Source organism: Azotobacter vinelandii CA (genome assembly GCF_000380335.1).
Taxonomy (GTDB): Bacteria; Pseudomonadota; Gammaproteobacteria; order Pseudomonadales; family Pseudomonadaceae; genus Azotobacter; species Azotobacter vinelandii.
Genome location: NC_021149.1, coordinates 4,687,240 through 4,740,811, shown reverse-complemented (window position 1 = coordinate 4,740,811; position 53,572 = coordinate 4,687,240). Strand labels below are relative to the sequence as shown.

Sequence of the window (53,572 nt, the reverse complement as noted above, 5' to 3'; positions counted from 1 at the left end):
GCTGCGATTGAAGACTTCCACTCGGGCGCCGGCCTGCCGGCAGCCATAGGCGACCGCCTTCGCCGCTCCGCCGGCGCCGATGACCGCGATGCGCTTGCCGGCCGGCCGGATCGCTTCCTGCAAGGCGCGCACCGCGCCCAGGTAGTCCGTGTTGTAGCCGGTCAGCACGCCGTCCCGGTTGTCGATGGTGTTGACCGCGCCGATCGCCCGGGTCGATTCGTCGATCGCGTCGAGGTACGGCATCACGGCCGATTTGTACGGCATGGACACGTTCATCCCGCGCACGCCCAGCGTCCGTATCGCCTGGACGGCGGCGCGCGGGTCCTCGACGCCGAAGCATACGAAGGTGTAGTCGAGTCCGAGCGCCGCATAGGCCGCGTTGTGGATCTTCTCGCCCAGCGAGAAGGGCTCGCCCATGATCGAGCCGCACAGGGTGGGAATGGATTTGGGCATGTCGGTTTCCTTGGGTTGTGGGACGTTGTCGGGGGGACGAGAAGCCCGCGGTCGGTTCCGTTCGCCGACCGTTTCGCCGGGGCCGTCCGGTTCGGTTCGCCGCGCGCCGTTCCCGGCCACGGGGCGCCGGGTGCCGCTAGACGCCGCCGCTCGGGCCGCCGTCCAGGCGAAGCATCTGGCTGTTGATGAAGTCCGAGGCCGGCGAGGCGAGGAGCACGGCGGGCTCCGCCACCGCTCTCCCGCGGCCGGCCGGTGTGCGCCTGCATGGCCTGGCGGGGAACTCCCGGTCGTCGACCGGGGCACGGTTGGGTTTCGTCTGGAAATAGCCGAGGGCCAGGCGGTCGGCCTGGATGCCGTACCTGGCCCGGTTCGCGCGCAGGCCCCGGGTCGGCATGTGTGGCGCGCCCTCGCTGATGGCGTAGGAGGCGGGCGACGGGCGCGCCGGTTCGCCCCGCCGTTCGTCGAGCAGCATCGCCGCGGCCGCCCGCTCCAGGCCGTGCGCCAGTTCGAAAGCGATTCCCCGGCAAGCGCCGACCATCGGCGTCCGGCGGTCGTCGAGACGAAAACGATCAACAGGATTTATCATTGGCGATTCCCGGCTCACTGGCGGATTTTTATGCTTTGTGCGCTACTTCAACGCAGCTTTCAGGAAGCGTCCAATTATCATTGCTGATGCTGTTATCAAGAATTGTGATCAGGATTGGCGGGTGCTTCGTCGATAAGGGGAATACCCATGGAACTCAAGCATTTGCGCGCCTTCGTCGTGCTCGCGGAGGAGCTTCACTTCGGCCGTGCGGCGCAGCGCCTGTCGATCGTGCAGCCGGCGCTCAGCATGCAGATCAAGGCGCTGGAGGAGGAGCTGGGTGCGAAGCTGTTCGAACGGGACCGGCACTCCGTCGCGCTCAGCGAGGTGGGCCGCATCTTTCTCCCGGAAGCCCGCGCGGCGCTGCACCAGTCGGCCCGGGCGATGGATATCGCCAGGGCCTCGGGCCGGGGGGAGATCGGCCGGATACGGATCGCCTTCGTTTCCTCGGTGCTGCCCAACCTGCTGCCGACGCTGATCCGCGCCCTGCATGCCCGCTTTCCCCGGATCGAGCCGGAACTCAAGGACCTGCCCACGCCCGACCAACTGGCCGCGCTGCGCGACGGCCAGCTCGACTTCGGCCTGGTCCGCCTGCCCGTTCCCGGCGGCGCGGGCATCAGGACACGGGTCGTTCTGCACGAGTCCTTCGTCGTCGCTCTGCCGGCGGATCATCCGCTGGCAGGGCGCGTCTCGCTGTGCCCGGCCGACCTGGCGCGGGCCCCGCTGTTTCTTCTGGCGCGGCGCTACGCGCCCGGCTTCTACAGCGAACTCGTCGCGGCGCTGGAGCGGCACGGCGTGGCCCTGCAGGTCGCCTCCGAACTCGGCGAGTTCTCGACCATGCTGGCGCTGGTCTCGGCCGGCCTCGGGCTGGGACTGCTGCCTTCCGAGGCGGCGCAGGCGCTGCCGCCGAACGTCGTGGCCAGGCCGCTCGAACTCGGCGGCCACCGGGCGGCGCTCGGCCTGGCCTGGACGGAGCTGGACACGCCGCTCAAGAACACCCTGTTCGGGCTGCTGCAGGAGCTTTTTCCCGATCCCCCCGAGTGAGGCGCGCGAGCGTCGCCGCCGCTCGCGAGCGGGCGGCCGGGGCGCTGCTGCGTTAGAGTGATGGAGGAAGGCCGATCGGGACGCCCGCGCCTTGTCGCCGGCGCCCCGATCCTCCTTGAGCGAAGCGCCGCCGCGCGGCCAGAGAGGACTCCATGAGCAGGACCAACGAATCCCTGATGCAACGCCGGATCGCCGCGGTGCCGCGCGGCGTCGGGCAGATCCACCCGATCTTCGCCGAGCATGCGCGCAACTGCAGCGTGGTCGACGTGGAGGGGCGCGAGTACATCGACTTCGCCGGCGGCATCGCCGTGCTCAACACCGGCCACCTGCACCCGAAGGTCGTCGAGGCGGTGCAGCGGCAATTGCACAAGCTGTCGCACACCTGCTTCCAGGTGCTGGCCTACGAGCCCTACGTCGAGCTCTGCGAAAAGCTCAACGCGCGCGTGCCGGGCGACTTCGCCAAGAAGACCCTGCTGGTCAGCACCGGCTCGGAGGCGGTGGAGAACGCCGTGAAAATCGCCCGCGCCGCCACCGGGCGGACCGGGGTGATCGCCTTCACCAGCGCCTATCACGGGCGCACCCTGATGACCCTGGCGCTGACCGGCAAGAAGGTGCCCTACGCCGCCGGCATGGGCCTTCTGCCCGGCGGCGTGTTCCGCGCCCGCTACCCCAGCGCATTGCACGGCATCGACGTGGCCGAGGCGCTGGCCAGCGTCGAGCGGGTGTTCAAGAACGACGCCGAGCCGCGCGATATCGCCGCGATCCTGGTCGAGCCGGTGCAGGGTGAGGGTGGCTTCAATGTCGCCCCGCCGGAGTTCATGCGCGGCCTGCGGGCGATCTGCGACCGCCACGGCATCCTCCTGATCGCCGACGAGGTACAGACCGGCGCCGGACGCACCGGCACCTTCTTCGCCATGGAGCAGATGGGCGTGGCCGCCGACCTCACCGCCTTCGCCAAGTCCATCGCCGGCGGTTTTCCGCTGGCCGGCGTGTGCGGCCGGGCCGAGCCCATGGACGCCATCGCTCCCGGCGGGCTCGGCGGCACCTATGCCGGCAGCCCGCTGGCCTGTGCCGCGGCCCTGGCGGTGCTGGAGGTGTTCGAGGAAGAGCGCCTGCTGGAGCGCGCCCGGGACATCGGCGCGCGGCTGAGCGAAGGGCTGCGGGCGATCCAGGGGCGTCATCCGTCGATCGTCGAGGTACGCGGTCTCGGCGCCATGGTCGCCATGGAGCTGTGCGAGGGCGGCGATCCGCACAAGCCGGCCACCGCGCTGACCGGACAACTCGTCGTCCGGGCGCGGGACAAGGGGCTGATCCTGCTGTCCTGCGGCGCCTACGGCAACGTGCTGCGTTTCCTGATGCCCCTGACCGTCCCGGACGAACTGCTCGAACGCGGCCTGGCGATTCTCGCCGAGTGCTTCGACGAACTGGCCTGAGCCGCCTTGGCATGCCGGGGCGGGGCGCCGCGCTTGCCGCCCCGGCGATGAAGCGGGAAACTGCACGCCTTTGCCGCGAGCCGCTTCGAGGTCACCCATGCAGCCTTTCGCCATCGCCCCGTCGATCCTGTCCGCCGACTTCGCCCGCCTGGGCGAGGAAGTGGACAGGGTCCTCGCCGCCGGCGCCGATATCGTCCACTTCGACGTGATGGACAACCACTACGTGCCCAACCTGACCATCGGCCCGATGGTCTGCACGGCGCTGCGCAAGTACGGCATCCAGGCGCCCATCGACGTGCACCTGATGGTCAAGCCGGTCGACCGCATCATCGGTGACTTCCTGGAGGCCGGCGCCAGCTACATCACCTTCCACCCGGAAGCCTCCGAGCACATCGACCGCTCGCTGCAACTGATCAGGGACGGCGGCGCCAGGGCCGGCCTGGTGTTCAACCCGGCGACCCCGCTGGACTGCCTGAAGTACGTGATGGACAAGCTCGACATGCTGCTGCTGATGAGCGTCAACCCCGGCTTCGGCGGTCAGAAGTTCATCCCCGGCACCCTCGACAAGCTGCGCGAGGCGCGCGCGCTGATCGACGCCAGCGGCCGGGACATCCGCCTGGAGATCGACGGCGGGGTCAACGTGAAGAACATCGGCGAGATCGCCGCCGCCGGCGCCGACACCTTCGTCGCCGGCTCGGCGATCTTCGGCCAGCCCGACTACAAGGCGGTGATCGACGCCATGCGCGCCGAACTGGCGAGGGTGCGCCCGTGACGCCCCTGCACGCGCTGTTCGACGGGCGCCTGCCGAAACTGGCGATGTTCGACCTCGACGGCACCCTGGTGGACTCGGTGCCGGACCTGGCGGCGGCGGTCGACCGCATGCTCGTCCGGCTCGGCCGGGCGCCGGCCGGTGTGGAACGGGTGCGCCTGTGGGTCGGCAACGGCGCGCGGGTGCTGGTGCGCCGCGCCCTGGCCGGCGACCTCGACCACCAGGGCGTGGACGCCGCCGAGGCCGAGGCGGCGCTGGCGCTGTTCATGGACGCCTACGCCGACAGCCACGGGCTGACCCGCGTCTATCCCGGCGTGCCGGAAACCCTCGACTGGCTGCGCGAGCGCGAGGTGGCCCTCGCCCTGATCACCAACAAGCCGTCGCGCTTTTTGCCCGAGCTGCTGGCCGACAAGGGGCTGGACGGCTACTTCCGCTGGATCGTCGGCGGCGACACCCTGCCGCAGCAGAAGCCCGATCCGGCGGCGCTGTTCTGGGTGATGGCGCAGGCCGGCGTGCTGGCGGAAGAAGCACTGTTCGTCGGCGACTCGCGCAACGACGTGCTCGCCGCCCGGGCGGCGGGCGTCGCCTGCGTGGCGCTGTCCTACGGCTATAACCACGGCCGGCCGATCGCCGAGGAGGGGCCGGCGCTGGTGCTCGACGCGCTGTCCGCGCTGGTTGATCCGACACCGGGGCTGCGCTAGTGTGACCAGGCTAATCGTTCGTTCCGCCTCCGAGAGAAACGCGATCGTGGTGGTCTCCTGCAAACTCTGGATGAAGGTCATCAAGGCCCTGGCCCGCTGGCGCTGGCGCGCCTGACGACAGCTCCTGCCGGTTCGCCGGCGCGTTTGCCCCTTTCCCGTAATTCCCGCCCGCCACGAGGCCGATTCATGATCCGCGAAGAATTCCTGCGCCTGGCCGCCAAAGGCTACAACCGCATTCCGCTCGCCTGCGAAACCCTCGCCGACTTCGACACCCCGCTGTCGATCTACCTGAAACTCTCCGACGCGCCCAATTCCTACCTGCTCGAATCGGTGCAGGGCGGCGAGAAATGGGGCCGCTACTCGATCATCGGCCTGCCGGCGCGCACCGTGCTGCGCATCCATGGCCAGCGGGTGACGGTGAGCGTGGACGGCGAGGAGGTGGAGCGCCACGACTGCGAAGACCCGCTGGCCTTCGTCGAGCAGTTCAAGGCGCGCTACCGGGTGCCGGACCTGCCGGGACTGCCGCGCTTCAACGGCGGCCTGGTCGGCTACTTCGGTTACGACAGCGTGCGCTACGTGGAGAAGAAGCTCGCCCGTTGCCCGAACCCGGACCCCCTGGGCACCCCGGACATCCTGCTGATGGTTTCCGACGCCGTGGTGGTGTTCGACAACCTGGCCGGCAAGATGCACCTGATCGTCCTCGCCGACCCGGCCGAGGCGGACGCCTTCGAGCGGGGCCGGGCGCACCTGCGCGCGCTATCGGAGGAACTGCGCCAGCCGCTGGCGCCGCGCCAGGGCATCGATCTCGGCGCGCCGGCTGGCGCGGAGCCTGCGTTCCGCTCCAGCTTCGGCCGCGAGGACTTCGAGCGGACGGTGGCGCGCATCAAGGACTACATCCTCGCCGGCGACTGCATGCAGGTGGTGATCTCCCAGCGCATGTCGATCCCCTTCGCCGCCGCGCCCATCGACCTGTACCGGGCGCTGCGCTGCTTCAACCCGACCCCCTACATGTACTTCTTCGACTTTGGCGACTTCCACGTGGTCGGCAGCTCGCCGGAGGTGCTGGTGCGCGTCGAGGACGGTCTGGTCACGGTGCGCCCGATCGCCGGCACCCGCCCGCGCGGCGCCAGCGAGGAGGCCGACCTGGCGCTGGAGCGCGACCTGCTCTCCGACGCCAAGGAGCTGGCCGAGCACCTGATGCTGATCGACCTCGGCCGCAACGACGTCGGCCGGGTCGCCGATACCGGCTCGGTGAAGCTCACCGAGAAGATGGTCATCGAGCGCTATTCCAACGTCATGCACATCGTCTCCAACGTCACCGGCCATCTGCGCCAGGGGCTGACGGCGATGGACGCGCTGCGCGCCATCCTGCCGGCCGGCACCCTCTCCGGCGCGCCCAAGGTCCGCGCCATGGAGATCATCGACGAACTGGAGCCGGTCAAGCGCGGCGTCTACGGCGGCGCCGTCGGCTACCTGGCGTGGAACGGCAACATGGATACCGCGATCGCCATCCGCACCGCGGTGATCAAGGACGGCGAACTGCACGTCCAGGCCGGCGCCGGCATCGTCGCCGATTCGGTGCCGGCGCTGGAGTGGGAGGAAACCCTGAACAAGCGCCGCGCCATGTTCCGCGCCGTGGCCCTGGCCGAGCAGGGCGGGACCTGAGGCGGAGCCGCTGGGGTTGTAGGGTGGACAACGCCGTAGGCTTGTCCACCATGGTGGATGGCTTCGGCCATCCACCCTACCCGGCTGTGGGTTGTGGAAGTACCGATCATAGGGCGGGCGTAGCCCGCCGCCATGCCTTCAGGCTCGCCGCGGAAAGATTTCACGGCCCCTGGAAACCGAAAAGGCTTTCAACGACAGCATGCCCCGGCGCACATCCGGGCGCCCGGCGGCGATATGCAGGAGCCAGGTTATCCGACCAGTCCGACCAGTCCGACCAGTTTGGGAATGTTTTCGATTGCATTCCACACCTCATGGCGTGCGATTTGCGCGCGAGCCGGAGGCCGGGAGGTGATTGGTCGGGCCCTGGAGGGGAACCACGATTTCCAGGCGCGCTAGTGCCTCATCGGGCGATAGGCGACATCGAAACGCCGAGCCAGGCTTGCCAGGCGCTTGTCCAGCGTCCATAGCAGTGTCCCCGGCGTGATGAGCGTCGATGCCAGCAGAGCTATATCCACCAGCCCGCACCCCAGGCCATAGAGTTTTTCCCGCTCGATGAACGTCATGACTTCCTGCAGGGTCGCCTGTCTGCAGGATTGCAACAGCCCCAGGTTATCCAGTGTCTGGGCGCGTGGAGCCGGCGGTGTACCACAGGCGATTTCGGCGATGACCATGGGGTGGGTCAGGGCGTCGTCCGAGCCGAGCAGTTCGACCAGCGCGGCGTTGCCATTGCGAAAGTGGTCGATCCACACCGATGTGTCGACCAGCACTTTCATTGCGGCTCGGCTCTCTCCCGACGGCGAGGCACGTTCCGGACGTTCGGCGTGGTTCCTCCCAGCGCCGCGAGGCGTCTGGCGGCTTGAACCCGCACGAAGGTCTTCATGGCCTCGCGGAAGATGTCCGCCTTGTCCATGCCCGGATCGGCCATTTCGAGAGCCTTTTCATAGAGCGCGTCATCGATAGTGACGGTGGTGCGCATCGGGAAACTCCGGCATCGATTTTGATGCAATGCTACGTCGCTCTTGCGCATCTCGAAAGGTGTGTTTTGGTCTGCCTGGCATGTCGATCGGAAGTATGGCGGGTGGAGCCCGTCGCCATGCCCTGAACAAGCGCCGCGCCATGTTCCGCGCCGTGGCCCTGGCCGGGCAGGGCAGGGCCTGATCCGGCGGCGCCGGGGCGGCCTATGGGCCTATGGACTGTGGGGTGGACGCTGTCATTGCGGATCGAGCGCCAGGCGCAGGGGGATCATCGGCGAGCGGGCGAAGCCCTGGCGGGCGTAGAAGCGCTGGGCGTCGAGGTTGTCGGCGTCGGTCAGCAGGGTGATGCGCCGGCAGCCGCGCCGCCGCGCGGTGGCGGCGGCCGCTTCCAGCAGTTGGGTGCCGAGGCCACGGCCGCGGGCCGTGGCATCCACCACCATGTCTTCGAGCAGCGCCACCGGCGTGCCCAGCGCGGTGGAAATCGTGTAGAGCAGGTTGACCATGCCGAGGGGCCGTCCGTCCTCCTCGGCGAGCAGGATCTCGCCGACCCGCGGGTCTTCGATGATCGCCGCCAGGCCGCGCTGCTGCGCCTCGCGGTCGGGCGTGAATTCGGCTTCCTGGGCGAACAACTGGTCGAGCAGGTGGCACAGCGCCGGAATGTCGGCGGCGCTGGCGGGACGGATTTCCATGGTCGTTTCTCCGCAGATCTCGGGGTGACGGGCTTCTCCCGGGACGGCGCCCGGCTTAACGTACGGGCTCATTACCGGCAGGCCGGCATGATAGCGCCTATCCCGGCTCCGGCCTTCCTTCCCTTCGCCTGCCAAGGAGCGAACCATGCAGATGCCCGTCAACACCTTCAAGCAACGCCTGGCCCGGGAGGCGCAGATCGGCGTCTGGGTCGGCCTGGCCGACCCTTATTGCGCGGAGCTGGCGGCCAATGCCGGCTTCGACTGGCTGCTGCTCGACGGTGAGCACGCGCCCAACGATCTGCGCTCGCTGCTCGGCCAGTTGCAGGCGGTGGCGCCCTACGCCTGCCAGGCGGTGGTCCGCCCGCCGGTCGGCGATCCGGTGCTGATCAAGCAGTTGCTCGATATCGGCGCGCAGACCCTGCTGGTGCCCATGGTGGAGACCGCCGAGCAGGCGCGGGGGCTGGTCGCCGCCATGCACTACCCGCCGCATGGCATTCGCGGGGTCGGCGCGGCCCTGGCCCGCGCCTCGCGCTGGAACAGCATCCCCGACTACCTGGACGAGGCCGACGCGCAGATGTGCCTGCTGGTGCAGGTGGAGAGCGTCAGGGGCCTGGAGAATCTCGATGCCATCGCCGCGGTCGAGGGGGTGGACGGGGTCTTCATCGGTCCGGCGGATCTGTCCGCCTCCATGGGCCGGCGCGGCGAGCCCGCTCATCCGGAGGTGGTGGCGGCCATCGAGGACGGCATCGCCCGCATCCGTCGCGCCGGCAAGGCCGCCGGCATCCTCTCCACCGACGAGGGCGCCGCGCGCCGCTACCTGGAGCTGGGTTGCGCCTTCGTCGCCGTGGGGGTCGACTCCAGCCTGCTGATGCGTTCCATGAAGGCCCTGGTCGGACGCTTCAAGGGCGCCGTCGTGGAGAGCGCCGGAGGCGGTGGCTACTGATCCGGACTGGCGGCGCCGCTCCACGCGGCCGCGCTTTGCACAGGTTGGGCGCGCGCAGAGAAGTCTGGTCGTTCCGAACGAACGAACGACGCGCCGCGCCAGGACAGGTCCGTCCCTGTGGGGGCGCGGCAGATAGCGCCTGCATCGTTGCAGGACTTGGCGAGGGAATGCCGTTTCCTGTGTCCCGTGCCTGGCCGGGCGCGGCCCGGCGCCATCCGGCGCGGTAACGCGGCCGGCGGAGGGAGGCCCTTGGCTCAGAAGACCTTGGACACCGAGGCGACGATATTGGCGTCGCAGTAGGTGTCGTTGCCGGCGTAGTTCTCGCACTCCTCGTCCTTCAGGTCGGTCTGGGTATAGGTCAGGCCGAACTGCAGGCCGACGAACTCCTTGCTCACCCCGACGTACCAGTCGTAGTAGGCGTCCTCGCCCCTGGTCGCGCCGTCCTTGAAGAAGGTGTCGTCCTTGAAGTCGTACTTGCCGAAGCGCAGGGACAGGCCGATCCCGTAGGGCAGGTCGCGCTTGTAGCCGATGTAGGAGTAGACCACGTTGTTGTCGCTGTTGACGTCGTCGGAATAGTTGATGCCGACCTTGAAGCCATAGGCCGAGAGGCTGCCGTAGAACTCGCTGTAGTTCAGGTCGGCATTGTCGAGGTGGTCCTTCACATAGTCGTACTTGAGCCAGCCCACGTCGAAGGCCAGTTCCTCGGTGATGTTGCCGCCGTAACCGAAGTAGTAGTCGCGCTCCATGGTCGCATCGGAGGTTTCGTAGTCGGTGTTGGAAACCCAGGCGCCGACGTACAGACCGCTCTCGTGGACGATGTCCAGCCCGCCCTGGATGGCCGGGTCGCCCTTGGTCTGCGAGATGCCGCGGAAGATGTACTCGGAGGCCAGGGTGACGTTGGCGCTGACGTTGAACTCGCCCAGCGGCGTGTCCAGCGTCGTCCCCGCCACGGCGATGCAACTGCCGGTCATGGCGCCGGCGGCGGTGAGGGCGAGGGTGGTTTTCTTGAGCATGACTCTTCAGTCCTTGTTGCGTTGCGCTGTCGCGCGCATGGTTGGGTAAAGCTTTTCCCTGAGATAAGCACAGGGCTTGCCAACCATCAAAAAAATGCCGGAAAAAGGATTTCCTTGCGCTTTTCAGGGAATTTGCGCACCAAATCGAGCGTGTGGCGCCCTTGGCGCGCATCGTCCCGGTGCGCCTGAGCTCGAGGGGCAGGCATGGTCGCACCGTCGGCAGGCACTGCGGGTCTCGCGACGGGGCACGCGCGCATGGCGCACTCGAGGAGGCTTCTGCAAGGCGGCTTCGCGCCCCGGCGCAGCGGTGGGCCGGGCTGGTGCGGATCGCGCCCCGGATGCTTCAGGAACGGGCGGGTTGCGTATCCGCCGTCCCACCGGGCAGCGGCAGGCAGATCCGTGCCCGCAGGCCTAGGCCGGGGCGCTCGGACAGTTCCAGGCGGCCGCCGTGCTCGCGGGCGACGCGCTCGGCGATGGCCAGGCCGAGGCCGGCGCCCGGCGTCCCGCCACGGGCGTTCTCGCCACGGCGGAAAGCCTGCTTCAATGCCTCGCCGTCCCGCCCGGCGAGGCCGGCGCCGCTGTCGATCACCTCGATCCAGGCGCACTCGCGGTCCGCGCCGCTGCGCAGGAGTATCGGCGGGCGGCCGTGGCGCCAGGCGTTCTCCAGCAGGTTGGTCAGCGCCCGGCGCAGCGCCGCCGGGTGCATCCGCACCGGTGGCGGCGCGCCCGGTTCCAGGCGCAGCGGCTGGCCGTGGTCGGCGTAGGCGGCGGCCAGTTCCCCGGCCAGGGCATCGAGTTCGCCGAGCACCGCCGGTTCCTCGCGGCTGTCGCGGGCGAAGTCGAGGAACTGGCCGACCAGGGCATCCATTTCGGCGATGCTGCGCCGCAGGCTGGCAGCCACCTCGGGCTCGTCGCGGCCGGCGAGGATCTCCACGCCCAGGCTCAGCTTGGCCAGCGGCGTGCGCAGGTCGTGGGACAGGCCGGCGAGCATCAGGGCGCGCTCGCGTTCGTTGCGCGCCAAGCTGTCGCGCAGGCGGTTGAAACTGCGGCTGAGGCTGGCGGTTTCTTCCGGGCCGCTTTCCTCCAGCGCCGGCGGTTCGTCGCCGCGGCCGAGGCACTCGGCGGCCCGTACCACCCGGGCCAGGGGCCGGTTCAGGCGGCGCTGGATCGCCAGGGCGCCGGCCAGCGCCAGCAGCCCGGCGCCCAGCGAGGCGAACAGCCAGGCGCCGCTGAACAGGCGTTCCGGCAGAATGCCCGGCACCGCCAGCCAGAGATCTTCGCCCTCCAGTCGCAGGCGCAGCACCGGGCCGCCGCCGGCCTCGCGCAGCCACTGCACTTGCAGGCCGTCGCCGGCCAGGCGCTCGGCCAGACGCCGGGCGAAGCCGCGCTCCAGCGGCGGCAGCGGGGCGGGCGGCCCGTCAGCGGCGGCGATGCCGCGGCCGGCCAGGGCCTGGGCGTTGAAGCGGGCGACGAAGGCTTCGCGTTGCGCCGCCGGCAGCGCCAGCAGGCCGGCGCGCAGGGCCGTCGCGTTGTGCGCCACGCCGGCGGCGATCTGTTCCAGGCGCGGTTCGAGGATCAGCCGGCGGGCCAGCAGCGCTCCGCCCAACTGGCCGAGCAGGATCAGCAGGACGATCAGCAGCAGGCTGCGGCCGAACAGGCTGCGCGGCAGCAGCCTCATGGCCGGCGCTCCGCGCCGCCATCGGGCACGAGCACGTAGCCCAGCCCCCAGACGGTCTGGATGTAGCGCGGCTGCGCCGGGTCGTCCTCGATCGCCCGGCGCAGGCGCATGACCTGCACGTCGATGCTGCGGTCGCTGGCCTCGTGGTCGCGGCCGCGGCTCAGCTCGATCAGCCGGTCGCGGCCGAGCGGCCGCCCGGGGTGGCGGGCCAGGGCCTGGAGCAGGGCGAACTCGCCGCTGGTCAGCGGGATGTCGCCGCCGTCGCGGCGCAGGCGGCGTTCGCCGAGGTGCAGGCTGAAGGGGCCGAAGTCGATCCGCCCGTCGCCCGGCAACGGGCCGGTGTGGGCGCCGAGCATGCGCTGGCGGCGGATCAGCGCTTCGATGCGCGCCTGCAGCTCGCGCGGATTGAAAGGCTTGGGCAGGTAGTCGTCGGCGCCCATCTCCAGGCCGATGATGCGGTCCAGCGGATCGCCGCGGGCGGTGAGCATGACGATGGGAATGGTCTCGCCCCGCGCGCGCAGGCGCCGGCACAGGGACAGGCCGTCCTCGCCGGGCATCATCACGTCGAGCACCAGCACGTCGAAGCGCTCGCGGCCGAGCAGGCGCTCCAGGTGCTGGCCGCCGTCCAGGGCGCGGACCGCATAGCCCTGGTCGCTGAGATAGCGTTGCAGCAGGGCGCGCAGGTCCTGCTCGTCGTCGACCACCAGAATTCTCGCCAGGGCTTCGCCCATCTTCGTTTCTCCCGTCGGTTGCCGTGCGAGGGTGACGCAGGCGCCGTTCTCGCCGCCCGGTCGATCCATGACAAAGGGTTACAGATGCGCCCATCGCTCACCGATTGTCACGGATTGCCCGCCGCCGGCAATGCCTCGCTCACGGCTGGCGCCGATAGTGGCTCCCGCCGCCAGCCGGCGGCGTCCAGTCGAGAGGAGCCGATCCCATGAAGTCCCTGTCATCCATCTTCGCCGTGGTGTTCGTCCTGTCCACGGCCCTGGCGTCCGCCGACGCCCGGGCCGGAGAGCGCCGCGTCGTCCGTGCCAATGGCCAGGGCGGCGGCAGCGCCACGCTGATCGAGAGCCATGAGGGCCGGCACGGCAGCTTGCAGCGCGGCCGCGCGCTGGTCGCCGACGGCCAGGGTAACGCCAGTGCCGTTCGCGGCGTCAGCCTGCGGGGCAGCGACGGCGGCAGTCTCGAACGCCATGCCAGCCGTTCGCGCTCGGACGACGGCGGCCGCCGGGGCGAACGCAGCCTGTCCGCCACCGGCAGCCAGGGCAGCAGCCTGCAGAGCGACGGCGGCCTGAGCTATTCCGCGGAATCGGGGCTGAGCCGGAATCGCTCCACCACCGTCACCGACGCGACGACCGGCAACAGCCGGCAGAGCGGCACCAGCTACAGCCGGGACGGCGGCCTGAGCCGCAGCGTCGCCTGCCAGGACGCCAGCGGCGCCGGCATCGCCTGTCCTTCGCGCTGAAACCGTCGTATTTCCCCAGGAGAAACCCCCCATGCGCAATTCCTTCGTTTCCCTCGTTTTCGCCGGAACCCTCGGTGTCGCGCTCTGCGCCATGGTCGGCATCGCGCTCGCCGGGCCGGTCCGTGGCGAGCGCCTGCAGGCCGAGTTGCAGGAGCGCTTCGCCCGCGCCGACCGCGACGGCGACGGTCGCCTGAGCGAGACGGAGGCCGAGGCCGGCATGCCCTTCGTCGCCCGCCACTTCGCGGCGATCGACAGCGAAGGGCAGGGCTCGGTCGGCCTGGAGCAGGTCAAGGCCTTCGCCCGAGAGCAGGTGGCCCGGCGCAAGGCCGGCCAGTAGAGGGCGCCGCCATGTCCAGCGAAACGATCCGCGACACCCTGGGGCCGCAGGCGCTGCCCTGGTTCGCCATGGCCTTCCTCGTGCTGGTCGGCGTCGCCTGCGTCGAGGGGCTGGCGCGCAGCCTGCTGCGCCCCGGCTCCTACGACTGGCGGGCCAGCGCCGCCTCGTTCGCCGACGCGCTGATCCGCCGCGGCGTGGACGCCCTGGGCCTGTCCCTAGTGGCGCCCCTGTTCGTGCTGGCCTACGAGCACCGCCTGCAGAGCCTGGGGATGTCCACGCCGGTGGCTTTCGTCGCCCTGTTCCTCGGCCAGGACTTCCTCTATTACTGGTACCACCGGATGGCGCACCGGGTCCGCTGGTTCTGGGCCTCCCATTCGGTGCACCACTCGCCCGGGCAGTTGAGCCTGGCCACCGCCCTGCGCCTGGGCTGGACCGGCCGGCTGACCGGCAATGGACTGTTCTACCTGCCGCTGGTCTGGCTGGGCTTCCCGCCGCTGGCGGTGAGCGCCGCGGTGGCGCTCAACCTGCTCTACCAGTTCTGGGTGCACGCGCCCTGGATACCCCGGCTCGGCCCGCTGGAATGGCTGCTCAACACGCCCACCCACCACAAGGTGCACCACGCCAGCAACCCGCAATACCTGGACTGCAATTACGGCGGCGTGCTGATCGTCTTCGACCGGCTGTTCGGCACCTTCGTCGAGCATCGCCCGGAGATCCCCATCCGCTATGGCCTCAGCCGGCCGCTGCACAGCTACAACCCGCTGCGCATCGCCCTGCACGGCTGGCTGGAGCTGGGCCGCGACCTGCTCCGTGCGCGCGGCCTGCGCGCCCGCCTGGGCGTGCTGGTCGGGCCGCCCTGAGGCGCGATCCGATCGTCCCGCGGGCGCCGACGGGTCGGCGATCGGCCTTATACTCGCCGCGTCCCGCGGAGCCGATGGAGGTCGACATGCTCGAATCGCTGGAAAAGATGCTCGCCCAGGGCGTGGACAGCCCGCTGCTGCGCTTCGGTCTCGGCAAGGGTTACCTGGATGCCGGCGACGCGCCGCGCGCCGCCGGACATCTGCGCCGATGCGTGGAACTCGACCCGAACTATTCCGCCGCCTGGAAGTTGCTCGGCAAGGCGCTGCAGGCCGCCGGCGACCTGGACGGCGCCCGCCTGGCCTGGGAACTGGGCCTGGAGGTCGCCGGGCGGCGCGGCGACCGGCAGGCGGAGAAGGAAATGACGGTGTTCCTGAAGCGGCTGGATCGGCAGCACTGACGGCCGGTCGCTTGCGCTTCCGTCGTTTCGCTCGGGGTACGATCGACGGCCCGGCCGGGGCGGCTGCCGTCCCCGGCCGGCGCCGTCACGGGCGTTCCGCGGCCAGTTCCTGCCTTGGCGGCTCCCCGGCGGTCGGCGCCTCGAAGCGTCCGACGTGGCCGCTCCATTCGAGCGGCTTGCCGCCGAGTTCGGCCCGGTGCGCCTTGCCGGCGTCCGCGTCGTCGGCGATGGCCAGGGTCAGCGTGCGGCCGTCGACCAGTTCGAGGGCGACGAGGTCGGCATCCTCCGTGCGGACATGGCGCAGCGCGGCGATCCGGCTGCGGCTGTCGGTGACCGTTTCCGCCGCCGGGTCGTAGCGCCCGTGCGGTTCGAGCACGGCGACGAAGGTGGCGTCGGTGGCGTTCTCCAGGCGTTCGATCAGCACCGGCTCGCGGCGCAGGTTGAAACGCGGGTCGTTGGCGCCGCTCTCGGCCAGGATGACCCGGGTGCCGGCGGGCGGCAGCATGCGGTAGGTGTAGAAGCGCTCGCCGTTGAGCCAGGTCAGGGTCGCGTTGCCGGCCTCCGGCGTGCCGCTCGCATCCACCCACAGGTGCTGGTAGCCGTTGGCCTTGCCCAGCACCGGCCGCTCCGCCGGATGGGAGTGCAGCGGGAAGCCCACGTCGGTGATGTGCCCCGCGTAGTGCAGGGGCAGGTCGTATTGCGCCGGCTCGCTGCCCTGGACGCGCAGCAGGTCGACCACCAGCGGGCTGGCCAGGCCGTCCACCTCCAGTTGCGCCAGGGTGCGCCGGAAGCGCACCTCGGGGTAGGCGCCCTCGACCTCCGCGGTGCTGACCCGCGTCGGCCCGTCCGCCGCGAAGTACAACTGGCGGGGCGCGATGCTCTCGCCGACCCTCCACTGGCCGTCGAAGTGGCTGGTCTCGTTCACCACCAGGGTGTTGTGGGCGACGGTCTGCCGGGCCCAGCTCTGGTTTTCCCCGAGGTAGCGGCCGCCGTCCTTGGACTCGACGTTGAGAAAGCGCGCCGCGCCGTAGTCGGTGACCACCGCGGCGCCATCGTCGTAGAGCATCCAGCCCAGCTTGTCGAAATGCCCGTGGCCCATGCCCTGGGCGCTGTTCTTGACGACCAGCGTCTGGCCGCGCTCGTCGCTCCCGGCGCGCAGCACCGCGACGGCGCCGCGGTCGCCCGCCGGGCCGTCGCGGAACAGCCGGGAGGCGAAGGGGAAGGGCCGCGCCTTGCCCTCGGCCAGGTCGCGGGCGACCAGCAGGCCCTCGGGAGTGAGGGTGGTGCGTCCCTGCCACTGGGCGACGGACAGGAAGGTCGGGTCGCGGGTCGCGGCATAGCCGATGGCGATGGCCTGGTACAGCTCGTCGGTCTTCAGGCTCTTGTCGCGCAGGGCGTCGTTGAGCGGGAAGAAGTAGCCGCCCTGGGTGAGCTGGACGGTGGCGCGGATCGCCTTGAGCAGCACGCCGTCGCGGTACTCGAAGATCCTGCGCTCGGGCTCGTTGGCCTCGATCGCCTGGGCGAAGACCACGAAGGGCTGGAGGGCGTAGCGCTGGTAGTAGGGGCCCTCGGTGTAGTAGCCGTCGGGCGAGAAGAGTTGCTCGACCTGGCGCAGGAAGCCGGTCCGGCCGCTCTTGTCGAGACCGTTCAGGGCCCTGGCCACCAACTCGTCGTCGCGCAGCACGTAGCCGGTCATGCCGACCGCGGCGCAGGCCCAGGTCGCGTGGTTGTGGATCAGCTCGAACACCTGCGGCTGGCCCTCCGACAGGAAGGTCGACATCGGCCGGAACACCTGCTCGTCGATGGTCCGCCGGTCCTCGTCCGAGAGGCTGTCGCGGATGGCGTCGTAGCCCTGTACCGCATACACCAGCCAGACGCTGTCGTTGAGGCTCTGCCAGAACAGCCGCCCCGGCGAGTCGCCGCTGGCGGCCGGGTGCGGCCCCAGGGTCGGGTAGAGCCTGGCGTATTCCAACAGCAGGCGGCGCGCGTAGTCGGCGTAGGCGCCATCGCCGGTGACCCGGTACAGCAGGCCGGCGGCGTAGATCGCCATGTAGTTGCGCTTGTGCTGTTCGTGGCTCGAGCCGCCGCCTGGGTCGCGCGGCACCGGCACCTGGATTCCGCCGCGCCTGGCCGCCTCGACCAGTTCCGCCAGGCGCCGGCGCTCGCCGGCGAACAGCGGGTAATCGGCCTGGATCGGGCCGGCGGACCTGAACAGCACAGGCCCGGCGCCGGCGGGGGCGGCGGCCAGTGCGCCGGCCTGTCCCGCAAGCAGCATGGCGATGGTCAGGCCCAGGGTGGTCTGCAATCTTGGCATCGGCGGTCTTCCTTTACGTGGTTATCCGGTATGTGGCTATCCGGTCGGTCGGCCCTGCCGCCTCTGTCCGGCGGCCGGACCGGCGGGACGGACATGGTCCCGGATGGCTTCGACGTGCACGATGGCATAACGTTCGGCGTCCGCAACATCCCGGAACGATCCGGCCGCGGCCGGACCGCCTGTCCGCCGGCCCTTGACCGCTGGACATCGTCTGCCTTCATGTGGGACGTTCGTGCCCGCCAGGCGGCACCGCTGGCGCGTTCGCCGTCCGCGTGCCATCGTTGCGCCCCTCCGCGCAGCGGACCGGCGGCTTCATTCCCTCGACCGTCCGCCCGTCGCCCCGATTTCGCCGCCGGCCATCGCCGCGGCGCGTGGGAAGGGGATTCCGCGCGACGTTCGGCGTATGTTCGGTTCCACAGCTTCGGGAGCTTGCAGCAGTCATGACCAATCCCCTCCATTTCGATCTGCAGTCGCTGCGGGTGTTTCTCCTGGCCGCCGAGCTGGGCAGCCTGACCCGGGCGGCGGAGCGCGCCCACCTCACCCTGTCGGCGGTGAGCAAGCGCATCTGCGATCTGGAGAAGACCATCGATTGCCCCCTGTTCGTCCGCCAGCCGCGCGGGCTCGAACTGACGCCGGCCGGCCAGGAACTCCTGGAACACACCCGCACCATCCTCGACAACGTCAACCGCATGGCCGCCGACATCGGCGAGTTCGCCACCGGCGTGCGTGGCCATCTGCGCTTGTGGGCCAACACCTCGGCGGTGCTGCAGTTCCTGCCGCACGATCTGGCGGCCTTCCTCGGCGAGCGGCCACAGGTGCGCATCAGCCTGGAGGAGCGGCTGACCGAGGAGATCATCGCGGCACTGGACAGCGAGCGGATCGACCTCGGGGTGTTCGCCGACAACCTGCCGGCGCCGACCCTGCAACTGCGCCCCTACCGGCAGAGCCGGCTGGTCCTGCTGACGCCGGTCGGGCATCCGCTGGCCAAGTTCGGCCGGATCGCCTTCGTCGACACCCTGGCCTACGACCACATCGGCCTCGCCCACGGCACCTCGCTGCTGCGCCTGCTGATCGACTCGGCGGTGACCGCGCAGCGCATCCTGCGCCTGCGCATGCAGGTCGGCAGCTTCGACGCCATCGGCCGGATGGTCGAGGCCGGCCTGGGGATCGGCGTGGTGCCCGACGGCGCGGTGCACAGCGAACGCCTGAAGGCCGGCCTGTGCGCCATCCCGCTGACCGACGACTGGGCCAGCCGCACCCTGTGGGTCGGCGTGAAGTCGGAAGAGACACTGCCGCCCGAGGCGCGCGAGCTGTGGCAGTTTCTTTTGCGGGAGGGGGAGGGCGGTCTGGCGCGCTGATCGGCGGCGGCAGCTTGGCGAAGGGTCGCTGGTGTGGCGGGGATGGGTGTGTGCCGGCGGGCTTCCGGGGCCTCGACCGATTGGCGGTGAGAGCGGTGGAAAAAGGCCAGGCGCGGACCCCTCCGCTCACATCGTCTTTGGCATGATCTGCAAAGGGGCCCTCATGAGAGCGGCAACGGCCGATCGGCGATCACCCGCTTCATGACCAGGGTCGAGGTCAAGCGCTGGACATTGGGCAACGCCGACAATCGCTCGTCGTACAGCCGCTGGAATGCCGGCAGGTCGTGGGTGATGACATGCAGAAGGTAATCGGGGTCGCCGAACAGGCGCTGCGCCTCGATGACCTGCTGAATCTCTTGTACCGCCGCCTCGAACTCTCCAACGGCGCGGTTGGTGCCTTCGCGCATGGTCACGAACACCAGGGCCGAGAAGTTCAGCCCCACGGCGTCCGGCGCCAGGTGGGCGCGGTAGCCCCGGATCACCCCGGACTTCTCCAGCGCGCGCAGCCGGCGGTGGCAGGGCGAGAGGCTCAGCCCGACCCGCTCCGCCAGCTCCGTCACCGACAGACGTCCGTCGGCCTGAAGCTCGGCAAGTATCTTTCGATCGATCCTGTCCATATGGAAGAAGTTACTCCTGCTCGGCACTCTGCCCGGAAGATTTGAAAGAAAATTCTATCAGGATCTCTTTATCCTTCTCTCTCCGATGAGTCCCGCTAGCCCTCGCTGTTCGGGCAGGTTGCCTTCCGATGTCCGGGAGAAAGCGCATGCCGTTATCCGCAACCGAGGCACCGGCGAAAGGGAAGGTCCAGTGACTATCAGCATGTTGGCCGCCTTCTGGGCGGTTTCGTTTTTGTTCGTGATCACGCCTGGTGTCGATTGGGCCTATATGATTTCCGCCGGTATGCGCGATCGGGCGGTGGTTCCCGCCGTGGTGGGATTGCTGCTCGGGCATTTGGCGGTGAGCGCGATCGTGGCCGCCGGTGTGGGTGGGCTTGTGGCCGGCGCTCCCCTGGCGTCGTCGATGCTCACCGTGGCCGGAGCCGCCTATCTGCTGTGGCTGGGAATCAGTGTGATTGTCCGCCCTCCCGTCCCCCTGGCGGGAGAAGTACGGCAGTTTGACTCGCCGTCGCGCTGGACTTTGACGGGCGCCTGTGTCAGCGGCCTGAACCCGAAAGTATTCTTGCTGTTTCTGGCGTTACTACCCCAGTTCACCGACCCGCAGGGGGCATGGCCCGTACCGGCGCAGATCATCGTTCTGGGCTTGGTCCATGTCTTCAGTTGCGGGGTGATTTATCTACTGGTCGGTTTCAGTGTTCAAGCCGTTCTGAAAACGCGGCCAGCCGCGGCCAAGCTTGTCGACCGCCTTTCCGGGGGAGCGATGATCGTCGTCGCGGCGCTCTTGCTGACGGAACAGGCGATTGGCTGAAATCATCGCTTCGAGGAGAACATCATGAGTGATCGGACACCGCCACCCTATTCGCCAACCCAGCCCAAGGCACGTGTACGCATCCCGTACTTGAAAGAGCTGAAGGCTCAAGGCCGGAAGTGGGCGATGCTGACCGCCTACGACATGTACACCGCGGCGATCTTTGAAGAAGCGGGCATTCCCGTACTGCTGGTGGGTGACTCGGCCTCGAACAATGTGTACGGCAACGAATCCACGCTGACGGTGACCGTCGACGAGTTGATTCCCTTGGTGCGTGCCGTCGCCAAGGCAACCCATAGACCACTGGTCATTGCGGATCTCCCCTTCGGTTCCTACCAGGCTTCGCCGGAGCAGTGCTTCCACACCGCCGTTCGCTTCATGAAGGAGGCCGGTGCCCACGCTGTCAAACTGGAAGGTGGAATCGAGATGCTGCCCCAGGTACGGAAGCTCGCGACCTCGGGGATTCCCGTCATGGCGCATATCGGCTTCACCCCTCAATACGAGCACCAGCTCGGCGGCTATCGCATTCAGGGGCGGGGTGACGAGGCGCAGCGCTTGATCGACGCCGCCCTGGCCCTCGAAGCGGCTGGGGCCTTCGCCCTGCTGATCGAGATGGTTCCGGGCGACGTCGCCGCGGCCATCAGCCGAGCCGTTTCCATACCCACCGTTGGAATCGGAGCGGGCAATCAATGCGATGCCCAGGTTCTCGTCTGGCAGGACATGGCCGGCCTGCGCACCGGGCGCCTGCCCCGCTTCGTCAAGCGGTACGCCGATATGCGCGCGGTGCTGGCCGCTGCTGCACGGGATTTTGCCGCCGATGTGGAGGCCGGCGCATTCCCTGGCCAAGAGCACACGTTCTGAGCGAACGAGGGCCCCGTCATCAGGGCTCGATGAATGGATCAGTGACCATCAGGAGGCGAAATGGAAAACCTTAGGCTGCGAGCCATCGAAGGGCTTCGCAAGGGAGACAGCTTCACCGTATCCCGCACTTTCTCCATGGATGACATCCATCAATTCGCGCGGATTTCGCGTGATTACAACCCCGTCCACCTCGATGTGCCCTACGCCGAACTGCGTAACTTCAGGGCTCCCATTTCCCATGGGTTGCTGACCGCCAGCCTGCTCACCGAAATTGGCGGACAAATCGGTTGGCTCGCATCCGGCATGAGTTTCCGTTTCAAACGTCCCGTCTATGTCGGCGAAACCATCACTTGCCGTTGGACCATCATCGACATCGATGAACGAGGTCGGGCGAGGGCAGAAATCACCATCATCGACCCCGAGGGCGCGATTGTGCTGGAAGCGGAAACCACGGGCATCTTGCCCGGTGAGAAAGAGCGTGCGCGCTTGGCCGAAATGGTTGCCGAGGGCGATCCAACCAACGGTGCTTCTTATTAGTAGTGGAGCGCACGCGGAGCGGGCGGCCGTTTCGGGGCGCGCGGTGCCGGTGGCATCTGGTTCGGTCCGGCCAATGACCTTCTACTAAGAGATCGCACCATGCGGAAAACACCTTTCAAGCAAGTCGACGTTTTCACCGGGTCCCCGTTCAAGGGCAACCCAGTCGCTGTCGTGTTGCAAGCCGATGGCCTTACGGGCGAGCGGATGCAGCGGATTGCGAACTGGACGAATCTTTCCGAGACGACCTTCGTGCTTCTGGCCACAAGCGATCAGGCGGACTATCGCGTTCGGATCTTCACGCCAGGGGCGGAATTGCCTTTTGCCGGTCACCCGACTATCGGCACCGCGCATGCGCTGCTGGAGGCTGGTCTTATCGAAGCGCATGGCGGCTCACTCGTGCAGGAGTGCGGCGCTGGCCTGGTGAAGTTGCAGGTGGAAAGCAATCGAGCGGGCGAGCGTTGGATTTCGTTCGACCTTCCGCGGCCCTCGGTTACGCCCCTGACCAATACCGAAATCGAGGAGCTGGAAGCCATTCTGGGCAGCCCCGTGTCCAGGCAGGCCGCACCGCAGTTGATCGATGTAGGTGCTCGCTGGATCGTGGCGCAGCTTTCAAGCGCGGAAGCGGTACTGGCAAGCCGTCCCGACTTGCAACGCATGAAGATACAGGACATGAAAGCCAAGGCGACCGGGGTGGCGATCTTCGGCGAGTACGCGTCGGGCGCACCTGCGCGAATTGAAGTGCGGGCCTTCGCTCCCGCCTGTGGAGTCGACGAAGACCCGGTGTGCGGGAGCGGAAATGGTTGCGTGGCGGCGTTCATCCGCGCAAGCGGCCAGACAGGTCGTTTCGGATGCGAATTTCTGGCCTCTCAGGGCGCCGTGCTCGGACGCGCGGGGCTGCTGCGGATTGCCATCGACCGCGAGCGCATCCAGGTCGGCGGCATGTCGGTGACCTGTATCGATGGTCTGCTTGCACTGTAGATGAACTGGGCCGCGCTTCTGTATCGGTACTCATCGGCACCGGCACCGGCACCGGTGACTGCCGGCCGAGGGATGGGTTATGCCCGTTGCGACAGGCAGCTTCGGATCGCTTCCGGCCAGCGAACTTTCAGGATGAAACTCCGCCCTGGTTCCGTAAGCATCGACCTCTTCCCCCCAGTCGCCCCACCACCGCCACGAACCTCACTTGACCAACACCACCGGCACGGAAACCTCGTGCACCACGCGGGTGGCGACCGAACCCATGACCAGGTTGGAGAAGTTGTTCATGCCGCGGGTGCCCATCAGAATGCTGTCGCAGCCCAGTTCCGCGACGGCCTTGGCGATTTCGTTCACCGGGTCGCCCAGGCGTTCGTGGGGGGTGGCGCGAATGCCTTGGGCGGCGAGTATCCCGGCGCCTTCGAGGGCGATTTCGTGGGCGTGTTTCGTGGCCGCTTCGAGCAGGCCTTCCAGGCGGTCGCCGTAGGGCAGCGGCAGCATCTGCACGTTCAGCAGGTGGACTTCCAGATTCGGCGAGTCCCGCGCCAGATCGACGAGGAACGTCAGGGCGCGCCGGGCGCTCGCCGAGCCGTCGAATGGAACCAGAATCTTCTTCATGCCGAAATTTCCTCCCGGCCCTCGAATGGCCGCTGTCTCATCGATTCGAATCCCGGTCGGACCGCCGCTCAGCGGCTCGCCCGTTCCTCCTGTCCTTCCCAGCCGCCGCCGAGCGCCCTGTACAGGTCGACGATGCCGAGGGCGACCGCCTCATCGCTGCGCACCCGTTGCTCCTCGACGCTCAGCAGTTCGCGCTGCGCGCCGAGCACGTTGAGGAAGTCCACCGTGCCGGCCAGGTACTGCTGGCGGGCGTTGCCCAGCACCTCTTCGTTCTGGCGGACCGCTTCGTTCAGCTTGACCCGTCGCTGCTGCCGGGTGCCGTAGTCGGTGAGGGCGTCGTCGACCTCGTGCCAGGCCTTGAGCACGGTGTGCCGGTAGGCGACGGCCGCTTCCTGCTGCTCGGCCTCGCGCAGGGCCAGGCGGCCCTTCAGGCGGCCGCCCTCGAAGATCGGCAGGTAGAGGCTCGACCCGAGCAGGAACAGGCGGTTCTGCCATTCGAAGGGGAGGAACTGCGACGACTCGAAGCCGAAGCCGCCGTTCAGGGTGATGCGCGGGTAGAAGTCGGCCTGCGCCACGCCGATGCTGGCGGTGGCGGCGTGCAGGCGGGCCTCGGCCGCGCGGATGTCGGGGCGGCGCAGGGCCAGTTCCGAGGGCAGGCCGAGCGGCACCGCCTTGGGCGGCACGGGGATGTCCCGCGACGCCTGCAATTCGGCGCGCAGGGCGTTCGGCCCGGCGCCGAGCAGAAAGCTCAGCGCGTTGATCAGCCGTGCCTGGCGCTCGCGGGTGGCCGGCAGGCGCGCTTCGACGGTGGCCACCTCGGCTTCGGCCTGGGCGACCTCCAGACGGGTCGCCACGCCGTTGTCGAAGCGGATGCCGGTCAGCTCCAGGTTGCGCCGGGCGATCTCCAGGTTGTCGCGGATCACCGCCTCGAAGGCCTGCTCGCCGCGCAGGCGGATGTAGTGGCTGGCGGTGTCGGCCAGGATCAGCACCAGCACGCTGCGGCGCAGTTCCTCGCTGGCCTCGACGGATGCCTCGGCGGACTCGATCTGCCGGCCGACGCGGCCCCAGAAGTCCATTTCCCAGGTGGCATCCAGCGAGGCGTAGCCGTGGTTGTAGGCTTCCTTGCCCTCCCGGCCCGACTGGTCGACCCGCCCGGAGTTGGAGTTGCGCTGGCGCTGCACGAAGGCGTTGGCGCCCACCTCCGGCAGGGCCTCGCCGCTCAGTGTCTGGAAGATCGCCCGGCTCTGCCGCAGGCGCGCGCTGGCCGTGCGCAGGTCGAGGTTGCCGGCCATCGCCCGCTCCTGCAGGGATGACAGCAGCGGGTCGTCGAACAGCTTCCACCACTGCGGATCGAGTGGCTGGAGGGTCGGCCGGCTGTACACGCCGGGCTCCGCGGGCCTTTCCCAGCGCTCCTCGGCGCCGCGATCCGGCGCCACGAAATCCGGTCCGAGCATGCTGCAGCCGCCGAGCGCCAGCCCGGAACACAGCAGAAACGGCAGGGCTTTCATCGCGACGCGTTCCTTTGTCCGGGCTGCGGTGCCGCCGAGCGGACGTCGATGCGGGTGACCACCGACATGCCCACGCGGAGTTTTTCCACCTGCGGCTGGTCCGGCTCGAAGCGGATCTTCACCGGGATGCGCTGGACGATCTTGGTGAAGTTGCCGGTGGCGTTGCTCGGTACGACCGGCGCGAAGCTCAGGCCGGTGGCCGGCGCGAAACTGTCCACACGGGCGCGCAGCGGCGCGCCGGGAAAGGTGTCGACGCTGACTTCCACCGCCTGGCCGGGTTGCACTTCGGTCAACTGGGTTTCCTGGTAGTTGGCGACCACGTAGACGGCGTCCAGCGGCACCACGGCGAGCAGTGCGTTGCCCGGCTGCACGTAGGCGCCGACGCGCACCGAGCGGCGGCCCACCACGCCGTCGAGTGGCGCCTCGATGCGCGTGTAGGAGAGGCGCAGCTCGGCGTGGTGGCGGTCGGCCCCGGCGCGTTGCAGGGCGGCGCCGGCTTCGCCCTGGCGGGCCTGCAGCACCGCCACCTGTTGCTCTTCGCTGGCCAGTGCCGCCCTGGCTTCCTCCAGGGCGGCGCGGCTGGTGCCGATGCGCGAGCGCGCCTGCTGGGCCAGTTGCAGGCTGCCGGCGCCCTGGCTGGCGAGGCTCTCGTAGCGCTTCAGTTCCTGGCGGGCGAAGTCGTGTTCGGCCTGCGCCGCGGCGACCCTGGCCTGCGCGGCGGCGATGCGCGAGCCCTGCTGCTCCAGGTCGGCGGCGATCCGCCGCAGCCCGGCCTCGGCGGCGGCGACCCGCGCTTCGGCCGAGGCCAGTTCGGATTCGTAGTCGCGCGGGTCGATGCGCGCCAGCAACTGGCCGCGGTGGACGAACTGGTTGTCGTCCACCAGCAGTTCGACGACGTGCCCGGAAATCTTCGGCGCCACCAGGGTGTAATCGGCGCGCACATAGGCGTTGTCGGTTGCCTGCCAGCGCACCGGGCGCAGCAGGAGGAAGGCCAGCAGGCCCGCCAGTGCACACAGCACCAGCGCGACGAGCAGCAGCGAGGTTCGACGGGTCATCAGCATGGCAAGGCTCTACTGGTTATAGGAATCAGGCTGGCGAACGCGGCGGGTAGATGCGCGTGGGCACGACCAGCAACGCGGCGAACACCACCAGCGCCAGGCCGCTGGCGGCGAGGAAGACGTCCGCCAGGGTCAGGGTCAGCACCTGCTCCTGCACCAGCCGGCCGAGGGTGCCGGGCAGTTCGGAGGCGGCCACCTCGGGCAGGCGTTCGTGCAACTCGTGCAGGTACAGCTCGGTCGCCTGGGCGGAATCGCCGAGCTGGCCGACCAGCACGTCGGAATGGAAATGGCCGCGCGCGGTGATCAGGTAACCGGTCAGCGCGCTGCCGAACACCGAGGCGATGGCCCGGGTGGTGTTGAACCAGGACGAGGCGAACACCCCCTCGGCCGGCACCACCGCACTGGTGGCCAGCATCAGGATCGGAATGATCGCCATCGGCTGGCCGACAATCTGCAGCAGCATCAGCGGGTAGAAGTTGTCCCGCGTCCAGTCGCTGCTCAGGAAGCTGAAGCCGATGCAGGAAATCGCGCAGCACAGCGTGCCCGCCGCCATCACCCAGCGGCAGTCGACCCTCGGGATGTTGCACAGCGCGCCGACCAGCACCAGCGCCGGCAATTGCGGCAGCGCCACCAGCAGGGTCAACGGCGCCGTCTGTAGCGGGCGGTACTCGTGGAGCGCGCCCAGGTAGCGGCCCGGCAGGCCGATGAGCACCGTCATCATGATCAGGATGCAGGTCAGCGCGATCAGCCCGAAGGTGAAGTTGCGCCGCTTGAGGATGTCCAGCCGGAAGAACGGCAGCGGATGAGTCGCTTCGTTGACGAAGAAGGCCAGCAACAGGCCCGCGCCGCCGACCAGCAGCGTGGTGATCAACGGCGACTCGAACCAGTCCAGGCGATCGCCTTGCAGCAGGCCGAGGACCAGGGCGCAGAGCCCCGGCATGCCGGTCAGCAGTCCGACGGTGTCGAACTGCCGGAAGCGCTCCAGGTGCATCGGGTCCTGCGGCAGGCCGTAGGCGACCGCGGCGAAGCAGACCGCGCAGAGCGGGATGGCCTGCCAGAAGGCCCAGCTCCAGCCCAGGTGCTCGACCCAGAGCGCGGCGAGCGGGATGGCGATGTTCGGCGTGAAGGTGGCGGTCAGCGCGTAGGCGGCCAGCCCGTAGAGCTTGACGTCCGGCGGCAGAAAGCGCAGCGCCACGGTCATCAGCATCGGCGGCAGGCAGCCGCCCATCAGGCCCTGCAGGATGCGCAGCAGGTAGAGGGTTTCCAGATCGGGCGCGAACGGCCCGAGGAAGGCCAGGAAGGCGAAGGCGGCGATGGCGAACAGGGTGAAGCGGCGGATCGTGAAGGTGTACGAGCACCAGGGCGCGAAGGCCATGCCGCAGACCCCGGCGGCGGCATACAGGGCGGTCAGCCAGGTGCCTTCGTCGTAGCCGATGGCCAGGGCGCCCTTGATGTCCAGCAGGGCGTGCTGGGTGATGTACTCGTTGAGTCCGGCGCTGAACGAGGCGATCAGCACGCCGACCAGCCCGATGGTCAGGCGCGGGCTCAGCGTGTTCGGTGCCGCGGCGGGAGCAGCCATCTTTCGTCTCCGGGGCGGGCTTCGTGCGGCGGCGCCGGACGAAGCGCCCGATGAATCCTCGAATGCGGCGGATTCTAGAAAGGCGCGACTGCTGCGAAAATTGAAATAATCGAAATGAATGATTGCGTCTGGCGCACTGTTTGGGCGCCGCGCTTCAGGTCAGCGGGGTGGAGCCGGCGCACAGCTCCAGGCAGACCCTGGCGACCGTGCCGCGCAGCCAGCGGTGGGCGACGTCGTTGTCGAAACGCGGATGCCAGGCCTGGATCACCTCGAAGGGCTCCAGCGGCAGGGGAATGTCGAACTGGCGCAGCCCCAGGCCCAGGCGGTCGAGGCGCCACAGCGCGTGCTCGGGGATCGGCAGCAGCAGGTCGGACTCCAGCAGGCTGAAAATGGTGCCGTGGAAGGAAGGCGTGACCAGGCGCACATCGCGCAGCAGGCCGAGCTTCTCCAACTCGTCGTCGATCGGCCCGCGGGCGCGGCCGCGCCGGGAGACGCTGACCTGTGGGTAGGCGGCGAAGCGCTCGGCGGTGATCTCGCCGTCGAACAGCGGATGGTCGCGCCGCGCCAGGCCGACGAAGCGGGTCGGGAACAGCCGCTGGGTCTTCGCCTCCGGCTCCAGTCCCGGCAGGGCACCGATGAACAGGTCGATGCGGTTGCGCCGCAACGCCTCGTCGTCGTAGTCGACCTCGGGGACGAAGCGCAGCATGCAGCGCGGCGCCTCGCGGTTCAGCTCCTGCAGCAGGCGGGTGGCCATGTCGCCGACCAGCACGTTGTTGGCGCGCAGGGTGAAGCAGCGTTCCAGACCGGCCAGATCGAAATGCTCGCCGCTGTGGAACAGCCGGGTGGCCTGCTCGACCAGATGGCGCACCTGCTCCTGCAGCTCCAGCGCGCGCGGCGTCGGCACCAGATTGCGGCCGGCGCGGACCATGATCGGATCGCCCACCGCCTCGCGGATGCGCCCCAGGGTGCGGCTCATCGCCGGCGCGCTGAGGTGCATGCGCCGCGCCGCCGCCGCCACGCTGCCCTCTTCGAGCAGGACATTGAGGGCGACCAGCAGGTTCAGATCGGGCAGGGACATGGCGGACTCCGGGCGGGACGGCGCCCATGCTTGCCAATTCCGCGGTGCCCGGCAAGGCCATTCCCTCTCACCCCGGCCCCTCTCCCGTGCCGGGAGAGGGGAGAAAGCCGCTGCTTCTTCCTTTCCGTCTCCAGTCGCTCCCTCTCCCCTCCGGGGAGAGACTGAGGATACCGCCGTGCCCTTGCCCCAAGGTTGTCACTCCCTCTCCCCACCGGGGAGAGGGCCGGGGAGAGGGGCGAAAAGCGCCCCCTCCTCGCAGGTGTGGGCATGGCCTCGGCTGCAAGGCGCTAGACTGCGAAAAAACCTCGGACTCCACACGGAGACGACCATGACCGCCCGCACCCTGCTGCTGACCGCCCTCGCCATGCTGGCCTTCGCCGGCAATTCCCTGCTCTGTCGCCTGGCCCTCCGGGATACGGCCATCGACGCCGCCAGCTTCACCGGCATGCGCATCCTCGCCGGCGCGCTGACCCTCTGGCTGCTGCTGCGCATGCGCCAGGGCAGGGCGGCCGGCAACTGGTACGGCGCCGTCGCGCTGTTCGTCTACGCCGCCGGCTTTTCCTTCGCCTACCTGCAACTGGACGCCGGCGTCGGCGCCCTGTTGCTGTTCGGCGCGGTGCAGCTCGGCATGCTGCTCTACGGCCTGTGGCACGGCGAGCGCCTCGGTCGCTGGGCGAGCCTCGGCCTGCTGCTCGCCCTGGCCGGGCTGGCGGCCCTGCTGCTGCCGGGGGCCGATGCGCCGGCGCCGGGCGCCGCCGCGTTGATGCTGCTCGCCGGCCTGGCCTGGGCCGCCTATTCGCTGCTCGGTCGCGGCGGCGCCGATCCGCTGGCCACCACCGCCGGCAACTTCATCCGCGCCATTCCCCTGGCCCTGCTGCTCAGTCTGTTCCTCTTGGCGCGGAGCCAGCCGGACCCGCTGGGGCTGGTCTATGCGCTGCTCTCCGGCGCGCTGACCTCGGGCCTCGGCTACGCCATCTGGTACAGCGCCCTGCGCGGCCTCGGTGCCCTGCAGGCGGCCACCGTCCAGCTCAGCGTGCCGATCCTCGCCGCCCTGGCCGGAACCCTGCTGCTCGGCGAGGCGCTGAGTCTGCGCCTGGGCCTGGCCGCCCTGGCCGTGCTCGGCGGCATCGCCCTGGTGCTGGGCACGGAGCGCCGGCCCGCTGCGCTGGTGTCGCGGCGGGCCTGAGCCGTCAGACGAACAGCCATCCCTCGAAGCCGGTGAGGGTGTCGGTGCCGCCGCCGGACAGGTTCTGCACCGTGATGACGCCGCCGGCCTCGCTGACGCTGTAGTCCTCGGCCCGGCCGAGGAACACCGCCGTGTCGTTGCCGGCGCCGCCGATCAGGGTGTCGTCGCCGCGCATGCCGTAGATGAGGTTGTCGGCCTCGTTGCCCTCGATGCGGTCGTTGCCGTCGCCGCCGATGGCGTTCTCGATGAGGGTGCCGGGGGCGATGGTCAGGAAGGGGATACCGCCCAGGGTGGAGGTCTGCCCGGCCACCAGGCTGAGCGACAGGTCCCGGATCGCCGCGGCGGCGTCGATCCAGTCGTTGCCGGCATCGTCGTCGACCAGCGTCGAGCGCCCGGACTGGCCGGACAAGGCCTGCACGGCGAGGATTTCCTCGGTGTAGTGGTAGACGTCGGCGTTGCCGGGCGCCGAGCCGTAGCCGGCGAAGCCGACCGAGTGCAGCGTGCCGCTGTCGCCCTGCAGCGCATCGCGGATCTGCAGGGTCCAGGTGCCCCGGCTGCTCTCGCCGTGCAGTCCGTCCACGCCGAAGGTGTGGGTGAAGACGCCGTCGGCGCTGGCGATGTCGCCGGTGCCGCCATCGTAGAGCGACAGCCGCGTGCCGCTCGGCGAGATCAGGGCGATGCGCAGGTCGGTCAGGTTGGCGTGGGTGAGCGAAAGCGTCAGGTCGACGTGCTCCAGGTCGATGTCGTCGTTCAGGGTGAAGCCGTAGTCCAGGGTGGCGTTGTCGGCGATGGCCGCGTTCGCCGCGAAGCTGCCGCCGAGCGTGGCCTCGTTGGCCGAGGTGGCGGCGGCGGGATGGTGCGCGTTCCAGACCTCGGCCATGCGCACGGCGTTGAAGGCGTTGACCATGCCGTAGCCGTAGTCCTCGCTGAAATGCAGGCCGCCGCCGTTCCAGTCGGCGGCGCCGTTCCACTTCCAGGCGAAGTTCTCGTTGCTGCGCACCCCGCTGTGCAGGCTGCCGGTGCCGGTCGCCGAGTAGGCCAGGATGTCCTGCACGTCGCGCCAGCCGAGGCCGGGGTTGGCGTCGAGCATCAGCGCGACGACGCCGGCCACCACCGGGCCGGCCGCCGAGGTGCCGCCGAAGGCATCGGTGTAGTCGCCGTCGGGCAGCGCGTTGTAGCCGCCTTCGCCCAGCAGGTCGGTGGTGACCGAGCCGGCCGGCGCCGCGACCAGCACATGGGCGCCATAGCTGGAATAGCTGGCGACGTTGCCGGTGGCGTTGTTGCCGATCGCCGCGACGCTGACGGTGAAGCGCGAGGCGCTGATTTCCTCGCCGTTGCCGTCGACGTTGAAGTTGCCGGCCGACTTGACGTTGAGGGTACCCAGGCCGCCGCGCCCGTCCCTGGCCGCCGCCTCGAACTTGGCGACGTCCCCCCAGTCGCCGAAGTCCGGGTAGCTGCTGTAGCTGTGGTTGGTGACATCGAAGCGGCCCAGGCCGTCCAGGGTCTGCAGGTAGCGCGACCAGTCGGCGTTCAGGTCGTCCGCTCCGCCGAAGATACGCACGGAGGTGATCCGGGAGCCGTAGGCGACGCCGACGCCACCCTCGCCGTTGTTCTCGGCGGCGATCAGCCCGGCGACCGCGGTGCCGTGGCCCTTGTCGGCGCTCTGCGGCTGGCCATCGTTGAGGCTGTCGCCGATGGCGAGGTGCCGGCTGGCGTCGTAGTTGGCGTCGAGGTCCCAGTGGCCGCTCTGCACCCCTTCGTCCCAGATGCCCACGGCGATGCCTGCACCCGTGTAGTCGTTCCACACGCGCTCGATGCCCGCCGTATCGGCGCCGCCGGGCCGCGAGGCGAAGCCCGGGGCGCCGATGAAGCCCAGGTGCCACTGATTGCCGTAGAGCCCGTCGGCCGGGGCGGCCTGGACGTACCGGGCCGGTTCGGCAAAGACCTCCGGGAACGGGAGGTGCGTTCTGGACGATGGCTTCATGTCATGGCTCCTCGACTTTCAGCACGCGCCGCACCTGTAGCGTCCGTTTCCCCTGCATGCAGGGCGAAACCTTGACGAAGACGCCGTCCAGCGTCAGCCGGGTGGCGAGGGGATAGTCGTCCATGCCGATGCCGGTCAACGGCAGTACTTCCCCGTCGCCGGTGCGCAGCAGCGGACAGACGATGCCGCCTTCGACCAGCCGGCCTTCGACCCGAGTGGGTTCGGGCGGCGCGGGCGTTTCCGCCATGGCGGTCATCGCCTCGCCCAGGCACAGCGACAGGCATATCCGGAGCAGCCTTTTTCGGTCGAATATGGTTTCAACGGGAGTCATGCGCTGGCGAAAGCCTTTTTCGGCGTCGTTTTCCAACATCCATTGCCTGCCCTCTTGGTCGCGACGAGCCGTGTCCGATGGCAATGAGCGATCGATAGCCTGTCCGAAGACAAGCTGCGGCGATCGTGGAAGTCTTTGGCGTCGCTCGAAAAAATGCTTTTCCGAGCCGATGGGTATGGTCTTTCGGTGTGGCGGAAGTCGTTCGGAAGGAAAAGATGGTTACAGCTTAAAAGACTTCTCCCCGGCCGCCCGGCCGCCCCTCGTGTTTTCCGATCAGTGGCGGACGGCGCCGGACGAACGCCAATGGGAAGAGCCGCCGGCCGCGCGCGGCGCGCCATACCAGGACGCGGAGCGGCCCCTTATCATCGGCCCGGCCCGTGTGCCGGGACGTGCTCCGGCCGTCCCGACGCCCGGAACCCCGAATCATCCTGCAAGCAAAAGGAGTTCTTTCATGCGCGATCCTTTCCTTGTCCGCCTGCTGGGCGTCACGCTGGCGGTCGGTGCGCTGGCCGTGTCCTGGCCCGGCGCCCGGCCGGAGGCCGCGCCGCGCGCGGTCGAGGCCCGCAGCGAACTGGCGGCGGACGAGAAGAGCACCATCGATCTGTTCGAGCGCTCCCGCAACTCGGTGGTGTTCATCACCACCCGGGCCCAGGTGATGGACTTCTGGACCCGCAACGTCTTCTCGGTGCCGCGTGGCACCGGCTCGGGCTTCGTCTGGGACGATGCCGGGCATGTCGTGACCAACTTCCACGTGGTGGAAGATGCCAGCGAGGCGCTGGTCAAGCTGGCCGACGGGCGCACCTTCAAGGCCAGCCTGGTGGGCAGCTCCCGCGAGCACGACATCGCCGTGCTCAGGATCGACATCGACGTCGGGCGGCCGTCTCCGGTGCCCCTGGGTTCCAGCCACGATCTGCGGGTGGGCCAGAAGGTCTTCGCCATCGGCAACCCCTTCGGCCTGGACTGGACGCTGACCACCGGGATCGTCTCGGCCCTGGACCGCACCCTGGCGGGCGAGGGCGGACCGGCGATCAACCATCTGATCCAGACCGACGCGGCGATCAATCCCGGCAATTCCGGCGGGCCGTTGCTGGATTCGGCCGGCCGGCTGATCGGCATCAACACCGCCATCTACAGCCCGAGCGGCGCCTCCGCCGGGATCGGTTTCGCCGTGCCGGTGGACACCGTCAACCGGGTCGTGCCTCAGCTCATCGATACCGGCAAGTACGTGCAGCCGACCCTGGGCATCCAGGTAGATAGCGGGGTGAACCAGCGCCTCGGCGAACTGAGCGGCATCGAGGGCGTCTTCGTGCTCGGCGTGAAACCGGGCTCGGCCGCCGAGGCGGCGGGCCTCGAGGGCGCGGCCCTGACCCGCGACGGCGGCATAGTGCCCGGCGACATAGTCACCGCCGTCGACGGCAAGGCGGTCGACTCGGTCGAGCGCTTGCTGGCGATCCTCGACGACTACCGGGCCGGCGACCGGGTACGGCTTTCCGTGAAGCGCGGCGAGCGGCAGCGCGAGGTCGAGCTGGTATTGCGCCAGGGGGAGTGAGCCGGCCGTCCCGCGGCGGCGCTTCCCGCCCGGGCGTGCAGCGGGACGCCCGCGTCCCGCTGCGCGGAAGCCCTTTCCTCAGTGCAGACGGCTCCGGTCGGGCCATAGATCGCGCAGTTCCGCGGGGAACATGCCGGCCACCTTCTCCGTTTCGTGCGGATCGATATGGCGCGCCATGACTTCGAGAACCGCCCTGGCCGCCTTCTCGGAGTCGACGCCGAGATTGGTCACCGATCCGTGGATCTTGGTCAGGAAGGCTTCGCGCGTGCGCTCCCTGCTCGGCTCGGCCGCAGGATGAAAGCCGTCGTAGAAGACGCCGCGGATCAGCACCGGCAACTGTGCCGCCAGATGCGCCGCGTTATCCACGCCGATCCGATCGCGCACGCACATCAGCACGGCGCGCAGCGCCTGGTAGGCGGTTTCCTTGTCGTCGGTTTCCAGCAGTTCGGTCACCTCGTCGAGCCAGATACTGGTCTGCTGGACGCTCTTGCTCAGCACATCGACCTGTCTGGGCATGGCCTTGCCTCCTCTTCGCGTGGGGGATGGATAAGCGAATGGACCCGTCGGCCGCGGCATCGTCCCGGCGAGGCGGAGTCGAACCGATGAACTGCAACGGCTGGCAGGGCGAACGTCCGAAACGCGCCGGGGCCGAGCTCTCCGTCCTTTCCGGGGCCCCGAACCTTTTGCCGCTTTCCCGCTGTCCACCCTTGAGATCGCCGAGGATGCGGCGATGCCTCGAGCCCGGCAGGTCGTCGAGGGGGAGGCTTCGCGTGCTGTCGGGACAACCCATCACAAGGGGAGTCATCCATGAAAGCGCTCTGTTGGCATGGCAAGAACGACATCCGTTGCGACACGGTTCCCGACCCGGCCATCGAAGATCCACGCGACGCCATCGTCAAGGTATCGAGCTGCGCTATCTGCGGTTCGGACCTGCACCTCTACGACCACTTCATCCCCGGCATGGAGCATGGCGACATCATGGGCCACGAGTTCATGGGCGAGGTGGTGGAAGTCGGCGCCGACACGAAAAGGCTCAAGGTGGGCGACCGCGTCGTGGGGCCTTTCACCATCGTCTGCGGCGAGTGCGAGCAGTGCCGGCGCGGCAACTTCTCGGTCTGCGAGCGCAGCAACCGCAACAAGGAGCTGGGCGACAAGGCCTTCGGCCACGCCACCGCCGGGCAGGCCGAATACGTGCGGGTGCCCTTCGCCGACACCACCCACGTCAAGGTCCCGGACAGCCTGAGCGATACCGAGCACTGACGAGGCCGGCGTTCAGCCGGCTTCGCCGTGCGCATCCAGCCAACGCAGGATCTGTGGCCATACCTCCCGATGCGCCCGCCGGCCGACCAGGACGCCGACGTGCTGCAGGGCCACTCCCACGTCCCCCTCGTACCACAGCAGTTGCGCATCGCCGCTGCCGACGGCGGCGTGGAAGGGCAGCACCGCTTCCGGCGGCACCAGGCGCGAGCGCGGGTCGACCACGCTGAGGAGCGGGGCCCGGACCCGCTCCGCTGTGGCGAGCCGTCCCCCGAGGCTCAGGGTTGCGTTCATGAAGCCGTTTTCCCGGTACAGCAGTTCCACGACGTCCTCGAACAGCCGCCGGGGGAAGGCCAGCTCGTCCAGCGTCCAGCGTATGACCTGCGCGTGGGTTTGCAGGGCCTCGCGGTCGTTCAGGCTGTGCAGCCAGTCCGCCCAGCGCGACCAGACGAAGCTGTCCGGGGAGGCGGAGACGGCCGCCACGTCGAGCAGGGAACCGGGCACCTCGTGCAGGTATTCGGTGAGTTGCTGGGCGCGCGGCGCGCGGGCCAGCAGCGGGGTGAAGGCGTCCGCTTCGGCGCCGAAGCGCAGCGGCGCCTCGAGCAGGACGAGGCCGCGGACCCGCTCGGGGTGCAGCGCGGCGAAGATGGCCGCCAGGGTCCCGCCCAGCGAATGGCCGGCCAGGAACACCGGGGCCGGCCCGCGTTCGGCGGCGATCGCCTCCAGGCAGTCGAGGATGCAGCGGCCGGCATAGTCGGCCAGCCCGAAATCCTGGCCATCGACGCCGGGGTTTTCCCATTGCAGCAGATAGACGCTGGCGCCATGCTCCAGCAGCCGTTGCACGACGCTGACCCGGGGGACGAGATCCCAGATATAGGCGCGCTTGATCGGCGCCGGCAGGATCAGCAGGGTCGGCCCGCCGCCGTGCGCCGGAGCGTATGCCTTGAGCGTGGCCGGCGGCGTCGACAGGACGGTCCGCGCCGGCGTTTGCCGTGGTCCCAGACCCAGCGCATCCAGCCAGTGGCCCTGCAGCCGGCGCATATGATCGATCTGGCCATAAGCATTCATGGACAATCTCCCGGCCCGCCTCGCTCCTGGACGCAGCCGCAGGCTGCGGCCTCCGGCAAGCGTAGCGCATGGGGACGCGTTCCGTTGTTCGTGCCGAGCGGCCGGCCCGCCGGATTCGACAGCAAGAGACGGAGTGCCGCGTTCGCGCCGAAGGGCTAGAGTGCCGCTGGACAGTGCATGAGCGGCCCGCGAAGGGGCCGGGGACGGGAGGCGATGAACACCACGAACCCATCGGCGGCACGCACCCTGCGCGATCCGCGCTGGAGCGCCCTGCTGGCGCGCGATCCGGCGGCGGACGGGCGCTTCGTCTATTCGGTCAGGACCACGGGGGTGTACTGCCGGCCCGTTTGCCCGGCGCGCCGGCCCCGGCCGGAGAACGTCGATTTCCATGCCAGCGCGCTCGATGCCGAGCGGGCCGGCTTTCGTCCCTGCCGGCGTTGCCGGCCCGAGCGTCGGAGTCCGGCGCGGGAGCGGGCGGCGAAGGTCGCCGCGCTCTGCCGGTTCATCGAGAGCGCCGAGCGGCCGCCGGACCTGGAGGAGCTGGCGCGCCGGGCCGCCTGGAGCCGCTGGCACCTGCAGCGCACCTTCAAGGCGATCACCGGCCTGAGCCCCAGGGCCTATGCCGAGGCGCAGCGGGCCGGGCGCCTGCGCCGCGAACTGGCGCGCGGCGCGCCGGTGACCGATGCGCTCTATGCGGCGGGCTACGGTTCCAGCGGGCGCTTCTATGCCCAGGCCGACGCGTCGCTCGGCATGAGCGCCGGCAGCTACCGCAAGGGCGGCGCCGGCCGCGCGATCCGCTTCGCGGTCGGCCAATGCTCGCTGGGCGCCATTCTGGTCGCGCAGAGCGAGCGCGGGATCTGCGCGATCCTGCTGGGCGACGACCCCGAGGCGCTGCTGCGCGACCTGCAGGAGCGCTTCCATGCGGCCGAGCTGATCGGCGCCGATGCCGGCTTCGAGGAACTGGTCGCCCGGGTGGTGGGCTTCGTCGAGGCGCCCCGGCTCGGCCTCGACCTGCCGCTGGACATCCGCGGCACGGCCTTCCAGATGCGGGTGTGGGAGGTGCTGCGGCGGATTCCGCCGGGAACCACCCTCGACTACGCCGAGGTGGCGGAATTGGTCGGCGCGCCGCGGGCGGTGCGCGCGGTGGCCGGGGCCTGCGCCGCCAACGCCCTGGCCGTGGCGATTCCCTGCCACCGGGTGGTGCGTCGCGACGGCGGGCTGGGCGGCTACCGCTGGGGCGTGGAGCGCAAGCGCGCGCTGCTTGAACGGGAGCGGGAGTGAGTGGGCCGGTGCGCCTGCTTTTCCTCTCCCCGAAGGGGAGGGGACGGAGTTGTTCTAGGCTGAGCGGATTCCCCCGGCGGGAGCGGGCGATCCATGTCCTGGCAGACCTTTTCCCACGAAGCCGATATCGGTGTGCGCGGCATCGGCGCGACCCCGGCCGAAGCCTTCGCCGAGGCGGCGACGGCGCTGACCGCGACGATCTGCGATCCGGCGGCGGTGGCGCCGCGCGAGGCGCTGGAGATCGAGTGCGCGGCGCCGGATCTCGAACTGCTGCTGGTGGACTGGCTGAACGCGCTGGTGTTCGAGATGGCCACCCGGCGCCTGCTGTTCTCGCGCTTCGAGGTGCATATCGAGGATGGCCGCCTGCGCGCCACGGTCCGGGGCGAGCCCGTGGACGTGGCGCGCCACCAGCCGGCGGCGGAGGTCAAGGGCGTGTCGTTCTGCGAGCTGAAGGTGGCTCGCCGGGCCGACGGCCGCTGGCTGGCGCAGGCGGTGGTGGATGTCTGAACGGAGTCCCGTACATCCTCGGGGGCGGGTCAGGCCTTGCCGAACACCTCGTTCAGGTGCGCCTGATAGGCGCGGATGTCGCGTTCCACGTCGGGCGCCTTGATCACGTCGGTGGCGAGGAAGGTGGGCAGGCCGCGCATGCCGAGGAATTCCTGCGACTTGTGGAAGGGGAAGTAGACGCCGTCCACGCCGCGGCCCTCGAAGAAGTTGCCCGGCTCGTCGAAGGCGGCCTGCGGCGCGTTCCAGGTCAGCGATAGCATGTAGCTGCGGCCCTGCAGCAGGCCGCCGCTGCCGTAGTGGCGGCTCGGGTCCTGGCGGCTGCGCCCGTCGTTGGCATAGAGGCCGCCGTGGCCGGCGGTGAACACCTCGTCGAGGTACTTCTTCACCGTCCAGGGCGCGCCCATCCACCAGCCGGGCATCTGGTAGATCAGGGCGTCGGCCCAGAGGATCTTGCGCACTTCCGCCTCGATGTCGTAGCCGGAGGCGATGCGCGTTTCCTCCAGCGTGTGGCCCAGTTCGGCGAGCTGGGCGCGCGCCGCCTCGTGCAGGGTGTCGTTGAGGCGCCCGCCCGAATGGGCGAAGCGCTGGCCGCCGTTGATCAACAGGATCTTCATGGAGTTTCTCCGCACAGGGGGTCGGGACCGCCACGGAACGGGCGGTCGGGATGGCGGGCAGTATCGGGGAAACGGCCGGCGGGATTAAGCCGGGAAGCGGAACAGAACCTGTGATTTGGAATCACGAATCGGCAGGCTGCATTCCCGGGGGAATGGTTCGGAACCCAGTCTCGGCGGTGGAAAATCGCTGCGCGAGGGTCTCCATGCCGGCCGCGTGCGTCGCCTGCGGTCCGGCAAAAGGCTCAGGCCGCCGCCGGCCAGTCGAGGTACAGGGCGCCTTCCCCGCCGGCGTGCAGGCTGCAGCCGAAACGCGCGCATTCGCGCGTCAGGGTGTCCTGCAGCCAGCGGCGATCCTCGCCCTCGGCACGGCACAGGCTGAAGCGTCGCTGGCGGGTCGGTACCAGTTCCAGGGCTCGCAGGCGGCCGGTGGCGTCCAGGTCGGCGAAGTACAGGAAACCCAGGTCGCCGCGCCAGGCATCGTGATCGCCGATGCCCTCGTAGTCGTCGAGCAGGTCGCCGCAACCATAGAGGATCAGCCGCTGGCGGTATACCTCGATGCCCTTGATGTGGTGCGAGGAGTGACCGTGGACCAGGTCGGCGCCGGCCGTGTCGATCAGCGCGTGGGCGAAACGCTGTTGCTCGGGAGAAATACCGAAGCCCCAGTTGCCGCCCCAGTGCAGGGCGACCACGACCCGGTCGCCGGGCCGTTTCGCCGCCTGGATGCGCTTCGTCACCCGTTGCAGGCTGTCGGCCGAGAAGTCGGCGAGCAGGGCGACGCCCGGCTGTCGCGCGCCGGCCGCCCAGCGACCCGGCACGCCGCAGCCCGGACCGGCGAAGGCGAACACCAGCAGGCGCCCGCCGTCGGCCAGCGGCAGGATCGCCGGCGCCTCGGCGTGCCGGCGGTCGATCCCGGCGCCGGCATGGCGCAGGCCCGCGGCGTCGAGATGCCGCAGGGTGTCGAGCAGGCCTTCCTCGCCCCAGTCCAGCACATGGTTGTTGGCCAGCACGCAACAGTCCAGGCCGGCCGCCGCCAGCACCGGCAGGTTGGCCGGGTTCATCCGGTAGTTGATGCCCTTGGGCTGCGGCCGGCCGCGCGCCGTCACCGCGGTTTCCAGGTTGACCAGGCGCACCTGCGGGCGGCGCCGCTCGAACTCGTCCAGGGCCACGCCCCAGACGTAGGCGAAGTCCGCCGGGCGGGGGATGGGGCCGTTGCGCTGCTCGGCCAGTTCCACGTAGTCGTCGGCGTATCTGGCGTAAGCTTCGTGGAGGAGAGGGTCGCCGGGGTGCGGCAGGATGCGGTCGATGCCGCGGGCGGTCATCAGGTCGCCGGCGAGAAAGAGCCTGGTGCTGGACATGCGCGCCTCCCGGTTCTATCGCGTTCCTTTTCCAGTCTGGCCCGCCCGGGCCGGCCGGTGACGGGCCGCGGCGACCGGCCGTCGGACCCGCCATCACTCGCACGGGAGGATACCCATGCCGCACGATCCGCCATATCTGCCCGCCCCCGGCGCACTGCTCACCGACCTCTACCAGTTGACCATGCTGCAGGGCTATGTCGAGCGCGACATGCTCGACGGCGCGGTGTTCGAGTTCTTCGCCCGCAAGCCGCCGGCCTGTCGCAATTTCTACCTGGCCGCCGGACTGGAGCAGGTGCTCGACTACCTGGAACAGTTGCATTTCACCCAGGGCGAGCTCGACTGGCTGAGCGGCCTGGGCCTGTTCCGTCCGGCCTTTCTCGACTACCTGGCCGGGCTGCGCTTTTCCGGCGAGGTGCAGGCCATGGCCGAGGGCACGCCGTTCTTCGCCGACGAGCCGATCCTGCGGGTGGTCGCGCCCCTGCCCGAGGCGCAACTGGTCGAGTCGCGGCTGATCAACCTGCTGCATTTCCAGACGCTGATCGCCAGCAAGGCGGCGCGGCTGACGCTGGCGGCGTCGGGCCGGCGCCTGGTGGACTTCGGCCTGCGCCGCGCCCACGGCGCCGAGGCCGGGCTGCTCGCCGCCCGCGCCAGCTACCTGGCCGGCTTCCAGGCCAGCGCCACGGTGCTGGCCGGCGCGCAGTTCGGCATCCCGCTGGCCGGGACCATGGCGCATTCCTTCGTCCAGGCCCACCTCGACGAGGCCGAGGCCTTCGAGCACTTCGCCCGCAGCCTGCCGCAGTCGGTGCTGCTGCTGATCGACACCTACGACACCGAGGCGGCGGCGCGCAAGGTGGTCGAGCTGGCGCCGCGCCTGGCCGCGGCCGGCATCCGTGTCCAGGGGGTGCGCCTGGACAGTGGCGACCTCGGCGAGCACGCCCGCCGGGTGCGCGCCATCCTCGACCGTGGCGGGCTGGGCGACGCGACCGTCTTCGCCAGCGGCAACCTGGACGAGTACGAGGTGCGTCGGCTGCTGGCGGAGGGCGCGCCGATCGACGGCTTCGGCGTCGGCACCCGGCTGGATACCTCCAGCGACGCGCCGTACCTGGACTGCGTCTACAAGCTGCAGGAGTACGCCGGCCAGCCGCGGCGCAAGCGTTCGGAGGGCAAGGCCACCTGGCCGGGGCGCAAGCAGGTCTGGCGGCGCTACGACGACGACGGCCGCTGCCGTGGCGACAGCCTGATGCTGGAGGGCGAGACGGGCGAGGGGCAGGCGCTGATCCGGCCGGTGATGCGCGACGGACGGCGCCTGGCGCCTTCGCCATCGCTGCGGGAGGTGCGCGCTCATGCCCTGCGCCAGCTCGACACCCTGCCGGCGGCGCTGCGAGCGCTGGAGCCGGCGCCGCCCTATCCGGTGGCGGTGAGCGAGGCGCTGCGCGACCTGGCGGAGCGGGCCGACCGGCTGGCCGGGCTATGACGGCGGCGTCGCTTGTGTAGTCCGTAGGGCGGAAAACCGCGCAGCGTTTTCCGCCTCGAGCCCTTCCATGCGCGGCAGGTGGAAAAGACCGGCGGTCGTTTTCCAGCCTGCGAACTCCCCGGCGTGGGAAGGCTAGTCGAGGATCTTCACCCCGGCCGCGCGCATCGCCTGCAGCGCCGCGGCGAGGGAGCCGTCGCGGTCGATGGCGCGGCAGGCCTGCGCCAGCAGCAGCGTCTCGAAGCCCGCCAGGCGCGCGTCCAGCGCGGTGTAGTGCACGCAGTAGTCGGTGGCCAGGCCGGCGAGGAACAGCCGGCGCAGGCCCCGTTCACGCAGGTAGCCGGCCAGGCCGGTGGGCGTGCAGCGGTCGTTCTCGTGGAACGCCGAGTAGGAGTCGACCTCGGCGCGGTAGCCTTTGCGCAGGATCAGCTCGGCATGGGGGATGTCCAGCGCGGGGTGGAGTTCGGCGCCGTGGCTGTTCTGCACGCAGTGGTCGGGCCACAGGGTCTGCTCGCCGTAGTCCAGCCGGACGCTCTCGAACGGCCGGCGCCCCGGATGGCTGCTGGCGAAGCTCCGGTGGCCCGGCGGGTGCCAGTCCTGGGTCAGCGCCACGTGGGCGAAGTCTTCGGCCAGGCGGTTGATCGTCGGCACCACTTCGTCGGCGCCCGGCACGGTCAGGGCGCCGCCGGCGCAGAAATCGTTCTGCAGGTCGATCACCAGCAGCAGGTCGTTCTCGCCGATGGGCGGCAGGCGCTTCATGCCGGCAGCTCCGCCATCGGCGCCAGGCGGTATTCGCCAGCCAGCCGCGCGGCCACGGCCGCGGTGGAGTCGAGGATCTCCAGGCGCCGCGCGGCCAGTTCCGCCGGCAGGCGGAACGGCGGCACGCTGTCGCAGATCACGATGCGCTCGAACACCGGGCTGTCGAGCAGTTCCGTGCCGCCGGTGAACAGGCCGTGGGCGGCGGCGGCGAACAGCCGGGTGGCGCCGGCCGCCTGACAGGCCTGGCCGGCGCGCAGCAGGGTGCCGCCGGTGCTGATCAGGTCGTCGACGACGATCGCCACCTTGCCGCGCACCTCGCCGACCAGCAGCGAGCCGCTGATCCGGTCGTCGCTGCGGTATTTCTCCATGAAGGCGCTGCCCACCGGATGGCCGATGCGCGCTTCCAGTTCCTGGCGGAACTGCTCGGCGCGTTTGGCGCCGCCGGCGTCGGGCGACACCGCGACCACTTCCGCCGCGCCCACGAGCGGGGCGAAGTGTGCGGCGAACAGGGCGGCGGCCTCGATATTGTGGCTGGGCACGCGGAAGGCGTTGTCGAAGGCGGCGATGTTGTGCACTTCCAGGGTGGTCAGCCGGTCCACCCCGCAGCTTTCGAGGAGCGCGGCGACGTAGCGGGTGACGATCGGGTCCTGGAACTTGGTGCGGCGGTCCTTGCGCGCATAGCACAAGTAGGGCGCGACCACCTGCACGCGGCGGGCGCCGGCGTCCTTCAGCGCGGCGCAGAAGAACAGCAGGCGGCAGAGTTTGTCGTTGGCGCTGTGCCGGTCGTCGCCGTGCAGCGCGTGGAAGACCACCGCCTTGCGGCCCTCGACCGGCTCCAATGCGCGGCTCTTGTGCTCGCCGTCCTCGAACTCGCGCTCCTCGTGGGCGGCCAGGCCCAGGCCGAGGCGCTGCGCGACGCGGGCGGCGTAGTCCTCGCTGCCGTGCAGGGCGAAGAGCAGGGGAAGGTCCGTGGACATGGGGGGCTCCTGGTTATCGGTAGAGATTGGATATTGTGCCCGCCCGGTCGTTCGTGCGGTCAAGGCAGACCGTCGCCGCGCAGGCAGGCCGCGGCCCTCGCGAGCAGGACGCGGGCCTGGCGGGCCTTGTCGGCGGCCAGCGCCGGGTCGTGCTGGCGCCGGGCGCCGCAGGCCAGGGTGAAGCTGCGGGTGGCGGCGCGCAGGGAGAGGAACAGCGGCAACGGGCGGCAGTCTTCGGCTTCGCCGGCATGCGCCAGGTAGCTTCGCAGCAGGCGCGTCGCCAGCGCGTCGAGGCCGTGATGCTGGAGGTCGAGCAGCAGGAAGGCGAGGTCGTGGAGCACGTCGATGCAGATCAGCCGGTCGCTGAACTCGATGCCGTCGAAGGGCGTCGGCCGGCCGTCGAGCAGGCAGATGTTGGCCAGCCGCAGGTCGCCGTGGCAGCGCCGCACTCGGCCCTCGCGGCGGCGGCGGTCGAGTTCCCCGGCCTGGGCGTCGAGTTCGGCCAGCGCGGCGCGGTGCAGGGCGGCCAGGGCGCCGTGGTCGAGCAGGTCGGGGTAGCGGCGAAGCTCCCGGTGGTTTTCCTCGATGACCAGTCGTACCGCCACCGGGCCGCCGAACTGTGGGGTGATCTCGGCGCCGGCGTGGAAGCGGGCGATCTCCGCGCCCAGGCGTTCCATCAGCGCCTCCGTCAAATGCCCGGCGACGGCCATGCGCTCGAACAGCGCCTCCTGGGGAAAGCGCCGCATCATCACCACCCAGTCGAGCACCGGCCCGGTGCCGTCGAAGCGCAGGCTGCCGTCCGCCGCCCGGTTGATCGAGCGCACGGCCAGGTACAGCTGCGGCGCGGTGCGCCGGTTCAGGCGCAGCTCGGCGCGGCAGGCGCGTTCGCGGCTGCCCAGGCTGCGGTAGTCGAGGGCCGCGTAGGCGACCGCGCGCTTGAGTTTGTAGGCGCGCTCGCCGTGCAGGAAGACCAGCGAGCCGTGGCTGTCGATGCGCTCGACGCGGCCGTCGGGCGCGCCGTAGCTGACAGGGCGGGAGAGGAAGGCGATGACTTCGTCCTGGTCGTTCATGGCTGCTCCGATGGCCGGTCCCTGGCGGTGGCGGTCATCCGGGCAGTCTGGACCAGCCGCCCGGCAAAGTCCTCGCCGCGCATGCCGGCCGCCGCGGCGAGCGCGGCGGTGACCTCATTGAGCGAGCTTGCCCGGATGCGAGCCGGTCACATGATTGTTCCCCCGCGTCCGGTCCTCCGCCAGCGGCTGCGACAGCTCGCGCAGGATGCCGCAGCGCGCGGCCTCGCTCGGCTCGCTGCAGCACTCGCGCAGGCGTTTGAGTTGTTCCTCGAGCTGGCGGAGTTCGTGGATGCGCGCGGACACGTGAGCGATGTGCGCATCCAGGAGGCTGTTCACATCGGCGCAGTCCTGGCGGGGATCGTCCTTGAAACGGAGCAGCGCCCGGATCTCTTCGTGGGTCATGTCCAGCAGGCGGCAACGGCGGATGAACGACAGCCTTTCGACATGCGCGCCCGTGTAGATGCGGAAGTTGCCCATCGTGCGGGCCGGCGCGGCCAGCAGGCCCTCGCGCTCGTAGTAGCGGATGGTTTCCACCGGCGTTCCGGTGATTTTCGCCAGCTCCCCGATTTTCACTGCGATCTCCCGACCTCTGGTCGTGCTCGTGCCTGCTTCGACTTTAGCCGTTCGACCCTGTAGTCGCTACAGATCGTGCGCTCGCGGCTGGTTGACCCGCCGTCGGCCGATCTCCCGGCGTATCGCCCATGCGGCGCGGCGCAGTACGGCGTGCCGGCCGCGCAGATCCTGGCGACCCTGCTCGCTGCCTCCTGGTCCCGGCCATGTCCTGCCCGCCCGTTCGCGAACGGCGGTCGAAGGCGACGGCGGCGCTTTCTGATGAGCGGTTTCGCGGTACGTGGGGAGAGCAGGCGAACGCGCAGGCGACGGCGTTCGCCGCCGGGCCGCCATGGCGCGGACCGGGAGGCGGCGCCGTTTCGTCGGCGGCCGCCAGCCGGGCGGCGACCTTGCCCGCCGCGACGGCGACGACTATTACTGGTTAGTCGGCCGCTGTGACGACGTGATCAAGTCCGCCGGCGATGTGATCGGCCCCTTCGAGGTGAAGAGCGCACGGCTCGACACCCGGCGGTAGCCGAGGCGGCGGTGATCGGCAAGCCAGACCCCTGTTTTCGGCAAGACGGCGAAGGTTTTCGTCCCGCCCTGGGACGGCTTCGCGGCCGGCACCGTGCTGCGCGACGAATTGTCCGGCCAGCACGTAAGCACCTGGGAGCGGCGGTGGCGCCCAGGACGTTGGATTTCCCGCCGGGTCTGTCGCGCACCCGCGACGGCACGCCGATGCGGCGCCTGCCCGAGGCCCGCGAGTTGGGGCTGCCCGATGGCGACACCTCGACCCTGGAGAGTCCGTATGAGCCTGTCGGTACCCTATCCCGCCGAATTCGCGCGGCAGTTGCTATTGGACATGCTGCGCATCCGCTACCTGGAAGAGCGCGCCGCTGAGCTGTATGGCGAGGGCAAGATCCGCGGTTTCCTGCATCTGTACATCGGCCAGGAGGCGATCGCGGTCGGCGTGCTGCACGCCCTGGCGTCGGACGACGCGGTGGTCGCGACCTACCGCGAGCATGGCCATGCGTTGCTGAAGGGCGTGCCGATGCGCGCGATCGTGGCCGAGATGTACGGTTGCCGGGAAGGTTGCTCGCGCGGGCGTGGCGGTTCCATGCACCTGTTCGACGCGAAGACCCGCTTCTTCGGCGGCAACGCCATCGTCGGCGGCAGCCTGCCGCTGGCGGTGGGGCTGGCGCTGGCCGAACGCATGCGGGATGGCAAGCGGCTGACCGCCTGCTTCTTCGGCGAGGGCGCGCTGGCCGAGGGCGCCGCCGCCGAGTCGCTCAACCTGGCCGCGCTCTGGCGGCTGCCGGTGCTGTTCTGCTGCGAGAACAACCTCTACGCCATGGGCACTTCTCTGGCGCGTTCGCAGGCGCAGACCGACCTGTGCGCCAAGGTCCATGCCTTCAAGGTGCCGGCCCGTTCGGTGGACGGCATGGATGTGGTCGCCGTGCACGAGGCGACCCGCGCGGCGCTGGGGCAGATGCAGGCGGGCTGCGGCCCCTGCTTTCTCGAGTTCCGTACCTATCGTTTCCGCGCCCGTTCGATGGCCGATCCTGAGCCGTGCCGCGACAAGGCCGAGGTGGAAGCGTGGAAGAAGCGCGGACCGATCCACACCTACGGCGCTCAGCTCGAGGCCCAGGGGCTGCTCGACGAGGCGGGCCGCCGCGCCCTGGAGGCCGAGGCGGCGGCCGAAGTGGAGGCTGCGGTGGCCTTCGCCGAGGCCGGCAGCCTGGAGCCGGTCGAGGACCTGCTGCGCGATGTCTACGCCTCGGACTGGACCCAATGAGCCGCGTCAGCTACCGCGAGGCGCTGCGCCAGGGCCTGCGCGAGGCGCTTTGCCGAGATCCGCAGGTATTTTTGATGGGCGAGGATGTCGGCCGCTACGGCGGCATCCATGCGGTGTCCAGGGGGCTGCTCGAGGAGTTCGGCGAGCGGCGCATCCGCGACACGCCGCTGTCGGAGTTGTCTTTCGTCGCCGCCGGTATCGGCGCGGCGCTGGGCGGCATGCGGCCGATCGTCGAGGTGATGACGGCGAACTTCAGCCTGCTGGCGCTGGACCCGTTGATGAACACCGCCGCGACCCTGCGGCACATGTCCGGCGGGCAGTTCTCGGTGCCGCTGGTGCTGCGCATAGCCACCGGCGCCGGGCGCCAGTTGGCGGCGCAGCACTCGCACAGTCTGGAGGGCTGGTACGCGCACATCCCCGGCCTGAAGATCCTCGTCCCGGCGACCCTGGAAGATGCCCGCGGCATGCTCTGGCCGGCATTGCAGGACCCCGACCCGGTGCTGATCTTCGAGCACGGCGCGCTGTACGACCTGGAGGGCGAGCTGGACGAGCGCGCGGTGGTGGACATCCATTCGGCGCGGGTGCGCCGCGTGGGCTCGGACCTGACCCTGGTCGCCTACGGCGGCACCCTCGGCAAGGCGCTGGCGGCGGCCGAGCGACTGGCCGGCGAGGGCATCTCCGCCGAGGTGCTCGACCTGCGCGTGCTGCATCCGCTGGACGACGCCGCGATCATGGCCTCGGTGTGCAAGACCCGTCGTCTTCTGGTGGTCGACGAGGGTTGGCGCAGTGGCAGCCTGGCCGCCGAGATCATCGCGCGCGTCGTCGAACGGGATTTCCACGAACTGCATGCGCCGCCCGCGCGGGTGTGCAGCCTGGAGGTGCCGATTCCCTATGCCAGGCACCTGGAGGAGGCGGCCTTGCCGCAGGTGCCGGGCATAGTCGCGGCGGCACGCGGGTTGCTGAGTTGAGGCGAGGGCTCGGGCTTCCGCTGCCGTCGCCGGGCGACGGCTATGCTGAAAAGGCCATGCTCCCATCGAGGGCGGGCGGGAGGCGAGCGATGAATCTCTCGAAGTTTCGCCAGCGCGGCCCCTTCGAATGGGAGCTGCCGGCCAGTGGGCGGATGCGCGTGCCGGGGGTGATCTTCGCCTCGCAGGCGCTCGTCGAGGCGATGGACGACAAGGTCGGCGAGCAGATCGCCAATGTCGCCAGCCTGCCGGGCATCGTCGAAGCCGCCTACGCCATGCCCGATGCGCACTGGGGCTACGGTTTCCCGATCGGCGGGGTGGCGGCCTTCGATGCCGGGGAGGGCGGGGTGGTGTCGGCCGGCGGGGTGGGCTTCGACATCTCCTGCGGGGTGCGCAGCCTGCATACCGGACTCAAGCTGGCCGACGTGGAAGCGCTCAAGCCGCGCCTGGCCGACGTGCTCTATCGGCGCATTCCGGCCGGGCTCGGCAGCACCGGGGCGCTGCGCCTGTCGGCCCGGGAGATGGATGCCATGCTGCTCGGCGGCGCGAGGTGGGCGGTCGAGGCGGGCTTCGGCGACGAGGCGGATCTGGCGCGCATCGAGGAGTCCGGCCGCATGGCCGGCGCCGATCCTGCCGCTGTCTCGGAGCAGGCGAAGAAGCGCCAGCGCGACGAGATGGGCACTCTCGGCTCGGGCAACCATTACCTGGAGGTGCAGGTGGTCGACGAACTGTTCGACATCCGGGCGGCCCGGGCCTATGGCTTGTCCGAGGGCGACGTGCTGGCGACCATCCACTGCGGCTCGCGGGGCATGGGCCACCAGATCGGCACCGACTACCTGCGCGCCATGGTGATCGCCGCCGCGCGGGCGGGCATCGCCCTGCCGGACCGCGAGCTGGCCTGTGCGCCGCTGGATTCCGAGCTGGGCCGGCGTTACCTCGGCGCCATGCGCGCGGCGATCAACTGCGCGCTGGCCAACCGGCAGATCCTCACCCGACTGACCCGGCAGGCCTTCGCCGAGCTGTTTCCCGGCATCCGCCTGCCGTTGCTCTACGATGTGTCGCACAACACCTGCAAGGAGGAATGGCATGTCCTCGGCGGCCAGCGGCGGCGGCTGTTCGTCCACCGCAAGGGCGCGACCCGCGCCTTCGCCGCCGGGCACGCCGAGCTGCCGGCGGAGTACCGCCAGGTCGGCCAGCCGGTGCTGATCGGCGGCAGCATGGGCACCGCCTCCTGGGTTCTCGCCGGCGCGGCGGGTACCGGCGAGCACGCCTTCGCCTCGGCCTGCCACGGCGCCGGCCGGGCGATGAGCCGGCACGAGGCGCTGCGCCGCTGGCAGGGACGCTCGGTGGTGGACGAGCTGGCCGCCCGTGGCATCCTGATCCGCAGCCCGAGCCTGCGCGGCGTGGCCGAGGAAGCGCCACTGGCCTACAAGGACGTCGGTGCGGTGGTGGAGGCGGCCGAACGGGCGGGACTGGCGGTGCGGGTGGCGCGGCTGCGGCCGCTGGTGTGCATCAAGGGGTGAAGGAGGCCTGCCGGCAATCGGGGACGGACAGCGGGCCCGTGGGGTCGCCGGCTCAGGCCTGGGGCTTCTCTTCCTTGTGGGTGACCAGGCGGTACAGATACAGGCCGACCACCGCCAGCACCACCACCTTGGACAGTGGGTCGATGTAGTCGGCGACCACATGGTATTGCCCGTGCAGCATGTAACCCGCGCCGGTCAGCGCGGTGATCCATACCAGCGAGCCGAGCGTCGAATAGAGCAGGAAGGCGCGCATGGGCATGGCGACCATGCCGGCGGGTGTCGAGATCAGGGTGCGGATCGCCGGGATCAGCCGGCCGAACAGCGTGGCCTTCCAGCCATGGCGCTCGAACCAGGCGGATGCGCTGTCCACTTCCCGCGGGGAAATGGTCATCCAGCGACCGAAGCGCCCGGCCAGTCGCTTCAGCCGTTCGCTGCCGAAGAAATAGCCGGCGTAGTACCAGGGCAATGCGCCGAACACCGAGCCCGCCGTTCCCGCCAGCAGTACGCCGGAGGCGCTCAGTTCGCCCTTGGCGGCGGCGAAGCCGGCCAGCGGCATGATCAGTTCGGAGGGAATGGGCGGGAAGAGGTTTTCCAGGACCATCAGGAGGAACACGCCGAGGTAGCCCGTCTGCGCGATGAAATCGACTATGCCGTCAAACATGTAGGAATCTCTTGCGCCTGTGCGCCAGGGTTGTGCGTACGCTTCGGGAGCGAGGTGGATGTCTGTCCATGATATAGGGGCGCGTGCTGCCAGGCGAAGCGCTCGCATCGCCGGACGGAACGAAGCCTGCCGTCCCGGCGGGCGGGTGCCGCCGAGGCGGGAGTGGCGGGCCGGACCGGAAAGCCCGAGGGGCGCTTTCCCCATGGCGGCGGGCTGGCGTCCCGATCGCGGCGCTTCTATTGCCAGTGCTCATCGGCATGCCGGCGGGATTCGTGCTGCGTGTCCTGCCGTTCCTGGCTGGGCTTCGTTTTGGTTCCGGGGTGTTTTCGTTGCGTTTCCCGGTGGCGCTTTTCGACCTCTTCGCGGTCCTGATGGTACGAAGTGGTGAAGGTCACGGGGCGGTTGCCGGCCAGGGGATGGTACGCGTCGGCGGGGGCCGCAGACACATGCCCGGCCACGGCCGACAGGGCTGCCGCCATCAGCGCGTTGCGCGGTGCCATTGACATTACCTCTGCAAGTGTGGAAGACGGATGCGATCATAGCGCGCGTGCTGCCAGGGCGCGTGCTCCGGTATATCCGGTTGCAGAGCGGTCGGGCCTGGGCTACTGTGCCCTCGATTGCGAGACGAGACATTTCCGTGACATCCAGCAGCACCCTTCTGATGCGAGTCGTAAAGGCCCACGCCCGTTGGCGCTGGCGCGCCTGATCTCTTTCCTTCCGGCTCGGCCGGACGCTTCCTTGCCTCCCCGTTCCCGGCTCGCAGACGAGCCCTCCTCGACGGAACAGCGGACCGGGGCCTTTCATCCGACGCAGTGAATCGAGGGGTTACGCCTACCATGCTGCTGATGATCGATAATTACGACTCCTTCACCTACAACGTCGTCCACTACCTCGGCGAGCTGGGGGCGGAGGTCAGGGTGATCCGCAACGACGAATTGAATATCGCCGAGATCGAGGCTCTGCGCCCGGAGCGCCTGGTGATCTCGCCCGGGCCGTGCACGCCCAGCGAGGCCGGGGTGTCGCTGGAGGCGATCCGCCATTTCGCCGGCAAGCTGCCGATCCTCGGCGTCTGTCTTGGCCACCAGAGCATCGGCCAGGCCTTCGGCGGCGACGTGGTGCGCGCGCGGGTGGCCATGCACGGCAAGACCAGCCCGGTGTTCCACCGTGACCAGGGGGTGTTCGCCGGCCTCAACAACCCGCTCACCGTGACCCGCTACCATTCCCTGGTGGTCAAGCGCGAAACCCTGCCGGAGTGCCTGGAGATCACCGCCTGGACGCAGTTCGAGGACGGCGCCGTGGACGAGATCATGGGCCTGCGGCACAGGACCCTGAACATCGAGGGCGTGCAGTTCCATCCCGAGTCCATTCTCACCGAGCAGGGCCATGAACTGTTCGCCAATTTCCTGAAGCAGAACGGAGGCGTGCGCTGATGGATATCAAGCAAGCTCTGGCGCGGGTGGCCGAGCGCCTTGACCTGAACACGGCGGAAATGCAGGGCGTGATGCGTCAGATCATGACCGGCCAGTGCAGCGACGCGCAGATCGGCGCCTTCCTGATGGGAATGCGCATGAAGAGCGAGAGCATCGATGAGATCGTCGGTGCGGCGCTGGTCATGCGCGAGCTGGCCGCGCCGGTGACGATCGGCGTCGAGCGCCTGGTCGATACCTGCGGCACCGGCGGCGACGGCATGAACATCTTCAACGTCTCCACGGCGGCGGCCTTCGTCGTCGCCGCGGCGGGCGGGCGGGTGGCCAAGCACGGCAACCGCGCGGTGTCCGGCAAGAGCGGCAGCGCCGACCTGCTGGAGGCCGCCGGGGTCTACCTGGAGCTGAGCCCCGAGCAGGTGGCGCGCTGCGTCGAGTCGGTCGGCGTCGGCTTCATGTTCGCTCCCGCCCATCACGGCGCGATGAAGCATGCCATCGGCCCGCGCCGCGAGCTCGGCCTGCGTACCCTGTTCAACATGCTCGGGCCGATGACCAACCCGGCCGGGGTGAAGCGTCAGGTGCTCGGCGTGTTCAGCCAGGCGCTGTGCCGGCCGCTGGCGGAAGTGATGGCGCGCCTGGGCAGCGTGCATGTGCTGGTGGTGCATGCCCAGGATGGCCTGGACGAGATCAGCCTGGCCGCGCCGACCCACATCGCCGAGCTGCGCAATGGCGAGATCAGCGAGTACCTTGTCCAGCCGGAGGATTTCGGCATCAAGAGCCAGAGCCTGATCGGCCTCGATATAGAGGGGCCGCAGGAGTCGCTGGCGCTGATCCGCGATGCTCTCGGCCGACGCAAGACCGAGCATGGGCAGAAGGCCGCCGAGATGATCGTGCTCAACGCCGGTGCCGCGCTTTACGCCGCCGACCAGGCCGGCAGCCTGAAGGAGGGCGTGGCACTGGCCCACGATGCTCTGCATACTGGTCTTGCGCGCGATAAGCTGGAGGAGCTGGCATCCATTACCGCCGTCTTTCGTCAGGAGAATCAAGCGTGAGCCTGCCTACCGTTCTGGAAAAGATCATTGCACGCAAGCTCGAGGAGGTCGCCGAGCGCAGCGCCCGTGTCCCGCTGGCCGAGGTCGAGGCACTGGCCCGTTCCGCCAGCGCCCCGCGCGGCTTCGCTGAAGCCCTGCGGGCGCAGGTCGAGAGCAAGGAGCCGGCAGTGATCGCCGAGGTCAAGAAGGCTTCGCCGAGCAAGGGTGTGCTGCGCGAGCACTTCGTCCCCGCGGAGATCGCCAAGAGTTACGAGGAGGGCGGGGCGACCTGCCTGTCGGTGCTGACCGATGTGGATTTCTTTCAAGGCAGCGACGCCTATCTGCAGGAAGCCCGTGCGGCCTGCGGTCTGCCGGTGATCCGCAAGGACTTTCTCATCGATCCCTATCAGGTGGTCGAGGCCCGCGCGCTGGGCGCCGATTGCGTGTTGCTGATCGTCGCCGCGCTGGGCGACGCGCAGATGCTGGAACTGGCCGCCACCGCGAAGGAGGTCGGTCTCGACGTGCTGGTGGAGGTGCATGACGGCACCGAGCTGGAACGGGCACTGCAACTGGAGACGCCGTTGATCGGCATCAACAACCGCAACCTGCATACCTTCGAGGTAAGTCTGGAAACCACCCTCGACCTGTTGCCGAAGGTGCCGCGCGAGCGTCTGGTGGTCACCGAGAGCGGCATACTCAACCGCGCTGATGTCGAGCTGATGGAAGTCAGCGGGGTATATGCCTTCCTCGTCGGCGAGGCGTTCATGCGGGCCGAGAAGCCGGGCGCCGAGCTGCGCCGGCTGTTCTTCCCCAACTGAGTGAGGGGCGCGGCCCGGCGTGTCGTGCGTCGGGCCGGGAAAAAGACCGTCAGCGGGTGCCGAAGACCACCATGGTCTTTCCCTTGACGTGAACCAGTCCCTGTTCCTCCAGGCTCTTCAGTACGCGACCGACCATTTCCCGCGAGCAGCCGACGATGCGGCCGATTTCCTGGCGGGTGATCTTGATCTGCATGCCGTCGGGGTGGGTCATCGCATCGGGCTGCTTGCACAGGTCGAGCAGGGTACGCGCCACCCGTCCGGTGACGTCGAGGAAGGCCAGATCGCCGACCTTGCGGGTGGTATTGCGCAGGCGGTCGGCCATCTGCCGGCCCAGGGCGTAGAGGATTTCCGGGTCCTGCTGGGCGAGTTCGCGGAACTTCGCATAGCTGATTTCCGCCACTTCGCATTCGGTCTTGGCGCGGACCCAGGCGCTGCGTTCCTTTTCGCTGCCTTCCTTGTCGAACAGACCCATCTCGCCGAAGAAGTCCCCGGTGTTCAGGTAGGCGATGATCATTTCGCGTCCATCGTCGTCCTCGATCAAGATGGTGACCGAGCCCTTGACGATGAAGAACAGGCTTTCGCAACGATCTCCAGCATAGATGATGGTGCTCTTGGGCGTGTAACGGCGCCGATGGCAATGGGCGAGCAACTTGTCCTGATTGTTGAGCTTGGGCGGAAGAAGGGTGAGAGCGACCACGCTGGATTCCCCTTGGTAGAAAAATAGGTCCTTGTCATTTGGGATTACTACTAAAGGTGTAAGTGTGCCAGCAAAGTGCTAGAGCATTTTTACCTTATCCCGATTCATATCCGGCTGCCTCGAAGTAGTGCCTGCAGTCCTGTGCAGAGAACTGCGCAATCGCCTCGCCAATGCTCTGCCACAGCTGCGGCACGGTCCGCGCCGCCGCCTTTCTCAGCAGTGCCTTGAGCTTGGAGAAGGCCATCTCGATCGGGTTCAGGTCGGGGCTATAGGGTGGCAAGTAGCGCAGTGTGGCTCCTGCGCCTTCGATGGCCTGGCGTACTCCCGCCACCTTGTGGGCCGGCAGGTTGTCCATCACCACGATATCGCCGGGCGTCAGCT

Annotated in this window: 56 protein-coding genes and 2 pseudogenes (2 of these 58 running past the window's edge); 29 read left to right on the top strand and 29 right to left on the bottom strand. The window is 69.3% G+C overall.

The window, feature by feature from the left end:
* Positions 1-453 carry the 5' portion of a shikimate dehydrogenase gene (gene aroE, locus AVCA_RS21305; protein WP_012703138.1) on the bottom strand. 363 nt of this gene lie to the left of the window's left edge, so only the first 453 of its 816 coding nucleotides appear in the window; the start codon lies at positions 451-453; its stop codon lies off the left edge, out of view.
* A 136-nt stretch (positions 454-589) separates the two neighbouring features.
* The gene (locus AVCA_RS21300; protein ID WP_012703137.1) at positions 590-1,039 is read right to left on the bottom strand and encodes a Rossmann-fold NAD(P)-binding domain-containing protein; all 450 of its coding nucleotides are present in this window, start codon (positions 1,037-1,039) and stop codon (positions 590-592) included.
* Positions 1,040-1,186: 147 nt separating this feature from the next.
* Between AVCA_RS21300 and AVCA_RS21295 the strand changes: the two genes are divergently transcribed.
* The 5 genes and pseudogenes from AVCA_RS21295 (at position 1,187) to trpE (ending at position 6,648) form a co-directional block, all read left to right on the top strand.
* Positions 1,187-2,080 carry a LysR family transcriptional regulator gene (locus tag AVCA_RS21295; RefSeq protein ID WP_012703136.1) on the top strand — a complete coding sequence of 298 codons (894 nt, stop codon included), beginning with the start codon at positions 1,187-1,189 and terminating at the stop codon, positions 2,078-2,080.
* Positions 2,081-2,232: 152 nt separating this feature from the next.
* Positions 2,233-3,513, top strand: coding sequence for a 4-aminobutyrate--2-oxoglutarate transaminase (gabT, locus tag AVCA_RS21290; protein ID WP_012703135.1), 1,281 nt, complete (start codon positions 2,233-2,235; stop codon positions 3,511-3,513).
* 97 nt (positions 3,514-3,610) lie between these two features.
* Positions 3,611-4,285: a ribulose-phosphate 3-epimerase gene (gene rpe, locus AVCA_RS21285; RefSeq protein WP_012703134.1), complete on the top strand. Its 675-nt coding sequence runs from the start codon at positions 3,611-3,613 to the stop codon at positions 4,283-4,285.
* 44 nt (positions 4,286-4,329) lie between these two features.
* Positions 4,330-5,098, top strand: a pseudogene (locus tag AVCA_RS21280) (phosphoglycolate phosphatase).
* Between the two features lie 71 nt (positions 5,099-5,169).
* Positions 5,170-6,648 (top strand): anthranilate synthase component I, encoded by a 1,479-nt coding sequence (gene trpE / locus AVCA_RS21275; protein ID WP_012703132.1) that lies wholly within the window; start codon positions 5,170-5,172, stop codon positions 6,646-6,648.
* Positions 6,649-7,040: 392 nt separating this feature from the next.
* On the opposite strand, the gene AVCA_RS21270 is transcribed toward trpE, so the two are convergent.
* The 3 genes from AVCA_RS21270 to AVCA_RS21260 all read right to left on the bottom strand — a co-directional run bounded on the left by AVCA_RS21270 (position 7,041) and on the right by AVCA_RS21260 (position 8,311).
* The gene (locus AVCA_RS21270; protein ID WP_012703131.1) at positions 7,041-7,421 is read right to left on the bottom strand and encodes a type II toxin-antitoxin system VapC family toxin; all 381 of its coding nucleotides are present in this window, start codon (positions 7,419-7,421) and stop codon (positions 7,041-7,043) included.
* A complete protein-coding gene (locus AVCA_RS21265) occupies positions 7,418-7,624 on the bottom strand; it encodes a type II toxin-antitoxin system VapB family antitoxin (RefSeq protein WP_012703130.1) in 207 nt (68 codons plus the stop codon). The genes AVCA_RS21270 and AVCA_RS21265 overlap by 4 nt, the downstream gene beginning before the upstream one ends.
* A gap of 234 nt (positions 7,625-7,858) precedes the next feature.
* Positions 7,859-8,311, bottom strand: a complete 453-nt coding sequence (locus AVCA_RS21260; protein ID WP_012703128.1) for a GNAT family N-acetyltransferase — start codon at positions 8,309-8,311, stop codon at positions 7,859-7,861.
* Between the two features lie 145 nt (positions 8,312-8,456).
* Between AVCA_RS21260 and hpaI the strand changes: the two genes are divergently transcribed.
* Positions 8,457-9,254, top strand: a complete 798-nt coding sequence (gene hpaI / locus AVCA_RS21255; protein ID WP_012703127.1) for a 4-hydroxy-2-oxoheptanedioate aldolase — start codon at positions 8,457-8,459, stop codon at positions 9,252-9,254.
* A 254-nt stretch (positions 9,255-9,508) separates the two neighbouring features.
* Here hpaI and AVCA_RS21250 read toward each other — a convergent pair whose 3' ends face one another.
* The 3 genes from AVCA_RS21250 to ompR form a co-directional block, all read right to left on the bottom strand.
* Entirely contained in the window at positions 9,509-10,267 is a 759-nt protein-coding gene (locus tag AVCA_RS21250) for a TorF family putative porin (RefSeq protein WP_012703126.1), read from the bottom strand.
* A 343-nt stretch (positions 10,268-10,610) separates the two neighbouring features.
* Positions 10,611-11,945 (bottom strand): ATP-binding protein, encoded by a 1,335-nt coding sequence (locus AVCA_RS21245; RefSeq protein ID WP_012703124.1) that lies wholly within the window; start codon positions 11,943-11,945, stop codon positions 10,611-10,613.
* Positions 11,942-12,676: an osmolarity response regulator transcription factor OmpR gene (gene ompR / locus AVCA_RS21240; protein WP_041807431.1), complete on the bottom strand. Its 735-nt coding sequence runs from the start codon at positions 12,674-12,676 to the stop codon at positions 11,942-11,944. The genes AVCA_RS21245 and ompR overlap by 4 nt, the downstream gene beginning before the upstream one ends.
* 206 nt (positions 12,677-12,882) lie before the next feature.
* Here ompR and AVCA_RS21235 point away from each other — a divergent pair, with 206 nt between their 5' ends.
* From AVCA_RS21235 to AVCA_RS21220, 4 genes are all read left to right on the top strand, one after another.
* The gene (locus tag AVCA_RS21235; RefSeq protein WP_012703122.1) at positions 12,883-13,413 is read left to right on the top strand and encodes a hypothetical protein; all 531 of its coding nucleotides are present in this window, start codon (positions 12,883-12,885) and stop codon (positions 13,411-13,413) included.
* A gap of 31 nt (positions 13,414-13,444) precedes the next feature.
* Positions 13,445-13,750 (top strand): EF-hand domain-containing protein, encoded by a 306-nt coding sequence (locus AVCA_RS21230; protein WP_012703121.1) that lies wholly within the window; start codon positions 13,445-13,447, stop codon positions 13,748-13,750.
* 11 nt (positions 13,751-13,761) lie between these two features.
* A complete protein-coding gene (locus AVCA_RS21225; protein ID WP_012703120.1) occupies positions 13,762-14,610 on the top strand; it encodes a sterol desaturase family protein in 849 nt (282 codons plus the stop codon).
* A gap of 86 nt (positions 14,611-14,696) precedes the next feature.
* A complete protein-coding gene (locus AVCA_RS21220) occupies positions 14,697-15,008 on the top strand; it encodes a tetratricopeptide repeat protein (protein ID WP_041807638.1) in 312 nt (103 codons plus the stop codon).
* Positions 15,009-15,093: 85 nt separating this feature from the next.
* On the opposite strand, the gene AVCA_RS21215 is transcribed toward AVCA_RS21220, so the two are convergent.
* Entirely contained in the window at positions 15,094-17,322 is a 2,229-nt protein-coding gene (locus AVCA_RS21215; protein WP_012703118.1) for an alginate lyase family protein, read from the bottom strand.
* A 440-nt stretch (positions 17,323-17,762) separates the two neighbouring features.
* Between AVCA_RS21215 and AVCA_RS21210 the strand changes: the two genes are divergently transcribed.
* Complete coding sequence (locus tag AVCA_RS21210; RefSeq protein WP_012703116.1) at positions 17,763-18,680, top strand: LysR family transcriptional regulator; 918 nt, start codon at positions 17,763-17,765, stop codon at positions 18,678-18,680.
* Positions 18,681-18,841: 161 nt separating this feature from the next.
* Here the strand turns inward: AVCA_RS21210 and AVCA_RS21205 are convergent, their stop codons facing one another.
* Positions 18,842-19,297 (bottom strand): Lrp/AsnC family transcriptional regulator, encoded by a 456-nt coding sequence (locus AVCA_RS21205; RefSeq protein WP_012703115.1) that lies wholly within the window; start codon positions 19,295-19,297, stop codon positions 18,842-18,844.
* 190 nt (positions 19,298-19,487) lie between these two features.
* Here AVCA_RS21205 and AVCA_RS21200 point away from each other — a divergent pair, with 190 nt between their 5' ends.
* From AVCA_RS21200 to AVCA_RS21185, 4 genes are all read left to right on the top strand, one after another.
* Positions 19,488-20,105 carry a LysE family translocator gene (locus AVCA_RS21200; protein WP_012703114.1) on the top strand — a complete coding sequence of 206 codons (618 nt, stop codon included), beginning with the start codon at positions 19,488-19,490 and terminating at the stop codon, positions 20,103-20,105.
* A 24-nt stretch (positions 20,106-20,129) separates the two neighbouring features.
* Positions 20,130-20,966: a 3-methyl-2-oxobutanoate hydroxymethyltransferase gene (gene panB / locus AVCA_RS21195; RefSeq protein WP_012703113.1), complete on the top strand. Its 837-nt coding sequence runs from the start codon at positions 20,130-20,132 to the stop codon at positions 20,964-20,966.
* A gap of 60 nt (positions 20,967-21,026) precedes the next feature.
* Entirely contained in the window at positions 21,027-21,503 is a 477-nt protein-coding gene (locus AVCA_RS21190) for a MaoC family dehydratase (protein WP_012703112.1), read from the top strand.
* A gap of 99 nt (positions 21,504-21,602) precedes the next feature.
* Positions 21,603-22,481, top strand: coding sequence for a PhzF family phenazine biosynthesis protein (locus AVCA_RS21185; protein ID WP_012703111.1), 879 nt, complete (start codon positions 21,603-21,605; stop codon positions 22,479-22,481).
* Positions 22,482-22,682: 201 nt separating this feature from the next.
* On the opposite strand, the gene AVCA_RS21180 is transcribed toward AVCA_RS21185, so the two are convergent.
* From AVCA_RS21180 to AVCA_RS21160, 5 genes are all read right to left on the bottom strand, one after another.
* Entirely contained in the window at positions 22,683-23,096 is a 414-nt protein-coding gene (locus tag AVCA_RS21180) for a universal stress protein (protein ID WP_012703110.1), read from the bottom strand.
* A gap of 68 nt (positions 23,097-23,164) precedes the next feature.
* A complete protein-coding gene (locus AVCA_RS21175) occupies positions 23,165-24,604 on the bottom strand; it encodes an efflux transporter outer membrane subunit (protein ID WP_012703109.1) in 1,440 nt (479 codons plus the stop codon).
* Positions 24,601-25,665, bottom strand: a complete 1,065-nt coding sequence (locus AVCA_RS21170) for an HlyD family secretion protein (protein WP_012703108.1) — start codon at positions 25,663-25,665, stop codon at positions 24,601-24,603. The genes AVCA_RS21175 and AVCA_RS21170 overlap by 4 nt, the downstream gene beginning before the upstream one ends.
* A 25-nt stretch (positions 25,666-25,690) precedes the next feature.
* The gene (locus AVCA_RS21165; protein WP_015589523.1) at positions 25,691-27,241 is read right to left on the bottom strand and encodes an MFS transporter; all 1,551 of its coding nucleotides are present in this window, start codon (positions 27,239-27,241) and stop codon (positions 25,691-25,693) included.
* A gap of 154 nt (positions 27,242-27,395) precedes the next feature.
* Positions 27,396-28,319, bottom strand: a complete 924-nt coding sequence (locus tag AVCA_RS21160) for a LysR family transcriptional regulator (RefSeq protein WP_012703106.1) — start codon at positions 28,317-28,319, stop codon at positions 27,396-27,398.
* 328 nt (positions 28,320-28,647) lie between these two features.
* Here AVCA_RS21160 and AVCA_RS21155 point away from each other — a divergent pair, with 328 nt between their 5' ends.
* A complete protein-coding gene (locus AVCA_RS21155; protein WP_012703105.1) occupies positions 28,648-29,505 on the top strand; it encodes an EamA family transporter in 858 nt (285 codons plus the stop codon).
* A gap of 4 nt (positions 29,506-29,509) precedes the next feature.
* On the opposite strand, the gene AVCA_RS21150 is transcribed toward AVCA_RS21155, so the two are convergent.
* Together AVCA_RS21150 and AVCA_RS21145 are read right to left on the bottom strand one after the other, a co-directional pair.
* Positions 29,510-31,489 (bottom strand): S8 family serine peptidase, encoded by a 1,980-nt coding sequence (locus tag AVCA_RS21150; protein WP_012703104.1) that lies wholly within the window; start codon positions 31,487-31,489, stop codon positions 29,510-29,512.
* 1 nt (position 31,490) lies between these two features.
* Positions 31,491-31,859: a hypothetical protein gene (locus AVCA_RS21145; protein ID WP_012703103.1), complete on the bottom strand. Its 369-nt coding sequence runs from the start codon at positions 31,857-31,859 to the stop codon at positions 31,491-31,493.
* Between the two features lie 412 nt (positions 31,860-32,271).
* Here AVCA_RS21145 and AVCA_RS21140 point away from each other — a divergent pair, with 412 nt between their 5' ends.
* Positions 32,272-33,369 (top strand): S1C family serine protease, encoded by a 1,098-nt coding sequence (locus AVCA_RS21140; RefSeq protein ID WP_012703101.1) that lies wholly within the window; start codon positions 32,272-32,274, stop codon positions 33,367-33,369.
* A 78-nt stretch (positions 33,370-33,447) separates the two neighbouring features.
* On the opposite strand, the gene AVCA_RS21135 is transcribed toward AVCA_RS21140, so the two are convergent.
* Positions 33,448-33,885: a DUF2267 domain-containing protein gene (locus AVCA_RS21135; RefSeq protein WP_012703100.1), complete on the bottom strand. Its 438-nt coding sequence runs from the start codon at positions 33,883-33,885 to the stop codon at positions 33,448-33,450.
* Positions 33,886-34,176: 291 nt separating this feature from the next.
* On the opposite strand from AVCA_RS21135, the pseudogene AVCA_RS21130 reads away from it, so the two are divergent.
* Positions 34,177-34,623: pseudogene (locus tag AVCA_RS21130) on the top strand (alcohol dehydrogenase catalytic domain-containing protein); the annotation flags it as partial.
* Between the two features lie 18 nt (positions 34,624-34,641).
* On the opposite strand, the gene AVCA_RS24060 reads toward AVCA_RS21130, so the two are convergent.
* Entirely contained in the window at positions 34,642-35,694 is a 1,053-nt protein-coding gene (locus AVCA_RS24060) for an alpha/beta fold hydrolase (protein WP_236616296.1), read from the bottom strand.
* 213 nt (positions 35,695-35,907) lie between these two features.
* On the opposite strand from AVCA_RS24060, the gene ada reads away from it, so the two are divergent.
* A complete protein-coding gene (ada, locus tag AVCA_RS21125; protein WP_012703098.1) occupies positions 35,908-36,975 on the top strand; it encodes a bifunctional DNA-binding transcriptional regulator/O6-methylguanine-DNA methyltransferase Ada in 1,068 nt (355 codons plus the stop codon).
* A gap of 93 nt (positions 36,976-37,068) precedes the next feature.
* Positions 37,069-37,482: an archease gene (locus AVCA_RS21120; protein ID WP_012703097.1), complete on the top strand. Its 414-nt coding sequence runs from the start codon at positions 37,069-37,071 to the stop codon at positions 37,480-37,482.
* 29 nt (positions 37,483-37,511) lie between these two features.
* Here AVCA_RS21120 and AVCA_RS21115 read toward each other — a convergent pair whose 3' ends face one another.
* A complete protein-coding gene (locus AVCA_RS21115; protein ID WP_012703096.1) occupies positions 37,512-38,096 on the bottom strand; it encodes an NAD(P)H-dependent oxidoreductase in 585 nt (194 codons plus the stop codon).
* Positions 38,097-38,338: 242 nt separating this feature from the next.
* On the bottom strand, positions 38,339-39,451 hold the full coding sequence (locus AVCA_RS21110) for a CapA family protein (protein WP_012703095.1): 1,113 nt from the start codon (positions 39,449-39,451) through the stop codon (positions 38,339-38,341).
* 115 nt (positions 39,452-39,566) lie between these two features.
* Between AVCA_RS21110 and AVCA_RS21105 the strand changes: the two genes are divergently transcribed.
* Positions 39,567-40,925, top strand: coding sequence for a nicotinate phosphoribosyltransferase (locus tag AVCA_RS21105; protein ID WP_012703094.1), 1,359 nt, complete (start codon positions 39,567-39,569; stop codon positions 40,923-40,925).
* Positions 40,926-41,057: 132 nt separating this feature from the next.
* Here the strand turns inward: AVCA_RS21105 and pncA are convergent, their stop codons facing one another.
* From pncA to cadR, 4 genes are all read right to left on the bottom strand, one after another.
* Complete coding sequence (pncA, locus tag AVCA_RS21100) at positions 41,058-41,681, bottom strand: bifunctional nicotinamidase/pyrazinamidase (RefSeq protein ID WP_012703093.1); 624 nt, start codon at positions 41,679-41,681, stop codon at positions 41,058-41,060.
* Positions 41,678-42,658, bottom strand: a complete 981-nt coding sequence (locus AVCA_RS21095) for a ribose-phosphate diphosphokinase (protein WP_012703092.1) — start codon at positions 42,656-42,658, stop codon at positions 41,678-41,680. The genes pncA and AVCA_RS21095 overlap by 4 nt, the downstream gene beginning before the upstream one ends.
* A gap of 59 nt (positions 42,659-42,717) precedes the next feature.
* Positions 42,718-43,728 carry a phosphotransferase gene (locus tag AVCA_RS21090; protein WP_012703091.1) on the bottom strand — a complete coding sequence of 337 codons (1,011 nt, stop codon included), beginning with the start codon at positions 43,726-43,728 and terminating at the stop codon, positions 42,718-42,720.
* Positions 43,729-43,842: 114 nt separating this feature from the next.
* Entirely contained in the window at positions 43,843-44,301 is a 459-nt protein-coding gene (gene cadR / locus AVCA_RS21085; protein WP_012703090.1) for a Cd(II)/Pb(II)-responsive transcriptional regulator, read from the bottom strand.
* 277 nt (positions 44,302-44,578) lie between these two features.
* On the opposite strand from cadR, the gene AVCA_RS26945 reads away from it, so the two are divergent.
* From AVCA_RS26945 to AVCA_RS21065, 5 genes are all read left to right on the top strand, one after another.
* Positions 44,579-44,812 (top strand): hypothetical protein, encoded by a 234-nt coding sequence (locus AVCA_RS26945; protein WP_231876267.1) that lies wholly within the window; start codon positions 44,579-44,581, stop codon positions 44,810-44,812.
* An 11-nt stretch (positions 44,813-44,823) separates the two neighbouring features.
* A complete protein-coding gene (locus AVCA_RS26940; protein WP_072432468.1) occupies positions 44,824-45,177 on the top strand; it encodes a hypothetical protein in 354 nt (117 codons plus the stop codon).
* Complete coding sequence (gene pdhA / locus AVCA_RS21075; RefSeq protein WP_231876268.1) at positions 45,086-46,072, top strand: pyruvate dehydrogenase (acetyl-transferring) E1 component subunit alpha; 987 nt, start codon at positions 45,086-45,088, stop codon at positions 46,070-46,072. Before AVCA_RS26940 ends, pdhA begins: the two co-directional genes overlap by 92 nt.
* Positions 46,069-47,040, top strand: a complete 972-nt coding sequence (locus AVCA_RS21070; protein ID WP_012703088.1) for an alpha-ketoacid dehydrogenase subunit beta — start codon at positions 46,069-46,071, stop codon at positions 47,038-47,040. Before pdhA ends, AVCA_RS21070 begins: the two co-directional genes overlap by 4 nt.
* A gap of 89 nt (positions 47,041-47,129) precedes the next feature.
* Complete coding sequence (locus AVCA_RS21065) at positions 47,130-48,560, top strand: RtcB family protein (RefSeq protein ID WP_012703087.1); 1,431 nt, start codon at positions 47,130-47,132, stop codon at positions 48,558-48,560.
* Between the two features lie 52 nt (positions 48,561-48,612).
* Here AVCA_RS21065 and AVCA_RS21060 read toward each other — a convergent pair whose 3' ends face one another.
* Together AVCA_RS21060 and AVCA_RS21055 are read right to left on the bottom strand one after the other, a co-directional pair.
* Positions 48,613-49,221 (bottom strand): DedA family protein, encoded by a 609-nt coding sequence (locus AVCA_RS21060; protein ID WP_012703086.1) that lies wholly within the window; start codon positions 49,219-49,221, stop codon positions 48,613-48,615.
* A gap of 236 nt (positions 49,222-49,457) precedes the next feature.
* Positions 49,458-49,721 (bottom strand): hypothetical protein, encoded by a 264-nt coding sequence (locus AVCA_RS21055; RefSeq protein WP_041807427.1) that lies wholly within the window; start codon positions 49,719-49,721, stop codon positions 49,458-49,460.
* A gap of 336 nt (positions 49,722-50,057) precedes the next feature.
* Here AVCA_RS21055 and AVCA_RS21050 point away from each other — a divergent pair, with 336 nt between their 5' ends.
* Genes AVCA_RS21050 through trpC form a run of 3 tightly spaced genes read left to right on the top strand, consistent with a single transcriptional unit; the run spans position 50,058 to position 52,494 of the window.
* A complete protein-coding gene (locus AVCA_RS21050) occupies positions 50,058-50,651 on the top strand; it encodes an aminodeoxychorismate/anthranilate synthase component II (RefSeq protein ID WP_012703085.1) in 594 nt (197 codons plus the stop codon).
* A complete protein-coding gene (gene trpD / locus AVCA_RS21045; protein ID WP_012703084.1) occupies positions 50,651-51,697 on the top strand; it encodes an anthranilate phosphoribosyltransferase in 1,047 nt (348 codons plus the stop codon). The genes AVCA_RS21050 and trpD overlap by 1 nt, the downstream gene beginning before the upstream one ends.
* Positions 51,694-52,494 carry an indole-3-glycerol phosphate synthase TrpC gene (trpC, locus tag AVCA_RS21040; RefSeq protein ID WP_012703083.1) on the top strand — a complete coding sequence of 267 codons (801 nt, stop codon included), beginning with the start codon at positions 51,694-51,696 and terminating at the stop codon, positions 52,492-52,494. The genes trpD and trpC overlap by 4 nt, the downstream gene beginning before the upstream one ends.
* A gap of 49 nt (positions 52,495-52,543) precedes the next feature.
* Here trpC and crp read toward each other — a convergent pair whose 3' ends face one another.
* Positions 52,544-53,191, bottom strand: a complete 648-nt coding sequence (gene crp, locus AVCA_RS21035; RefSeq protein WP_012703082.1) for a cAMP-activated global transcriptional regulator CRP — start codon at positions 53,189-53,191, stop codon at positions 52,544-52,546.
* Between the two features lie 94 nt (positions 53,192-53,285).
* Positions 53,286-53,572, bottom strand: a protein-coding gene (locus tag AVCA_RS21030) for an IS630 family transposase (RefSeq protein WP_085930839.1) (it continues 660 nt past the right edge of the window). Within the gene, positions 53,286-53,572 belong to an annotated coding region that runs on past the window's edge; the region does not span the whole gene.

Coding starts and splice junctions, on each gene's coding strand:
- AVCA_RS21300 (WP_012703137.1), bottom strand. CDS start 1,039: ATGATAAATCCTGTTGATCGTTTTCGTCTCGACGACCGCCGGACGCCG.
- AVCA_RS21295 (WP_012703136.1), top strand. CDS start 1,187: ATGGAACTCAAGCATTTGCGCGCCTTCGTCGTGCTCGCGGAGGAGCTT.
- gabT (WP_012703135.1), top strand. CDS start 2,233: ATGAGCAGGACCAACGAATCCCTGATGCAACGCCGGATCGCCGCGGTG.
- rpe (WP_012703134.1), top strand. CDS start 3,611: ATGCAGCCTTTCGCCATCGCCCCGTCGATCCTGTCCGCCGACTTCGCC.
- trpE (WP_012703132.1), top strand. CDS start 5,170: ATGATCCGCGAAGAATTCCTGCGCCTGGCCGCCAAAGGCTACAACCGC.
- AVCA_RS21270 (WP_012703131.1), bottom strand. CDS start 7,421: ATGAAAGTGCTGGTCGACACATCGGTGTGGATCGACCACTTTCGCAAT.
- AVCA_RS21265 (WP_012703130.1), bottom strand. CDS start 7,624: ATGCGCACCACCGTCACTATCGATGACGCGCTCTATGAAAAGGCTCTC.
- AVCA_RS21260 (WP_012703128.1), bottom strand. CDS start 8,311: ATGGAAATCCGTCCCGCCAGCGCCGCCGACATTCCGGCGCTGTGCCAC.
- hpaI (WP_012703127.1), top strand. CDS start 8,457: ATGCAGATGCCCGTCAACACCTTCAAGCAACGCCTGGCCCGGGAGGCG.
- AVCA_RS21250 (WP_012703126.1), bottom strand. CDS start 10,267: ATGCTCAAGAAAACCACCCTCGCCCTCACCGCCGCCGGCGCCATGACC.
- AVCA_RS21245 (WP_012703124.1), bottom strand. CDS start 11,945: ATGAGGCTGCTGCCGCGCAGCCTGTTCGGCCGCAGCCTGCTGCTGATC.
- ompR (WP_041807431.1), bottom strand. CDS start 12,676: ATGGGCGAAGCCCTGGCGAGAATTCTGGTGGTCGACGACGAGCAGGAC.
- AVCA_RS21235 (WP_012703122.1), top strand. CDS start 12,883: ATGAAGTCCCTGTCATCCATCTTCGCCGTGGTGTTCGTCCTGTCCACG.
- AVCA_RS21230 (WP_012703121.1), top strand. CDS start 13,445: ATGCGCAATTCCTTCGTTTCCCTCGTTTTCGCCGGAACCCTCGGTGTC.
- AVCA_RS21225 (WP_012703120.1), top strand. CDS start 13,762: ATGTCCAGCGAAACGATCCGCGACACCCTGGGGCCGCAGGCGCTGCCC.
- AVCA_RS21220 (WP_041807638.1), top strand. CDS start 14,697: ATGCTCGAATCGCTGGAAAAGATGCTCGCCCAGGGCGTGGACAGCCCG.
- AVCA_RS21215 (WP_012703118.1), bottom strand. CDS start 17,322: ATGCCAAGATTGCAGACCACCCTGGGCCTGACCATCGCCATGCTGCTT.
- AVCA_RS21210 (WP_012703116.1), top strand. CDS start 17,763: ATGACCAATCCCCTCCATTTCGATCTGCAGTCGCTGCGGGTGTTTCTC.
- AVCA_RS21205 (WP_012703115.1), bottom strand. CDS start 19,297: ATGGACAGGATCGATCGAAAGATACTTGCCGAGCTTCAGGCCGACGGA.
- panB (WP_012703113.1), top strand. CDS start 20,130: ATGAGTGATCGGACACCGCCACCCTATTCGCCAACCCAGCCCAAGGCA.
- AVCA_RS21190 (WP_012703112.1), top strand. CDS start 21,027: ATGGAAAACCTTAGGCTGCGAGCCATCGAAGGGCTTCGCAAGGGAGAC.
- AVCA_RS21185 (WP_012703111.1), top strand. CDS start 21,603: ATGCGGAAAACACCTTTCAAGCAAGTCGACGTTTTCACCGGGTCCCCG.
- AVCA_RS21180 (WP_012703110.1), bottom strand. CDS start 23,096: ATGAAGAAGATTCTGGTTCCATTCGACGGCTCGGCGAGCGCCCGGCGC.
- AVCA_RS21175 (WP_012703109.1), bottom strand. CDS start 24,604: ATGAAAGCCCTGCCGTTTCTGCTGTGTTCCGGGCTGGCGCTCGGCGGC.
- AVCA_RS21170 (WP_012703108.1), bottom strand. CDS start 25,665: ATGCTGATGACCCGTCGAACCTCGCTGCTGCTCGTCGCGCTGGTGCTG.
- AVCA_RS21165 (WP_015589523.1), bottom strand. CDS start 27,241: ATGGCTGCTCCCGCCGCGGCACCGAACACGCTGAGCCCGCGCCTGACC.
- AVCA_RS21160 (WP_012703106.1), bottom strand. CDS start 28,319: ATGTCCCTGCCCGATCTGAACCTGCTGGTCGCCCTCAATGTCCTGCTC.
- AVCA_RS21155 (WP_012703105.1), top strand. CDS start 28,648: ATGACCGCCCGCACCCTGCTGCTGACCGCCCTCGCCATGCTGGCCTTC.
- AVCA_RS21150 (WP_012703104.1), bottom strand. CDS start 31,489: ATGAAGCCATCGTCCAGAACGCACCTCCCGTTCCCGGAGGTCTTTGCC.
- AVCA_RS21145 (WP_012703103.1), bottom strand. CDS start 31,859: ATGTTGGAAAACGACGCCGAAAAAGGCTTTCGCCAGCGCATGACTCCC.
- AVCA_RS21140 (WP_012703101.1), top strand. CDS start 32,272: ATGCGCGATCCTTTCCTTGTCCGCCTGCTGGGCGTCACGCTGGCGGTC.
- AVCA_RS21135 (WP_012703100.1), bottom strand. CDS start 33,885: ATGCCCAGACAGGTCGATGTGCTGAGCAAGAGCGTCCAGCAGACCAGT.
- AVCA_RS24060 (WP_236616296.1), bottom strand. CDS start 35,694: ATGAATGCTTATGGCCAGATCGATCATATGCGCCGGCTGCAGGGCCAC.
- ada (WP_012703098.1), top strand. CDS start 35,908: ATGAACACCACGAACCCATCGGCGGCACGCACCCTGCGCGATCCGCGC.
- AVCA_RS21120 (WP_012703097.1), top strand. CDS start 37,069: ATGTCCTGGCAGACCTTTTCCCACGAAGCCGATATCGGTGTGCGCGGC.
- AVCA_RS21115 (WP_012703096.1), bottom strand. CDS start 38,096: ATGAAGATCCTGTTGATCAACGGCGGCCAGCGCTTCGCCCATTCGGGC.
- AVCA_RS21110 (WP_012703095.1), bottom strand. CDS start 39,451: ATGTCCAGCACCAGGCTCTTTCTCGCCGGCGACCTGATGACCGCCCGC.
- AVCA_RS21105 (WP_012703094.1), top strand. CDS start 39,567: ATGCCGCACGATCCGCCATATCTGCCCGCCCCCGGCGCACTGCTCACC.
- pncA (WP_012703093.1), bottom strand. CDS start 41,681: ATGAAGCGCCTGCCGCCCATCGGCGAGAACGACCTGCTGCTGGTGATC.
- AVCA_RS21095 (WP_012703092.1), bottom strand. CDS start 42,658: ATGTCCACGGACCTTCCCCTGCTCTTCGCCCTGCACGGCAGCGAGGAC.
- AVCA_RS21090 (WP_012703091.1), bottom strand. CDS start 43,728: ATGAACGACCAGGACGAAGTCATCGCCTTCCTCTCCCGCCCTGTCAGC.
- pdhA (WP_231876268.1), top strand. CDS start 45,086: ATGAGCCTGTCGGTACCCTATCCCGCCGAATTCGCGCGGCAGTTGCTA.
- AVCA_RS21070 (WP_012703088.1), top strand. CDS start 46,069: ATGAGCCGCGTCAGCTACCGCGAGGCGCTGCGCCAGGGCCTGCGCGAG.
- AVCA_RS21065 (WP_012703087.1), top strand. CDS start 47,130: ATGAATCTCTCGAAGTTTCGCCAGCGCGGCCCCTTCGAATGGGAGCTG.
- AVCA_RS21060 (WP_012703086.1), bottom strand. CDS start 49,221: ATGTTTGACGGCATAGTCGATTTCATCGCGCAGACGGGCTACCTCGGC.
- AVCA_RS21055 (WP_041807427.1), bottom strand. CDS start 49,721: ATGGCACCGCGCAACGCGCTGATGGCGGCAGCCCTGTCGGCCGTGGCC.
- AVCA_RS21050 (WP_012703085.1), top strand. CDS start 50,058: ATGCTGCTGATGATCGATAATTACGACTCCTTCACCTACAACGTCGTC.
- trpD (WP_012703084.1), top strand. CDS start 50,651: ATGGATATCAAGCAAGCTCTGGCGCGGGTGGCCGAGCGCCTTGACCTG.